This is a genomic window from Nocardia sp. NPDC047038 (assembly GCF_040644075.1).
Lineage (GTDB): Bacteria > Actinomycetota > Actinomycetes > Mycobacteriales > Mycobacteriaceae > Nocardia > Nocardia sichangensis.
Genome location: NZ_JBEYVQ010000021.1, coordinates 1 through 57,671, shown reverse-complemented (window position 1 = coordinate 57,671; position 57,671 = coordinate 1). Strand labels below are relative to the sequence as shown.

The window sequence follows — 57,671 nt, the reverse complement described above, 5'->3', positions numbered from 1 at the left end:
CGGTCACGCCGCGACAAGACCGGCCGCCCGGCGCTGACGCATCTGCGGGCAACGGGAGGCCACCCACACCGCGCGGCGAAGTCGACGGCTCGGCGGTCGCGCCACGAGGCCGCCGGGACCAGCCGCCGGCGCTACCACGGAATGCGGATGGTCCGCTCGTCCGGCAGGAGGAACTGACGCCGCGGGTCCCGGTCGACGAGACGTCGGATGGACGGCCGGTCCGGGACGATTCGCGTGTTCCGGACGAGTCGAGGCCGCGTCCTCCGGTCGCTGAGGCAGATCCGGCCGGGCGGCAGTCGGCAGCGGATGAGGCTCCGGCGACACACGAAGAGCCGACGCCCCACACGCGGACCGACGAACCGACGTATGACGGCCCGCCGACACGACCGCAGCCGCGCGTCCAGCCGCATGAGCAATCGGCGAGCCAGGACCGGTACACGCTCGCGGGTGCGCCACCGCCGGCCGGACTCACCGGGCACTACCGCCATCCCGAGGGTGGCTACGTCGACGTGGTGCTGACCGGCCCTGAGGGCGCGCGGATTCCGCTGCGACTGATTCCCGGCCAGGAATACGTTTTCGGACGCGGCCAAGGCGCGCTGCTGGAGCAGGTCGCGAACGATCGGGTGTCACGCCGCCACGCGACGCTCAAGGTGGACGATCAAGGCCACGTCCTGCTCCGCGACGAGAATTCGATGAACGGCACCTTCGTCGACGGCAAGCAATTGGCGGGCGGGCAATGGGTTCGCATCTACGACGGGCAAGAGCTGCTGCTGAGCCGAGACCTCGAACTGGGGGTGACATTCGAGCGGCAGACAGCCGAAGTCCGGTTGTTCGGCGACGACGGGCCCACGTTCACGCTGCATCGTGGCCGAGAAGTGGAGCTCGGTCGCGGCCTCATACACCCTGAGGCGACCGGCCGAATCACTGTGTCGGGCCGCCACGCGACCATGGGCATGGACGAGGACGGCCGCGTGTGGATCCGGGATGCGGGCTCCACCAACGGCACCCGGGTGAACGGCGACCTGCTGGCCGAAGGCGAGAAGCGCACTTTGGCACCGGGCGATGCCGTGCGATTCGGCGGCTACCGCGGGGAGGCGCAGTTCATTCCGCTGGACGCCGCGCTGGACGCCAGCCCGGTGCACGTGCGGTTCGGCGTCGGGACGGACGCGACATCCGTGCGGCTGGAACCCGGTAGGCCGGTCATCATCGGCACCGGCGAGAGTTCGCCCTTCGCATCCCAGTTGCGTGGCGTCCGCGGCATCGGGGAGCAGCACGCGACGCTCGGGCTGGACCACGACGGTCGTCTGTGGATCAGAGACCACCGGGGGTCGGAAGGGGTATGGATCAACGGGGACAGGATCGCTCCGAACCAGAGGGTGACACTGTCCGAAGGCGACAACGTGGGACTCGGCCCGGACTATGTCGGGACCGCTCGTATCGGCAGCGAGGAGCCTCCGCAACTTCCGCCCGCCGAGCTGCGCTTCGAGCAGCGCAGACAGAAGCTCCCCATCCGCCTCGAACCCGGCCAGGAGGTTTCCGTCGATGTCAGTGCGCTGAACGGCCACGCGATGGTGATCGGCAGGCCGGGACGGCAGGTGATCGTCGGACGTGACCTGGATGGCGGCATCTGGGTGCTCGATCGGGTTCACGACAGCTGGAACCCGGTGCGGGTCAACGACGAGATCGTGCCGGAGGGCCAGAAACGCTACCTGAACGCCGAGGACGAGGTGAAGTTCGGGGACGTGTCGACACGGCTGCGATTCGGCGAGGAACCGCCGCTGGAGCTGCGGTTGTCCGACGACGCAAACGTGCCTCCGCTGACATTGCGGCGTGGTGAACAGGTCGTGCTCGGGCGCGGGACCGACTCCCCGCTGGCGGACCAGTTGACCGACACCTCGGTATCCCGCCGCCATGCCGTCATCTACCGCGACGAGTACGGAACTCTGTGGTTGCGCGACGAACACTCCACGCGGGGAACGTGGGTCGACAACATCAAGGTCGATCCCGATCAAGGGCCGGTTCGGCTTCGTTCCGGCGATCAGGTCCGGCTCGGTGACTGGATCGGCGCCGCCCGTTTCGAGGACGGTTATGGTCAGGCCCCTCCGCGCCCGTTGGCGGTGAAGCTCAACAACTCATACGGCGACGTGTCGCTGGATCTGGTGCGCGGTGGCGAACCGGTCCTGCTCGGGCGGGACGGGACGGGGATACCCAGCGGGCTTTCGCGCGCCGACCGGATCTCGCGCAGGCACGCCAGTATCGGCACCTACCCCTCCGGCCGCGTTTGGATCCGCGATGAAGGATCTACACACCACACCTACGTCAACGGCGAAGAGATCGCACCCGGCACGAAGGTCATGCTGCATCCGGGGGATCAGGTTCGCCTGGCCGATGTGTACGAATTCACTGTCGCTTATCCTCCCGCCGACGGTGGCGCATTCGTCAACATCATCGACCAGACACCTGAGACCTGGCAGATGGTGAAAGATCTCGCCCGCGTGCCCAGCCATATCTACGCGAGGGTCAGCGAGCATATGAACGCCGTAGCCGGTGGCGGAATCGTCATAGGTAATCGCCCCCTACTCCAGTTGCCCGGTACCGAGAGCCTGGTAGGCAGTACCCCATACGGACGCAAGGCCGGAACGAGCTGGAACACCGTCCAGGGCGTGTACATGGGTGGACCGCGCCGGCTGGTGATCAACTCCGGCGGGCGCAGCGGCAGCGAGAACGTAGTCTTCCACGAGTTCGGGCATGCGGCCGACGCGGCGTACGGTACCGGTGGAAGATGGCTCAGCGACACCCAGGAGTGGCGCGACCTGCACGCGTCGATGCTTCAATCCATCGGGAAAAACCATAAGTGGAACGATTACTACAACCGTCGCTGCGAGGCTTTCGCCGAAGCATTCACGGCCTGGATGCACGGCGATATCAAGCAGCTTCGCAAGTTCGCCCTCGACAACGACCAGATCGCCCATCAGTTGAAGGATTACTTTGACCGCGTATTCGGATGACACGAGCCCACCCATGCTGGCAGAAGACGGCGTGACCATCCTGCTGCCGCTGCGTGGCCAGACCGAGGACGGCGTCTTCTACAGCGGTTTCGAGGAGTTCCACCCCGGCGACCCTGGCTACGAAGAAATGCTGCCTGTCGCTCGGGAGAACCCGGTCGCGGAGAAGGAAGAGCCGCAGCGGCCGGTCGATACCGATACCTTGAGCCGCATCCTCCGTGAGGCGGGTTTGGACGGCCCGACCGGCGAAGACGACTAGCGAGCGCTGCGGTCCTGCAGGAACCACCCAGAGGTGGCCGACAACTACGTTCAGTGCCGGCCGACGAAGTCACGGATGAGGGCGCCGGTGCCGTCGGGCTCTTCGACCATGGGTGTGTGGCCACAGTCGAGGCTTTCGATCCGGAGGCCCGGTACGCGGCGGTAGTCCTCGTAAGAGCCCGGCTGCCATCGCTTGTCCTGAGAGCCGTAGAGCACCATGGCCGGAATGCCGAGGTCGGTGAGCCGGTCCGGTTCGGACCGTTCCCGCAGGTAGTCGTCCGACGCGGTGGAGGTCGCGGTGAGACTGCGGTAGGTCATGCCCCGCAGGTCGGCGACGAACTGGTCGGGGATCCGCACGTCCCGGGTGAACGCGGAACTCATGGCTTGCCGGAGAACGACATCCGGGAGCAGCGGCCACAGCGGCTGTCCGATCGCAGGAACGAACAGTAGGTTGCCGACCGGACCGCTGCCGGTGACGGCGTCCAGGCGGGGACCGGAGTCGATCAGCATGATCGCCGACACCAGGTCGTGGCGCTGTTCGGCCAGCGAGGTGGCCACGTAGCCGCCGGAAGAATGCCCGACGACGATCGCCTGTCGTACGCCCAGCTGGTCGAGCACGGCCCCCACTCGGCTCGCCTGTTCGGACGTGCTGTAGCCGCTGTCGGGTTTATCGGACTTGCCGTGGCCGAGCAGGTCGATACGCACGACGTACCGGTCCCGCAAGGCGGGCAGCACCGGATCCCAATAGGCGGTCGAGGCGCCCAGTCCGTGCAGCAGCACCACCGCGCGAGCGCCCGGCGTTCCGTCGGCGACGACGTGGATGTCTCCGCCCGGAAGATGAACCATGTGCTCGTGCGAATCGTCGGTCTCGGCGTTCGCCGCGCCGGTCGTATAGCCGGTGGCCACGGCGACCAGGACGGTGGCGATCAGCAGCCCGATATTGCGCCACCGATTCGGTCTCGCGGCGGTAGTGGTTTCGTCCACGGTTGCTCCTTCGATTGGTTGGGACACCACCACGTTCTGGCACGACAGCGGGCCGCGTATTGAAGAAATGTCAGCGTGCGCGGCTGCTCATACAATCGACGTGTGCCTTGGGACATCGCGCGACCGGCGCGGCCACCCGCCCTGCGCGGCGTCGACATGGCCGGATTCCATGTGCACGGGGACGGCCCCGAGCAGGTGCGTGTCATTCCACATCCGGCGGTCACGGTGATCGTCGAGTTCGGCGAGTGCGGCTTCGAGGTCCGCGACTCGACGGGCCGTAGCCATTCGGGCAGTCTGACGCTCGGCCTCGCCGGCACCGCGCTTCCGGTCCGTGTCGACGCCGTCGAATGCGTCCAGATTCGCCTGGAACCGGTTGTCGCCCAAGCGATTCTAGGCCTTCCTCCCACCGAGCTGGGCGGAAGCATCATCGGCCTGGACGACCTCTGGGGCCGTGAGGCGGGGTGGCTGCGCGAGCGCCTGCACGAGACGCCGAGCTGGCCCGACCGGTTCGCCCTGGTCGACACCGCGCTGTCCGCGCGGTCCCGGCACGGCCAGCGCGTCGACCCTGAGGTCGCCTGGGCATGGCGGCAAATCAAACTCAGCCGCGGCCGTTTCCGCGTCGAGCACCTCGCCGCCGAGCTGGGCTGGAGCCGCCAACGACTGTGGTCACGCTTCGGCACGCAAATCGGCCTGACCCCCAAACGCGCCGCCAAACTTGTCCGCTTCGACCACGCCGTCCACCGCCTCGTGCAAGGACATTCCCCGTCCCGAGTAGCAGCCGACACCGGCTACGCCGACCAATCCCACTTCCACCGCGACATCCGCGAATTCACCGGCATATCCCCCACCGCCGCAGCCACCGAACCCTGGCTCACAATCGACGACCGAGCCTGGCCGTCGACGATCGCGACGTAATTCGGCACGATACCGCCCGGATACTCCTGGCCCCGCGAAAACGGATGGGCGGCGAAGGGAATCGCCCTCGCGGCCGATACCGACATAGCTGGTCGCGGGCACAGCGCTGCCGCGCCGATCACGTTGGCGGGGCAGCGCTGTGGAGGTGCCTGACCTCGGTCTCGAAACCGGAGGTTCAGTGGAGAATCGGGAAGTTGGCGCGGAATACACCGTGTGGGTCGCGGGCCTGCTTGAGCTTTCGCAATCGGTCCAAGGTGCCGGTGTCGAAAACCTCCGCGACACTGTCGCCGGCGGACAGGACGGTGTACGGTTTGCGGCCGCTGACTCGCGCGCCCAGATCGGCGATGATGCGCTTCTGAGTGGCGAGTACCGCGGCAACGGTGTCGGGATCCGAGCCGGTGGCCTGCAGAGACAGTGCGTAGGGCTCCGCGAACGGCGGAACCGCGCCCCGGGTGGGCTCGGCGAGCGCACCTCCCAACTGCCGGAGCTGGATGCCCATCAGCGGATCCATCGGTGCGTGCAGCAGAATTTCGGCGGCGGACTCGTCCAGTGCGGTCAGCAGTTCGGTTCGCAGCAGTCCGGGGCCTGGGGCGGTGGGCTCGTTGACGATGGCGCCCAACTCGGCCGGGGACAATTCCCGGCGCGTGTCAGCGAGGATGCCGTCGATCGTGTCCAGCCGTCGCAGCAGGTCCCGTCCGCGCGCCGGTTCGCCCAGGTAGGCGGCGGCGATCGCGATCACCGGCGGAGCCTGCGGCAGTTCCAGCCGATTGAGCCAGACCGTGAGTTCGGCCGGTGCGTGATCGGTGATGTCCTGGAAGGCCGCACGGACCGCCTCGGTCTGCGCGGCCGGCCAGGCGATCAGGCCACCGAACAAGGCCGGAGCCGCGAACAGATCGAACTCCACCGCCGTCACCAGTGCGAAATCCCCGCCGCCGCCGCACAGTGCCCAGAACAGCTCCGGGTCGGATTCCGCGGTGACCCTGGCCTGACGACCGTCGGCATCGACGATGTCGAAGGCCCGGACGCTATCGGCCGCCCAACCGTATTTGCGGCCGAACCACGACAATCCGCCACCGAGGGTATAGCCGACAACGCTGACCACCGGGGAGCTTCCGGCCAGCCCGGTCAAGCCGTGCCGGGCGGCCGCCGCCTGCACGTGCCCCCAATTGGTCCCCGCACCGACGCGGGCACGTCGCCGGGCCGGATCCACCTCGATCCGATCGAGTCGGCGCGTGCGCACCAGGATGGCGCCGGCGGTATCACCGGAAGCGCCGTGGCCGTTGGGCTGCGCGGTCACCGACAGGCCCGCGTCGCGCGCGTAGCCGACCACAGCGGCCATATCCTCCGCGTCTTCGACGTGCACGACGGCCGCTACCGGCTGGTCGATATTGAGGTTCCACGGGGTCCGTGCCGTATCGAACGCTTCGTCACCCGGCAGCAGTACCCGTCCGCGCACGGCGGATCGCAATGTGTTGTGTGACATGTAGATTCCCTTCGCTACAGAAATGTTCACCGCGTCGTGCCCGAGCCGATGGATCGAGCCTGGTTCCGGGTGGCCGGGTCGGTTGCCGGGGAGATGGGTGTGGACATCGGAAAGGCCGCTTCGATATGGGCGGCGGCCGTCAGCGCGCGGCGCTCGGCGAATGGGGCGGTGATCAACTGGACACCGATGGGAAGACCCTCGGCTGAGACGCCCGCTGGGACCGTGACCGCGGGCAGGGCCAGGTAGTTGGCGGCGATCGTGAGGCGATGCGCCGCGTACATGGTCGCGACTTGTGCGGTGCCGCCGAGGTCGTAGCCGACCGGCCAGGGCAGTTCGTCCGAGACCGGGCCGAGCACGATCGGATGCTCCGCGAGGAAGCGGGACCAGGCCGCGCGGCGGGTGAGGCGCTCACCCAGCGCGGTCATGTAGCCCGCCAGATCCAGCGGCGGGAACAGGTCGATCGCCGCGTCCACGAAGGTGTTCAGTCCGGCGCTGCCGACTCGCCGCATGGCTTCGCGGCGCTGGACCACCACCTCGGTGGAAACCAATCGACCGTAGTCCGCCGCCACCTCGCCCAATTGCGGCGGATCCAGTTCGGCTACCGGATACCCCGCGCGTTCGAGGGCGTCGGCGCAGCCGAGCAGCGCTGCCCGCACCTGCGGATCGATATCGTCACCGAGTGCGACGGCGACTGCGGGCAGGGCGGGATCGGTCGCGTCACGCACTGGAATCCATCCGGGATCGCGCAGGTCAGCGCTGTCGCTGAGTACCTCGAAGGCAGTCGTCAGATCGCGCACGGTGCGCGCCAACGGCCCCGGCGCCGCGAACAATTGATTCGTCGGCGCGGGTGCGGCCCCGGACAGGCTCGAGGCCACCGCCACCCGGCCGGGTGTGGTGCGCAGGGAGGCGACTCCGCAGAACGCGGCGGGTACGCGCAGTGAACCGCCGAAGTCGGTGCCCAGGCCTAGGGGGGTCATGCCCGTGGCTACCGCTGCGGCGTCACCGCCGCTGGAACCGCCCGGGCTGCGAGTCGGGTTCCACGGATTCACCGTCGGGCCCGCCTCGTCGTTGTCGGTGTGCCAGCGAGTGGCGAAGTCCGGCATGTTCGTTCGCCCGATGACGATCGCCCCGGCTCGCCGCAGTGCGGACACCGCGGGTGCGTCCGCTGTCGCGACGGCCTGCCCGAAGGCCGCCACGCCCCAGGTGGTCGGGCTGCCCGCGACATCGAGGTTGTTCTTGATGGTGACCGGGACCCCGTGCAGCGGCCCCGTCGGCGCCCTGCGGTCGGCCGCGGCCGCCTCGGCGCGCGCGGATTCGCTGAATACCGTGGTGAGCGCGCCGATCTCGGAGTCGGCCTGCTCGATGCGCTCGAGATGCGACTCGACGACCTGGGCCGCGGTGACCGCGCCCTCGGCGATCAGCGTCGCGAGCGAGACCGCGTCCCGCGTCCACAGTGCGCCGTCCTGGCCGGTGTTCACAATGCCTCCTGTTCGGCGAATACCGCTGCGCTGTGCGGTGTTCGACTGTCGTCGATGGATTTGCCGACGGTGATGAAGAAGAGGATCAGCCCGACGGCCAGCAGGATGTGGCCCACGCCCGCGCCGAGCGCGATCGCCTCACCACTGCTCTTGCCCAGCACGGTGAGGGTGCCGTGCAGCGTCATGGACGCGACGGTGATGGCCAGGCCGATGTTGTACAGCCAGAAGAACCAGCCGTACAGGCTTCCCCGGGCGCTGAGCGTGAACTGCTTCTCCGAGGCCAGCACGATGAGGAAGAACAGCATGCCCAGCGCCAGCACGTGGGTGTGCACGACACCGAGCTGCGACTGCCCGGTGAAGTGTTCGACCTTGGTGATCTCGCGGTAGTAGAACCCGGAGATCAGGCCGATGATCATGTAGATGTGCGCGGTATTGAGCAGTGTCTTCATCGGGCGCTCAGCGATTTTCCCGGCGCAGCAGCAGCGCGCCGGCGGCGGCCACCAGGCCTGCGGTGAGACCGTGCACGCTCAGGGCGGTCGCGGTGGAGCCGCGCCGCACCAGGATGGTGAGCATATCGCCGGTCGGGATGAGGGCGATGGTGAGCAGGGTCGCGCCGAGGGTGCGGCGCTGCCCGGCCGCGAGCAGGACCAGCATGATCAGACCGATGACCACATCGCGGATGCCTTTGACGTTCAGAAAGCCGTTGGCCTCGCCGCGCGGCCAGTCGGTGAAGCCGAACCCCGGGGCCATTCGCTGCGGGGCGAGCAGATAACCGCCGCCGACGGAGATGATGAATCCGGCTCCCAGTACGGCGCCGGCCCTACCGAGACGTTCGCCGAGTCGGCGGGAACCACGCACGGAAACAACTGTTTCCGTATTCGAAGGAACTGACATGAGCACTCCTGGATCGGTGGGATACGTGTCCCGAGCATCCAGTGCCGCCCGTACCGTTCGCTGACAGCCGTTGTCAGCGAACGGTACGCAGCAGTTCGAGCACCGCCTCGTCCGAAAGCCGGGCGCCCGCGAGGAATTCCGCGCCCAGGCGAACGGGCCCGAGCGCCGCTTCCGCTTGGTCGAGCGCCCGCCGCCGGAACGGGCCGATGCGGATCACCCCGGCCCTCCGGTTGATCCGGTCGGTTGCGCCGAGAATGCGGGCCGCCTGGTCCGGGGCGTCCTTCGCCAGAGCAACGAGGGCGTAACCGATACCGACCTCGGCCAGCAGCGCCGCCGAGGTCTGGGCGGCCAGATCGCGGGGCATGGCCAGCTCTCGCAGCGCGTCGTCCGGCCGGCCCGCCGCGACCAGGGCCGCCGCGTGCGCGGTGCTCACGAAGGCCAGGTTCACGAAGCGGACGGTATCGTGGCGTCCTGCTGGTGGCGGGCCGTCGGGGAGCGGATGCTCGGACATCCGCCGGTACAGTTCCATCGCGCGGTCGTTGTCGCCGCGCAGGTGGGCCAGGTGCGCCTGCGTCGCCGCCAAGAAGCGCCCAGGCGCGGGGATGATGTGCGGGGTGATCACGGCCTCGGCCTGGTCGATATAGGTTGCCGCGACCTCGGTATCGCCGCCGACCAGGTGCATCTCCGCCGCGAAGAGCAGCACGCCCATGCGCTCACCGGCGCCCAGGTCGGCGCTGAGCAGTTCCAGCGCGCTCGCGATCAGCGGGCGGGCGCTGTCCAGGCCGAGCATCCGGGTCCGGTAGCTGGCCAGGGAGATCAGGGCGCGGCTGTGTGACCGGGCGTCGCCGTGCGCGCTCAGGCAGGTCAGCGCCGCCTCCAGAGTGGGCAGGGCGCGGGCCGGGTGGTCGCCGCCCAGTTCATCGAAACCTTTTGCTATCAGCGCATTACCGCGTAGCCATGGATCATCGGAGGTGGTGCACGCGGTCAACAGGCTGTCGTCGTCGCCGAGTAGGTCACGCAGCGCCAGTATGAGCACGAACATCGGGTGCGGAGGTCGATCCTCGGTGAGGGCCGCGCGGGTCAGCCGCTCGAATTGTCCCGTGTCATCTCGGATCTGGCCCCACCAGATGTTGGTGAAGTACGCCGGCAGCTCCTCGGCGTACCGGCAGGCCAGATAGGCCCCGGTGCACCCCGGCGGCGGTGTGTCGTCGATCAGGGCGAGGACCTCGCGGCGGCGTTCGGAGATGTCGCCATGCAACCCGCGCAGCAGCCAATACCAGACGAGATTCGAGTACAGGCGAACCGCGCGCTCGCCGTCGCCGACGTCCAACGCCCACCGCAGTGCGGTCTCGCAATTGCCGTGTTCGGCGATCAGCCGCGCGAGCCAATCGGGTTGTGCGGTAGTGCGTAATCCGTGGGCGGCGGCGTCAGCGAATTCCGAGAAGCAGTCGGCATGGATGCGGGCGACTTCGTCCGCATCGCCTGCGGCGGTCAATTCCGCTGTCGCATAGGCGCGGATGGTCTCCGCCATTCGATAGCGCTGTCCATCGAAGTCGACCAACGACTTCGTCACCAGTGAGGTGACCGTGTCGATGGCGTCCGGACCACACACCGAAGTAACGGCGTCCAAGGTCGCTCCGCCGGCGAAGATCGAAAAACGCCGGGCTGCCGCGGCTTCCGCATCGGTGAGCAGTCCCCAGCTCCAGGCGACGGCCGCGTGCAAGGTGCGATGGCGCGGGACCGCGTGGCGAGTGCTGTTGGTGAGCAGCCGGAAGCGATCGGTGAGCCGGGCGCTGAGGTCCGGTAGCGGCAGGCTCCGCAGGCGAGCGGCGGCGAGTTCGATAGCCAGCGGCATGCCGTCCAGGCTGCGCACGATGGCGCGGATATCCGCGGAATTGAGCTCGGACAGCGCGAAATCCGGGAGTGCCGCGGTGGCGCGGTCGATGAACAGCCGGACCGCGGGCGATGCGGTGATCGCCGCGATATCCGAGTCGGCTTCGGGCAGGTCCAAGGTCCGGACCGGATACAGTCGCTCGCCGTCCACGCCGATCGGCTCCCGGCTCGTGGTGAGCACCCGCAGCAGGGGCAGCCGCTGCAACAGATCGTGAATCAGGCGCGCGGTCGCCTCCACGACATGCTCGCAGTTGTCCAGTACCAACAGCATTCGGCGGCCGGACAGCATCCGCTCCAGTACATCGGCCCATTCCGTGGACAGTTCATCGGGTCGCTCGAACTGAGCGAGCGCGTTCGCTATCGCCACTCCGACTGCGTTCATGGCCGGCCGGCCGGGCCGCTCCCGCTCGAGTGCGGCGAGTTCGACGAAAGCGAAACCGTCCGCCCAGTCCTCGGCGTGCGCCCCGACCGTCTCGGCGGCCAGCCGGGTCTTCCCCACGCCCCCGGTACCCGACAGTGTCACCAGTCGGGCCTCGCGCAGCGCCCGTCGCACTCCTTCCACGTCGCGTCCGCGTCCGACGAAGCTGGTGAACCGCCTGGGCAGCAGCGGTGCGGATGCGCCGCTGGTTCGCGATGCTTCCGTAACTCCCGTCGGAGCCGATCCGGACGCCGTCTCGATCGCAGGTTCGTCGACTGCGGGATTACGGGGTGCGTTCGTGTGAATTTCGGCCAGGGCCGAGCGCAGGACTTCGGCGGGTGTCGTGCCGAGTTCGTCCAGTAACAGGGTCTCGGTTCGCTGAAACTGTTGTATCGCCTCGGAGGTTCGTCCCGCTGCCGCGAGCGCCCGCACCAGTCGTGCGGCCAGCGTCTCCCGGAACGGATGTGCCGCTACCTCCGTGCGGAGCTCACCCAATACCTCGCCGCCTCGGCCCAAGGCTCGAAAGGCGTCCGCTCGCAGTTCGACCGCCTCGAGCCGCTGTTCGGTCAAATGCAGTGCAGCGACCCGCAACGCCTCCGATTCTCCCGCATCGATCAGCGGCTCCCCGCGCCACAAGGCGAGCGCGGCATCGAAGCACGCGATGGCTCGTTCGGGCTCACCGGCCGCCAGCAATGCCCGCCCTGCCTCGACCTCACGCCCGAACCGATGCACATCGACGTCCTCGGGCGTGAGCTCGAGCACATACCCGCCCCCGTCATTCCGCACCGTGCCCGGTGCCGCCGCGCGCAACCGACTCGCCAGAGTCTGCAACGCATTCCCGGCCCCCGCCGGCGGGTTCTCCCCCCACACCCCGTCCACCAGCCGCGCCGCCGGCACCACTCGCCCGGCTTCGAGCGCCAGCAACCCCAGCAACGCCCGCACCCGCGGCCCCCCGACCGACGCCTTCCTCCCGTCCGCGGCCACCACCCGCACCGGACCCAATAGCTCTACCAGCATGAATCGTCCATCTCGCGATCGATCCTGCGTGGCGCCCCGACCTCTCGTCAACCCGGGCGAACCTGGGACCTCGCCGCATTGCGGCTATCGAACCGCCTCGGGCGGAAGCGGGCAGATCGGCGCGCGTGACGTGATGCCGCGCCCACGGATTTCGCTACCGCGTACCCGATCGGGTGCTTGCTCGGTGTGTATTCGGCACAGACATCGGGCAGGATATTTCTAACCTGGTGAAGTGCTATCGGTGGTTTCCGCGCGGCACTGTGACGTGAGGCTTGACGGCGAATGAGTGACGAAACGGAACCGATTCCGGTCGTGGTTCCCCGGTCCGGTGGACGTCATGCTCGGCCGGAAACGCCTGTCGAAGGGGTTCGCGAGGTGTCCGCGGAGGCGACCGACCCTGCCGAGGGCCCCACCGACCGGTATGTGCCGGTGCGGCCCACCCGCCGCGATCGGACCGCGCAGTCGTCGTGGCAGGCCAGGGTCGCACGGACCGCCCTTCGCCTGGTCGTTGCCGCTACCTCGGTGGTCGTTGTATCGGGCACCGGATTCGCCTACTACACCGAGCGCGCCGTCGATGACGGGTTCGCCCGGTCCGGGGCTATCAGTTCCGAAGACGCCGCCGCGCTCGACGGCGACATGAACATCCTGCTCATCGGACTGGACACCCGCAAAGACCGCAACGGCAACGACCTACCCAAAGAAATCATGGACCGGTTGCACGCCGGCGACGGCAGCGAGGGCGGCTACAACGCCAATTCCCTCATCCTGGTACACATTCCGAAGGATCTGAAGAAGATCACCGCCTTCTCCATCCCGCGCGACGACTACGTCGCGGTCACCGGGATCCCCGGCTACGACCACGCCAAGATCAAGGAAGCCTACGGGCTGAAGAAGGTGGCGGTCGAGCAGAAGCTCGCCAACCAGGGCGTCAAAGACAAGGTCGAACTGGAACGCCAGGGCCGCGAGGCCGGCCGCGAATCCATCGTGCAGACCGTGAAGGCACTGACGGGAGTACCGATCAACCGGTTCGCCGAGGTCTCCCTCGTCGGCTTCTACGACCTGGCCGCCATTCTCGGCGGCGTCGATGTCTGTCTCAATCACGCCGTCGACGACGAGTACTACTCCGGCGCGGTGTTCCCGGCCGGACCCCAGCACCTCGATGCCGCCAACGCGCTGTCGTTCGTCCGGCAACGTCACGAACTCGACAACGGCGACCTCGACAGGACCCACCGCCAGCAGGCGTTCCTCACCTCGGTCGCCAAACAACTCGCGGAGTCCGGCACACTCACCAACATCGGCAAACTGCAGCAATTGATCAACGCCGCACAGAACGATGTGGTGCTCTCCCAAGGCTGGAACGTGCTCGACTTCGCGCAGACCATGGGAAAGGCGGGTTCGATTCCGATCGAATTCCAGACCTTGCCGGTGCAGGGCTACCAGACCATCGACGGCCAAGACGTCAACGTCATCGATCCGGCCGCCATCAGAAAGACGGTGCGCACGGCGTTCGGCGTGCAGGCAGCCACGCCCACCGCACTCACGACCACACCCACCAGTACCGTCGACGTCGTCAACGCGGGCGGACCGGCAGGTATGGCCGCCAGAGTATCGACAGTGTTGGCCGACAAGGGATTCGGCAAAGGAAACATCGGCAACGCCGCCTCCACCGATGGTTCCGGCTCGGTCGTCTATTACGGCACAGGCGCCGACACCGACGCCACCCAGGCCGCGAACTTGCTCGGCGGGCTACCGACAGCCGCGTCCAAGAATATCGACCCCGGCCACATCGAGATCGTGATCGGCAGCGACTTCACCATGCCCGACGAATTGAGTGCGGGCACACCGACGAGCTCCACCACACCGACCGGCACAGCCTCGTCCACCGGTGCCACCACCTCCACACCCGCCGCCGCGCCACCCGACTCCGGTAAACCCGTCACCACCAGCATCGGATCCAACATCCCTTGCGTCGACTGAGGTTGCCGCCGTGGACGCCTCCGGCCCGGCCTGGTCGGTGCGAATCAAGGAACTGGAGAGTGAGTCCGCGATCGTCCGGCAGGCCGCGAAGTTCCTGAGCGAGGACAAACCGCGCCCAAGGGATCTGCCCGGCGATCGAACGTCTCGTCGATTCCGGGGCGTCGGTGGACAGGTGTTGCCGGGTCCTCGGAGTTTTCCCGGGATCAGCGCGTCTTGCTAGCTCGGCGAGCCGGCCGACTGCGCCCCCATTCCGCGTTCAGGGTGTTCGCAGGAGCGTGGACACGATCTCGGCCGCACCGATGAATTCTGGGTGGATCCGTCGTCGTTACCTCTGGATACACCGACAGCGGTGGGTCAAAGCAGAAGCAAACGATCCGGACAGTGATCCGGCCGGTTGAGCGGGAGGCACAGTGAGCGGTACCAGGGTATTGGTGGCGGGGGCGAGTATCGCGGGGCCCGCGTTGGCCCACTGGCTGCGCCGGCGAGGGGCCGAGGTGACCGTGGTGGAGCGGGTCCCCGAACTGCGTCCCGGTGGACAGGCGGTGGACGCGCGTGGGGTGACCAAGGAGGTCATCCGGCGGATGGGACTGGACGCGGCGGTGCGCGCGGCCTGCACTGAGACCGCAGGCGCGCACACCGTGGACGTGGACGGGAACGTGCTGGAGACCTACCGCGCGGACGACGATGGCGGCGACGGGTACATCTCGGAGATCGAGATCCTGCGCGGGGACCTGTCCCAGGTGCTCTACGACGACACCCGCGACGGTGTCGAGTACGTCTTCGGTGATCGGATCGCCGAGCTCACCCAGGACGCGGACGGGGTCGACGTGGCCTTCGCGGGTGGCGACCGGCGGCGCTTCGAGCTGGTGGTCGGCGCGGACGGGCTGCACTCGGCGCTGCGAGCGATGGTCTTCGGGCCGCGCGAGCGGTTCGTTCGCCACCTCGGGCACGTGCTGGCTTTCTACAGCGTGCCCAACGAGTTCGGACTGGACCGCTGGCTGATCGACTACCAGGAGTCCGGCCGCTCCGCCGGGCTGCGGCCGATCCAGGACGCCACCCGGGCGATGGCCATGTTTTCCTTCCCCTTGAGGGACTTCGATGTCGACTACCGCGACGTCGCGGCCCAGAAGCGCCTGCTGCGTGAGCGGATGGCCGGCATGGGCTGGTTGACCCCGCGCATCCTCGCGCACCTGGACGACACCCCCGACTTCTACCTCGACCAGGTCGCCCAGGTGGTGATGGACCGCTGGTCGAGCGGACGGGTGGCTCTGCTCGGGGACGCCGCGTTCAGCTCGTCACCGATGTCCGGTCAGGGCACCGGGCTGGCCCTGGTCGGCGCCTACCTGCTGGCCGGAGAGCTGGCCGCCGCCGGGTGGGACCCGGAGGCCGGGTTCGCCCGCTACGAGGCGCGGATGCGCTCGTTTGTCGAGGCCAACCAAGAGATCGCCCAGTTGAACGCCCGCAGCCGCGACGTTCCCGGGCCGGACGCCGAGCCGAGCCCCGATTTCACCGGGGAGTGGTTCTCCGAGTTGGTCGAGCGCGCGATCAACGGCGTCGAGCTGCCCGACTACACCGGGGTGCCGGACTCCGGGGCCACAGCCGGACCCATCACTTTGTCGGCAAAGCCGTAGGTGTCACATAACGTGTCGAGAGGGACGACGCTTCGGTAGGCCACCCGACTACGTCCGCTCATGCCGCATACCGCGCGGATCTGCACTGGTCAGCGTAGCCATCGGAAGACCAACGGGCTTTGGGACTTTCGTCGGATGGTGGTGTGAAGCATCTACCGGGTGCTTCCGGGCCGGCGTGACGCCCAGTCGGTGTTCAACGATTCCGTTGTGACACTTCGGTACCCGGGTGTCGATCGGGGGTGCGCAGAGGAGCGCCGACATGGTGCAAGTGTCTCAGCGCCTCGCGGTAAGAGGAGATCAGCCCGGTTTCGTGGTAGGGCACGCCGATCTCGGTGCAGTAGTCGCGGACGATCACCTGGGCATGACGCAGGTTCGGCGTCGGCATGCTCGGAAACAAATGATGCTCGATCTGATAGTTGAGCCCGCCGAGGGCGAGGTCGGTCAACGCGCCACCTCGTACGTTGCGGGAGGTCAGCACCTGTCGACGGAGGTAGTCGGGGCGGTCGTCGCCGGTCAAGGTTGGCATGCCCTTGTGGTTCGGGGCGAAGATGCAGCCCATGTACAGGCCGAATAAGCCCTGATGGACAGCGAGGAACGCGAAGGCTTTGTCGGCGGGGAGAACTGCGAACAGTGCGGCCAGGTAGGCGGCGAAGTGGACGAACAGCAACGCGCCCTCCAATCCCCGGTGTTTGACCGATCGATTTCTCAGCGCACGAACGCCCGCCACATGGAGGTTCAGGCCCTCCAACAAAAGGAGGGGGAAGAACAGGAACGCCTGCGCCCTCCCGATGAGACGAGGCAGACCGCGGCTGGACCGTGCTTGCCGCTGTGACCAGACCAGAATGTCGGGCGCGACATCGGGGTCGAGTTCCTCGTGGTTCGGATTGGCGTGATGCCGAGTGTGCTTGTCCTGCCACCAGCCGTAGCCCAAGCCGATACCGGCGTTGCCGACGAGCCGTCCCACGAGCTCCGTCGGCTGCCGTAGCCGGAAGACTTGCCGGTGTGCGACATCATGCATAACGAGTGCGATTTGAGCGAACGTCACGGCCATGAACCCCGCGACCAGCAGCGTCCACCACGAATCGCCGATGAGGACGAACGCTGCCCAGCAGGCTGCGAACGCGACCCCGACGAGGCTTAGCCGGACGGCGTAGTAGACGGGACGCCGGTTCATCAGCCCCGCGTCGGAGATCCGGCGCATCAGACGGGCGTAGTCACCGTCGGCGCCGCGCCGCGGTGACCGTGGAGATGACTCGGGGACCAAGGCAGGTGTCGTCATAGATCTTCCTGAGTGCTGAGCCGGAGACGCCACCTCCATCCGTCGACGATGTCGGCCGGTCGATGTCGGAGCGGGGCGCGGATTTCGATACCCCGAAGCTATCGGCCGGATTCTCGTTACTCGTAACCCTCTGGTATGAGATGGAATCGGACTGCGGTGTGATATTCGATGTCCACAGCTGGCAGAGGCGGCCGGCCGGTTGTCGGCCGATACATCCGGGTCGCCGGACCGGACATCGGCTCACGCCGCTGATCGAGCGATGTGGACAGAACCGTTTCGTCGAATCTGTGGCGCTTGCGCCGGGCAAAGCGACCGCCGCCCTTCGTCGCCAGCACATATGTTGCAGTAGGGTTCCTGGGAGGTGCCGTCACTCGCTGTGCTGCGGCCGGAGGCGCTTCTTTGCCGAGGATCCGATTCGAATTCAAACCTGCACTGACGCAATGGTTCTGTGAAATACTCGTGCTGTTCTCCACTGTCCGAGGAGGGCTTGATGCGATCGGTATCGCAGCTTTTTGCGGTCTGTTCCTGCTTGTTGATCGGTGGGCTGGCCGCGTGCGGGTCGCCCGATGCACCGACCACGGTTTCTCCGACCACAACCGCCCCGAAATCGGAGACGTCCAGCGCAGTGACCACCTCTCCCGACTCGGCGACTGCCAGCTCGGTCCTTTCAACTACTCCGTCCGTATCCTCCGAGACCGGGCGGGTGATCCCCTCAACCGTGTCAGTCTCCGTGGCGAGTAGCACGACCGGAGTCATCATCCCGACAACACCGCCCGCAAACGTGCCACCGACGGTTCCGATTCTTCCGGGCAGGCCGGGCACTGGAGTCGATATCACGACGACCGCGGCGCCTCACTCAGCGACGACCAGTGAGCCCCCTCGATGAGTGGGGACGACGCCGATTCGACTGGCCGGCACAGTCTTCGTCGAGCTCTGACCGCTGCGGGAGCCATCGCCTCGCAGGGCGCGGTTATCGCCGCAGTGCTCTACTACTTCGGCTTGGTGTACACCCGCGCCTGGTACGGCTATTTCGGCGTGGATGTCGGGATGCTCGGTTTGTCCACCCCCGACTACGTCATCGGCAGCCTCACCAGTAGCTACTGGCCCGTGACCATCGTCTTGCTGGTCGTGCTCGCCTGCTACGCACTTCGGTCGGTTCCGCTTGCCGTTGCCGTACGCAGCCGACGACCCGTCGCCACGCTCCGGCGCTGGACGATGGCCATCTTGATCAGCGGCGCCATCCTGGCCACAGTCTTCGCGCTTCTGGTCATCGTCCGCGACGGGCTACCGCCGTGGCTCGGTTCATACATGCCGATCATGCTCATCGCGGCGGTCTCACTCCTCGGGTACGCCATCGCGCTGCGGGAAACCTATCCCCGCATTTTCAGCCGCCCCGGCGCCGGTCGCAGACGCACACAATCCACCCCATGGCTACCGATCCTGGCCCTGCTGGGCTTAGGTTTCCTCGGCTTCTCGTGGGCGGTGGGCTCCTACGCCCATCAGCGCGCCATTCGCGACGCCCGCCTCACCGTCGAGACCGGCTTCGGCGCACGTCCGGTCGTCCTGCTGCTCAGCGTCGATCGGCTCGCGATCGAAGGCGGCGGCTCCCAAGTTCTCCCGATCACCACACCCGGGGAGAAATACCGCTACGCCTACAGCGGGCTCCTACTACTGGCGCGCACTACTGACCGCTTCTTCCTGATCCCGCACCAGTGGACGAAGGCCAACCACGACCGAGTATTCGTCATCAGCAACAACGACAACGTCCGCATCGACCTCGCACCCCACCCATAACAAAGGCCCTCCACGATTCGGGCACAGCACGCCGGTCCCTGATGCAGGCACACTCTCGATCCGTCGCCCACGCTGCATGCTCGCCCCGATATCTGACCGGTCCAACCTGCCCGTCAGTCGCCGACGAACAGGAGATATCCGTCGGCGCGAAGCGCGATCCCTGCATGACGTTGCGTGGCGTCCAAGCCTCGGGCACCACCACGGTCACCTCCACGCTGCTCGGCAGCCTGCGCGAAGATGCCCGCTCCCGCCAGGAATTCTTCTCCCTCACGGGATAGCGGGGTGACCTGGCCGCCGCGCCGAGCACGAAGGTGTTCTCGGGTCGGGTCTAGACCGGCGGGGATTCACTGCTGGTGGTAGTGGATTCGCTTGTCGGTATCGGGGCGGCAGGCACGGTCGAGTCCTGAGGCGTCGGTTCTGTCGGTGTGGTCGCCGACGGCGGAGCACTATGGACCGGCGCGGAGGACTCGGGGTCGGCCGGTGAGGTAGGCGGCCCAGCTGTTGCGGGCGGCGAGCCCGCTGCGCCTGTCGCCGGAGGAGGAGTGTTGCTGTGGTGCGGTCGGTCGGACTCGTCGGCCGACGGCGTGTACAGCACGGTCGTGTCCGGAAACTCGGTCGTGGCGGCCAGGGTTACCGGTGCCGAATCGTCCTCACTCGGTGGTGTCGGCGGACCGGATGGTTCATCGGTCACCGCGTCCGGCATCGGCTCGGGTGTCCACGTCATGGCGGCGACCACGGTGGGCGATGACGGCGATGTCGGCCCGTTCACCCCGGCGGGGGCGAACAACACGTGACGGTCCTGCGATGTCACCGGAAGCGATTCCGATGAGACGACGCCCGGGCTGTCGATGGACCCGGTCGCGAATCGGCGATCGGGCAGGGCGGCAGTGTATTCGGTCCTGCCGAGGTCCGGGCTGGTCAACTGGGCAGCTCCGACGAACAGGACCGGCGCGGCGATTGCCGCCAAGGCCGCGGCAGTTCGGATCGCCGGTCGGCGCAGTGGCACCATCACGGTGTCGAGCGCCGGGCGTTCGGCACCGAGCAAGGCCGCACCGAACGCCACCGATTGCGCTGGTGCCTGTCCGCGAACAACTGGGATTTGCAGCAGGTCGGCAAGGGAATGCGCAACCTCCGGCGGTGTGGCAGCGCCCCCGACGAGCATCACCGCACCGAGCTGTCGCGGTGGAAGCCCCGCGCTGCGCACACATTCATCCACCAGTGCCAGCGACTCACGCACGAGCGCCGCGCAGACCTCGCTGATCAGGCCGGAATCGGGCGTCCGCTCGTCGTCCCGGGCGCGATCGTGCCTGGCCGCAGCGATCGCGGCGGCCGTGCATCGGCCACCGAATCGGTACGACCGTGCAGGCGCCCCCGCGATTCGGTGACCCGAACCTTGGCGAACCACAACAGCGATGTCGAGTGACCTCGCCCCCAGGTCGTAGACGAGTGTCGCGGCGGAATCCACCGCGGCGCGCTGGTCGTCACCAGTGGTCGAGTGGCGCAGGAATGCTGCCGCCGCCAATGGCTCGGCGACGAGTTCGACCGCGCCGAGTCCGCACCGATCCAGCGCTTCTCGCAGGGACCGGAGGTGACGGCGTCGATAGATGGCCGGATGAGCGAGCACGGTGTGTTCGGCAACCGCGCCTGCGGCCGCCATCACATTCTCCAGCGAGCGTGAGATCAGATCGGGGGAAACCAGCCCCGGCTCGCTGGTCGCCAGATCGCCCGTCCCGGAAGCCTGCCCTGGCCTTTCGGAACCGGCCGCGGTGCGGGTGCGGACGTCGTGGACCACCGGGTCCCCGCCGGAGCTGATCGACACGCAGACCGTGTTCTGCGAGCCGACGGACACGCCCCATCCCATACGCATTCTCACCGATCTCCTGTGGTCGCTGTGCGTTCGACAAGCATCTTTACCCGGCCGAATTCGTAGTTTAGCCTTCCCTAACAAATGTTGGGTTGTTACCTGGAGGCGTCCTTGTCCGAAGATTTTCTGGTCATCCGACCAAATGGTGCGATGTCTTCCACGGTCTGGGGTCCTTCTCATGCGCCGGCGCCGATAGTGCGCACCGGAGGTCGGTGGCCCGCACCTGAGCCCGCCCGCCCGATCGGTCTGCTCGACTCCTGGTGGCTCATCGGTGGTGCCGCGGTCGCCTCGACAGGGGTACTCGCGGGTGCCCTGTGGGTCGCTACTCACGTTCATCCCGACCCCGCACTCCACACCGCGGGACTTTTCGTGCATTTGGCAGGGCTGGTTCTCGGGTTCGGCGGCGTCCTGATCGCCGACTATCTGACGTTGCTGTGGCTGCTGGGTCGCACCACCCTGGCCGAGGCGATGGGCGGAGTCTCTCGGATGCATGTGCCGATCTGGGTTGGGTTGGCTGCTCTTGTGGCCAGTGGCTGCGTTTTGGAACCGAACCTGAGTTCGCCTCTGACGCAGGCGAAGATGGTGTTCACCGCGTTGCTCACCATCAATGGGCTGCAGGCGACCGTGCTGAGTAGGCGCCTGGGGGACGCCACGTCCGCGCCGTTGCCCACCCGCCTGTTGCTGTGGGGCGCGGCCTCGGGAGCGATTTCCCAACTCTGCTGGTGGGGCGCGATCGCGATCGGCTTCTGGAACGCGCAGCAGTAGTTCGCGTGGCTCGGCCGCGTCGCTCGAGATGCGGCGGAGTCGAAGGACTCCTGGTAGTCGGTAGGTCGGACCCGACGTGCGGTCAGGCGCTGCTCACCCTCTTCGGGCGTGTTCTGGTCCGGCACCACGGCTGCCGCAATGAAGTAGTGGGCCAAGTGTTGGCCGGTTCAGGTTCGATGTCGGCAGACCCGGTAACGCCGGTAAGTCTTGGGGCCGAGGTGTAATCGCGGTTACTGGTCTCGCGCTGACGCCGGAGCGTCGAACGGAACTCAGCGAGACCCACAAGGGTTTGAGGTGGGCGATGGGTGATCGAAGCTGATTACCCGGTGTCCACCAGAAGGGCGTCCCCGACGCATTGCAGCGTACGTGTAGTGGGCTCCGCTGCGCCTTCGGCGGGAAAAGACATCGAGTAACGGCCGTCCCCGAGGTCACGCCAGGAGCCGGTCGTCGCCCGGGCCCGGTCATCGGCGCCGGGACGGTATTCGACGACGGTGCCGTCTTCTCCGAACTCGAGGCCGGACCGGCCACGTGACCGGGGAAACGGGAAGTCACGTGGCCGATAAATGGACACCGTGTCGGTGTCCTCCTCGTGGGAGTGCACCCATATTCCGAGGATGGGGATCGGTCCGGTCACCGGCAATCCTCACCGGGTCCCCGGCGCCGACCAGTGTGGCGCTCGGGCGAGGACGCCGTTGATCTCGTCGAGTAATGAACGCAACAACGCTACCTCGCCTTCGAGGTCGGCGACCGCACCCGCGCCGCCGGAGGAACTCGAATTCGTCGATGGCACGGAACGGGGTGCGGCCGCCTCGCCGCGTCCGGGCGTCGCCTCCGCGGCCATGGAGGACACCGCCGGTCGCAGATCCCCGGCCGGAGCGCGAGCGGCGACCAGGAACGAGGCCCTCGGCCCATCCAGGCACGCGTTCATCCGCAAGGATTGGCCGGTGGTGAACATGAACATCGCCGCGTCGTCGGTGTAGTCCATGTAGTTCATGAACATGTCGCCATTGGGGCCGTTGTTGCAGGAAAGGTGCGGGAACTGGGGTTTGCCGAAGTTCTGGGTGGCCTGGTTGGGCGTGTCGTCGACCAGATCGCCCCCGGAGCAGCCGCTTCCGTCATCGCCCCAGATATGGCGCAGACTCAGCCAGTGCCCGACTTCGTGCGTCGTGGTGCGCCCCAGGTGGAACGGCGCGGTGGCGGTTCCGATTGTGCCGAAGCAGGTTGTCGCGATGACGACGCCATCGGTGTCGACGGGACCGCCAGGGAATTGCGCGTAACCGAGAATCGAGTTTCCGGGCGCGGTCTGCGGATCGGCGCACACCCAGAGGTTGAGGTATTCGTCGCTCGGCCAGGGATCGGCGCCGCCGGTCGCGGTGGCTTTCACATCGTCGGCTTCGGCGCTGAAGAATGTCTTCGCGGTGGCGGTCCGGGTGATGCCGTCGGTCGCATTGCCATCAGGATCGGTTGTCGCCAAGGCGAATTGAATTCGACAGTCGGCGATACGGTCGGTCCAGACGGTCGGCACGCCGACGCGGTCGAGATTGGTCGCCCGGAAGTCCTGGTTGAGCACCGTGATCTGGCTCTCGACCTGGGCCGCGCTGATGTTCTCGGCCGGGAACGCGGGATTGTGGACGATGTGGACGACCACGGGGATCGTGATCGGACCGGTGCGCATCGGTGCGCGCATACGGCCTTCGTAGGCGAGCGCGCGGTTCTCGAACATCGCCGAACGCTGTCGGTAGCTTTCGCTCTGTTGGAGCAGTTTGTGGTGAACTGCCATGGTGCCGCACAATTCGCGGCTTCGTGCACCAGGTGTAGGAAGATCGGCCATCACATATCCTTTCGCGAAACAGTCGAGATGAAAAATCGCTCGGTATGGATGCTTCGCCGATTCTGCGGCTGTGACACGAGTAGCGACTACCTGCATCCGACCTCGCGCGGCTAAAATCCGTACAACTTTAAAATATGTGGAAGATCGGTGACGACCCGCCGTACAGCGGTGGAGTAACAGCTCACGCCGGTCGGCACCGGACCGCACATGACGAGGTTCGCGAACGGATCCAGCGATCACCCCGCCCCGCGTCCCGATGAGTATCGCCGTGTAGGAACCCGTAGTCGACTACTCGTGAGACGACGACATCCGAGGCGAAGACTCGGGGAATCGGATCGTCCGTTGCGGGGCGATTCCGCAGGCAAAGAACGTTTACGCGAAATGGAGGAAATCATGACCGCAGGCATGGATTCGGCAGTTGTTCACACGGCGAACGAGGCAGCCGATATCAAGAAACAGGATCTGCTCGACCAGACTTCGTGGGTAGCGCATTTGTGGGCCGACGTCCCCGCGGCCATCAGCTACGCGAACTCGCCGCCGCTCTCGCAGGCGGGCACCATCGTCTTCAATATCCGGGACAACGGCCAGGTGTGGACGTACGACCTGCACTGACTCGCGTCACCGGTGAATCGTGGATCCGGTTCCACACTTGCGGGCTGTGTGTGACTGGCATGAGTCGCCCGGCTTGGTATGCGAAGGGGCGTGGAATCGTCCGCGGGGTCGTCGCCGGTGGTGATGATCCCGAAATAGCCATGGCGCAGTGCGGAAAAATGATAGCGCCCTCGGTGGGGCACATCGAAGATGGGAACGCGGGTGACCAGGTAATACGCTCCGGTCAATTGGTAGCTCGAAGCCTATTTTGCTCTCGGGTGAGGCAAATTCGGTTCGGTCGCTGAGTGGCTAGGGGAGGACCCAGCGGCGGCACTGTATCGCAGTTCGGGCGCGGAGGAAGCGCGCGCCGCCGGGTGGCTGCTACTTTTCGCCTTCGTTCTGGCACAACTGAAATGCACCCGGGGGCCGCCGCAGGCCACCGCGCTCGCAGTAGCGCAAAGTCGCTCAGGGCGGCACCAAAGCCGCCCTCGACGGCATCGCGGCAATGACTGTCAAGCTGACCGATGGCGGTAGTAGCGGGAACCGGTGGGACAAGGTGGAGGGGGCGAAGCCCGACCCGGCGAAGATTACTATTTCTCAGAAACGGCGGATCCATATCCTCGACGGCGACGGGAGTGACGACATCAACGGTGGTGGGCACGCGCCCGGGACTGGAATGCCCAACAAGACCGAGCTCCCCGACACCGATGACCGGGAAGACGACAAAATCATCGACCGAATAGTCGACGTCGCGAAGAAGCTGGACCAGCCGCCAGTCCTCCAGGACAACGGCAACTGGAAAGTAAACGGCACCCGCAACGGCGTCCAAATCGAAGTCATTGTCGCTCCCGACGGCTCAGTCGTGACCGGATACCCCATCGGCGGCGAGGGTGTAGTCAGGAACGACGCGAATGGTGACCCGATCAAATAGGCTAGGAGAGCTATGAATCCGGACAGGGCGGCACGAGAAGCGCGAAAGCGTCAGCGAGACCCACAAGCCATCGAAGCCCGTAGCCGTCGGCTGAACAAGATGAGCAAGGACTCGCGAGACCTTCTCCAGAGCGTCGCCGACCGTCTGCCTCCTGAACTGGTCGAAAGCTACCGGACCTATAGCAATGTGGGTGAGTGGGCGATGCTGGTCGACGTGCTGTGCGCTAGTCTGATCACGCCGGATCCCGGTCACTGAAGCGGAACGTGATGCCGTGGCGAACGTGCTCGGCCAGTTCAGTCCCCCAGTGGAGGGATATCGCTACCTCAACGACCCCCAAGGCGTGCTGTCTGAGCTCAACGTGGTCACCGCGTAGGTCCTCGTGATTCGATCGGGGGCGGACGGCGGAGTCATGCACGGCGGCGGTGCGGTTCCGACTTCCACCTCCGGTAGCGGTTTGTTGGTCGGGGTAGCTGCCGGTACCGCGCCACAGCAAAGCCGGGAGTTCGACTCCCAAAAGGCTCCAGGGTCAAGGGTGGGTGGGGTAGTACATCAGCCCCGGCTGGATGCTGCTGTCGTGTGCCTATGGATTTCGCTGCCGCTTACCGATCGGGTGCCGCGGTAAGCGATGCGGACAGGAAGACTGGCCTGCCCCTTGTAGTTCGGCCCCGGGCCAATCAATGGGTTCCGCCAGGGGCGCTCGGCAGAGGTGCCCGCCGTTGGCCACGCCGATGATTGCCTGGTTCTCCGTTCGGAAGTCGAGACGGGTCACAGTGTAGTGGTCTTGTCGATGAATCCGATCGTCGCGGTGTCAGGTCCAGTGGAAGTCGCAGGTACCGGTACTCGGCGGGGCGCACAACATGGGCAACTGGGAAACGCCTGGTCATGGTGGGTGCTTACCTGGTCTAAGGGCCGTCGCGTTCCGGCACTGGCCGCTGGCCATTTCATGTCGACGCGTCGTGGGCAGGGCTCCGAACGTGGAACCGGGGATGATGGCCTGTGGCTGCTTCAGGTGGGTCGGCATCTCTCCGCGCGCCTGCCGGAACTTGGGTGTGTTCCAGTCGAGAATCTCTCGCGTGGCCGATGACGAGGGGATCAATGCTGCCGACTCGGTGTTGTTGGAGTCGGGTGATGTGCCGGTTAGTCGGGACGCGGTGGGCGTCGAGGGTGGCGACGAAGGTTGTGCGGTCGCCGGGTCGAGCGATGGGCGGATCGGATCGGTCGGCGGGCGGGTTGTGGACGCGGTGTGTTCAGGGGTGGCGGCGTCTTTCGAGGTTCGATATGTCGGTGGTGCGGAAGAGGAACGGCTCGCCGTTGTTCAGGCGAAGGCGATAGCGGTGCTGCTGAGGTGGCAGGCAGATCATTGCGACGTCGATCGGTGCTGATTCCACCGTGCGGGCGATGGGACCGAGTTCCTACCGGATCCAGGGCGGTGCATGCTAATCGTTCGGTTCCCGGTCGGTCTGCGTCATCGCCCTGCCTCTTGTCACAAATGGGTGTCTGGCAACGGTCCGCTGTAGCTTTTCGCGCCATGCTCCGTCGAGACTGCCGATCTGTAGTGCGATCTTCCCCACCGCGTGACAGAAATCCTCCTCCTCTGTTCGTACCTGCGGACCGTGGGCAATGAACTTTTCCAACGCGTGGTCGGCGGCAGTCACTAGGTCGAGTATTAGGTCGAGGTTGCATGCGCGACGGTGCGCCTTCGCGTGGTCGATATCGTTCTCGGCGTGGACAACCTGAAAGCCGATTGCGGTGAACCCGGCTGCTTGTAGAGCGCTGAAAAGCGCAGCCCATGCCGCCGGGTCGCGGTTCGCGTACGACAGGACGAGGTGGCCATTGGGTTTCAAAGCCCGTCGCATTTCGCGGAAGGCTCGCGTGAGGGTTGCTTCATAGGCGTCAGTGTCGACGAGGGTGGCGTGGGATACGACTGCTTCGCCATCGACGCGAGCGGTGTCCAATCCGGCCCAAGCGCGGAAGATTTCGGAGAGCTCTCCGTACTTCACGTCATCGTGATATGGCGGATCCGTACATACCAGGTCGATCGAGTTGTCCGTGGCAAGAAGCCTTGTGCTCGACCCTATGACGACTCGGACATCAACGGTCCGGGATCCGTTGGAACGACGCTGTTCGGCGGGTAGTGGCCCGACGACATGGGGAGCACGTCCGAGGCGTTCGGCGTACCAGTTTCCTGCCTTTGCGAGATGGGCCAATCGGCGACCGACAGTACCCCGCCCCGACTGTGGAGCACCCCACACATTCGGTTCGGCGGACAAGGTGGCGACGTTGTAGCGATGATTGGCTATCGCCTCGTATGCCTTGAGGTAGCGGGCGTCCCATCGGGACAGATAGCCAGCCATTTCGACGGAACCTAGCACGGCGGCATACAGCGTGGAAGCGACGGCTGTATCCCCCGTGACGACGGAATCGATCTTGTCGACCAGTGCGTCGATCACCGCATGCTGGCGGCGTGGCATCACCTGGTCCCAACGTGTCATGCCGTAGCGGTGGAGAACGGCGGTCTCCGTGCCGGGCGCGATCATCGGCAGGCGGCGCTGCCTCGGCCACGTGGTGTCCGCGGCGATAGTGAGTTCGTGTTCGGTTGGGGGTCCGATCTCTCGACGGCCCGGTACGGTGCGCTCGACGAGAATCGGTTCCCAGCGCATCCCTCCGGCCTTCCAGATGCGGCCGGAGTAGCCGCATCGGCAATGAAATCGACGTCCCGTGGTGTATCGCGCGCCCGGGTCGATCATTCGCTTGCAGTCTCGGCATCGGGTGCACCGATCTGTGGGTCCGAACTGGAGGTGACCGGATGGGCAAGCGAGCCAGCCGGCATTGCCCCCCTGATCGACGCGTTCAGTGAGACTGACTATTCCTGACGGAAAGAGCCGGACCGCGTCGCGGCATGTCGGGCAGGTGACCACTGCGACCCTGAGAGTGTGCGCTACTGTCGCAGGCGTCCCGTCCTCGAACGATGTGGAGTAGGCGGTATCCAAGAGCTGTGACACCGCTGCCCTGAGTCGGTCAGCTGCAGGTTCCAGGCGATCGGCCGGAGGGAGCGAGAGCATCGTGGTGAGGTTTCGGGCTGCCCACAGGTTGATGTCTTGGGCGTAGACCCGGTGGCCGCGCATCAGAGCGGCCAGCGCGATGACACCGCCACCGGTGAATGGATCAGCGACGACGAGTCGACCTGGTTGGTCGATATTGGCTGCGTCGATAAGGGCTCCGGTCACTGCCTCGGTACGCCGTGCCCACCACCTATAGGTAGTGATCGGTGGCAGCACGGTTTGTCGGGAGCGGGCTTCTGCGCGGGCGCTGGCGTTTATCCCGGCTACATCGAGGTGGCGAAGCACGCTGCGCCAAGGGTCAGTTGGAGCCATCATCGGCTCTACTATGCCGGATGTCGGTTGTCCGAAACGGCGGGGCGGGCGGGTTATCTGTGAACAAGCCAGCCATTTCGAGTTCTCCGAGGAACCTGACGAACCGTTCTGCTTGACCTGCGGTCAACTCGACGCCCGCCTCGATATGGCCACGGAATCCCCATGACGTCAGGTTCGCGGTGCCGAGGTAACCGATCCGGCTGTCGGCGATCACGAACTTGGCATGCAGCATGGTGGGTCTGGGACCGCTGAACCACCGCAGAGCGACTTGGCCGTTTTCCGTGAGTCGACCGAGGTGGCGATGCAGCGACGCCCTATGATGCTCCTCGACCGGGCTGTTCGCGTACACCACGGCAGTGATGGCGCGGACCTCGAGCGCCGGTATCAGCACCTCATCGAGACGGTCGAAACCTGCGGGGTTCCAAAACGCCCCTCCCAGGTGCAACGTGCGCGTTGCGTTGCGAATCACGTCGAGTACCAGGCCATCGAGGCGTTCCGCATCGCTTATGGTTGCGGTTTCGGCTGGCGCGGAAAGTACGAGCCGCTGCTCATTCGGCGATTGGGAGTCGGGCAGTGTGCTGGTCGCCAACACCTCGCACACGATGACCAGTTCGGCTGCCCGGTGCGCCACCGGGACACCGTTCTCGGTTACCACCCCGGTGTCGACCAGTTCCCGGCGCGCGGCGTACACGATGTCTCCGGTACTTCGCGGGAGTGCCTGTGCTCCCTCGTCCAAGATCCGGGCGGCGAGACGAACGGCACCCTTTCGGCTGCCGACCGTTTCGGCGAGCAGTTCAGCAAGCGGAACGAGGCCGACAATGCCAGTCGTCACACGAGGGTCCGTCGCCGTGTCCACAACCAAAAGCGGCGCAGTAGCTTTCGGTCGAGGTCAGCATTCCAGACCCTGCATCCGAAGGAAATGTACAGGCAACGATCGCAGGCGGCGTAGGGTCGAAATGTCGAAGTCTGCGAGCACAACGGGTCGTTGTCACAGTGGTCCATAGCATCTGCGGCACGCTCGAGCCATGGCCCGATTCGGCGACGTTGCACAGTATCGAAGGCTCCGAGGGTGAAATCGGCATATGACACCACATAGATGGCCGAGGTCAACGCGTCGGGGACGATCCACTCGGCAAGGCTGGATTCGCCGAAACCACTTCGGCCGTCGTCCAGAGCGCGCAGCAGAGCGTGCGAGGCGGAGTGCACAAGACGCCGGATGACTCCAGCGCTGTCGTCTCCGCTGCCAGGGCCTCCTGCCAGAATTTCGGCGACGGCCAGTTTCGCCTCACGCGGCGTGGCGGGCAGCGTGCCTGCCCACAATCCATGGTGCCGTAGAAATCCGAGTATCATCTGCGCGTCGAAAGTGATCAGCAATGCCTCCGTGTCTGCGGGCACGGCGAAGATCGGAGTCTTGTTACTGTATTGACGAGGTGCTGCGTACGTGCGTAGATGCGCCTGGCCGGGCTCGCGGACTGCTCGGGTATAGCCGTAGCTGGCAGTCACGATCGGAAAGCTCTGTGTGACGGATATGTCTTCGATACCCAGAGCCGCTATTGCGTCAGCGACAGCAGACGTGCTGGTGATCGCCGCGGTTCCGGAGGAACTCGCCGCGACATCGGCGAAGCTGCGACGATCTGTGATGATGTTGCGGTCGAACAAACCCGCGCGTTCAACCATTGTCCGGGCGCTGGCCATTCTCATGGCTGCACTGCTCACGCCCGCCATTATCGCGGCCGGTCCGACCGTGGCCGGTGCCTGCAATGCCCGAATAGCGTCAATGGTTTTCTCGTCGACGTAACTCGCCCGAAGCTTGGCTTCGGTCTCGGCCCACTCTTTCGGGGATTGGCGGGGGCCGGTGGCAGGCTGGTCGAGCTCGGTGAGCGATGCGGCTAGATTCTGCTCATCCCCGAGCCAGGAGGCCAGCGCGGCGACACCGCGGTTGCTACTGCGTTGGAGGTTGTCGTAGGTCTGGTTCGAAGAGATGTTGAGGATCGTGAGGCCATGGGGACTTGTCTCCTCGTCGAGCGACGCAGCCGCGGCCCCGGCCGAAAACTGTTGCGCGGGTCGCATAGCGGCAGTCATTGTTGGCGAACCCGAGTTGACGGGTCAGCAGCTTAGGCGTGTGGACGGTGACCGAGAGTGTGGTGTCGTACAGGGCCGGGTCCTGCAGGCCGCGTGCCTCGATCACCAACGAGTTGGTGATCGACACCGAGACAGCGGTGTCCCCATCGACTGTCGGCAGTGTGGAGACGGTCAAACGGGGGATCGGAGCGATCGGCGTCCATTGCGGATCGCGGCGCGAGTCGATCGCCTGACGAAATGCAGCCTCCGTGCTGGAGACCGCGGCCAGCGGCAGTGTCTGGTTGTTTGTCAACTTCCAAAGCGCGGCAGCCTTGGTGTAATGGTCGTTTACCGCGGCCTGCGCGTCGGCTGCCAACGGACATCCACCAGCCAGCTCATCGCTGATGCGCGTGTACTCGTCCCCGGTGACCGGGATGGACATGGATACGCTGACGCGTCGTTGGTCGCGGTACCAGGTCGGGTTGAGCGCGACCGTCGGACGGCGACGGGACGTACTCGCGGTGGAAGTCGTCCGCCGTGCGGCCTCTTCCGACACCTCGATGAAGGCAGGCAAGAGTTGCTGATAGATGGCATAGCCGACGTCGACGGTGAGATCGACGGTGGCCGGAGCGCCTTTCACCACGAAATCCAGACCGATCACACCGCGATTCTCGACCGAAGGTGCGGTGGCAGCAGATGCGGCGCCATCGACCCCGCCGGGGTTGGGCGCCGTCGGTGGCGCGATCGTGGCGCCGAGTACGCCGATGCGGACTTTGCGCTCAGGAGACCAGGGGAAGGGGTGCTCGCCACCGGACCGGTCGGTCAGCGCATCCACCAGTTCCGCAAGGATGTGATGGACGAGGATTTCCTCAGCCCGATTCTCCCGGCTTTGCTCGATACCGACGGGCGGGATCAGGCTACTGGCGTCATGCGAAGTGACTACAGTCATGTCGTCCTCGAATAGTCGTGGAGTGAGCTGGAGCCGATGTCTCTGGCAGGCGAATTCACACCAAGGATTCTGGGAAGTGATGTCTTCGGTTGCGCGACAGCATGTTCGGTACAGAGCCTACGCTCTACCGCTGACATCGAGTGCTGGTTCAAACGATCCGACCCGCGAGGTCGACGGGAACATCGGTGGGCTGACCCACACTGGTCACCGTTGCTGCGAGGAATTCGTCCAGGAGTTCGTCTGCGCTCTCGCCGACGAGGCGGCGAAGCTGTCCGACAGCGTCGTCGGCGCGTTCGGAGACAAGTGCTTTCACGAAGTGACCGAGCGAGCGATGCAAGGTGCGGAGCCGCTCAGCGACAGTGCGCAGCAGCCGCAGGTCGGGTGCCGTCTGATGTGCGGCTCTGAAGACTGCGGCGATGTCCTCGGGTACCCGAGGGGCGATGGTTCGGCCACTGGCCCACATGCTCAGCTCACCCGGAGCCCGCGCGCCTGCGCGACGAACCGCCGCTATCGCCACCTGCTTCGTGTCATACGCCTCGAGCACCGAGCGGGCGGCCCGACGGAACTGCCCGAGTATCGCGTCGAGCGAAGCGACATCATCGTTGTCATGGCTGAGGGCTACGAGGCGGGCATGCACGGAATCCGTGCCGTCACCGGCCGGAACGATGATCGCGTCACCGGGGTGGACATGACGCAGGGGCCGATAGCGCTCGTCGTCGGCCACCACGAGTACAGGTGTGGCGAGGTCGCCGTCCTGGTCTATCTCATTCGGCGCCCACCAAATTCGTCCGTCTTCGAGGTGAATCGGTACGCAGCTTTCGGTTTCGTCGGAGCTACGCAAGTCGCCGAGTGTCGCGCTGGGCATTGATGATTCCATGGCATCGCCTGCGCGATTGAGCACATCGAGGAGCGAAAGCTCAGGTATACGCAGTTCGGATGGTACTGGCGGCGTGCTGTGGATCTCATCGGCGGATAGTGGGCCGGCGACAGCAGTCGGCTCGGATGCACCGAACGCCTGAAATGTAGTGCGCCGCCACGCATCGGTCGTGGCGTGCCAACCATGCAGCCTGCGCCGCAGAGCAGCGTCTTCGGCTTCGTAAGCGAGCAGCCAGGTCGCGCGCGCTTCACCACTGAACAGCAGAGCGAAATGCCGCGGTGGGGGATTGCCGGTAAGGATCTGGATGTCGGCGTGCCCCGGCGGGTAGCGCCTGGCAAAGGTGTCGACCTCGACCCTTGTACCGATACGTGTCCACAGTGCGATCTGCACGTCGGTCCGATTCGTTCCGTTGAGCGATTGTCTCGTAGCGACGGCTGCTGCCTTGCTGTGGCAGCGGATCACGATCCGCCCGCAGCTGCCGCGCTCCGCGCGTGCCAGCAGCTCCCAGAGTAGGCTGAGCTTCGGATTGGTTTCATCGAGATGCCGCCACAGCGTTTCCACGGCGATCTTGAGTTCACCCCATCGAGCGACGCTCCAGGCATACCATGGGCCGGTGCCCGTGAAGGTCATGCTTCTGAGAGCACGACGGAGGGCGTCGGGGCCTTCGCCAGGCCGGTCCGCGAAAGCGCACGCTCTGCGATAGTCGTTCACCGCCGCAGCCAGGCGGGTTCCTGAATTGAGCAGCTTGGTCGAGTAGTCGAGCGCTCGTGGCATGAGCCCGTCGGGCCGCGTCGCCAGACAGACGAACGCGCGAGCAATCGCAGCATTGATCTCGGTGCCGCCGGCACGGTATATCGTGAGTGGGGGCTGCTTCTCATGCCACAGCATCCACATGCTTGAGAGTGAACTCGGCGACGGCTCCTGCCGGTTGAGTTCGTAGACGAGTGCACTCACCTCCGCATCGGTCACGGCGAGGACAAGAGGCGTGGAATCGGTTGCGGTCACGGTTTTTATGAGGGATTCGTCGCCGATGTCGCCGACGACAACCGTCGAAACAGCCGAATGCTTCGACGCCCAAGCGAGCACTCGCGCACGGCTGTCCGGGTTGGTGATCGAGGTTGCGTCCAGGACGACAAGTGGCGGGTTGCATTGCGGCAGAGTGGGGTCGCCGACTCGAGTGTTGAAGTAGACGAGAGAACTATCGCCGGAACGGGGCGCGGCGCCAACCGCCGGAACGAGCTCTCCTCCGCGGGAAAGTCGTTGTGCCGATAGCGGGTTGCCTCGGTCGAGGGCCATACTGCGATAGTTGCGCATACGGAGCTGCCGGAGCTGCTCGGTCAAGTCCACGTCGAGTGCGGCAAGCACGACGGGTCCGGCGACCAACGGTACTTGCAGTCGCAGCAGGTGCATACAGATCGCGAGCGTGAGCGCGATCCTATGGTTGGCACGCGGCAGCTGAACGACTGCCGCACTTCGGGGCATCCGGTCGATAACGTGGTGGCTGAACGCGACCAGCAGTTGGTCGACCGCGGACACAGGTACGGAAATCTCGCCATCGACAAACGTGCTGAAAGCAAGGCCATCCAATCCCGTATCCGCGGTTCCCGGGAGCAACACGCTGATGAGGGATACCTCCTCGGTCACTTGAGTGCCTTCCGATTGCGAGAGAAGCTGTCGAGCTCCCAGTGCCGGGTGGGGGCGACGCGGAACCTGCGCCGGGTCAGATTGTCCGCGAAATCCCTTTGTGCGGAGGCAAGCCCGTGCACCAACATCACTTCGTGCGCGCCGACCTCGGCGATGATGGAGGACAGGCCCTTTCGGTCGGCGTGCGCCGACAGACCGAACTTCGCGACTCGAGCGTTGACCGTGAGCTCCTCACGGTCGAGTACGAACGTCGCCTTCCTGGTGGTTTTCGCCAGCTCGAGCAGCTCGAACCCCGGTGAGTCCTCGTCCTGATAGCCGGCGAGCAGCAGCGCGGCGTTCGGGTCCGGCAGGATCGAGCGTGCCCAGGTCACCGCCGGACCGGCTGTCAACATCCCTGACGTGGTGACTACAACTCCGCGGTGGAACGTGCGCATCAGCTGATTCCGTTGCCCTGGCTGCACCGCCGACACCTGCTCGCCATAAATCTTCAGCGGCCGAGGGGTTCCGGCGGTCTGCTCCTCGTAGATCTTCGCGATATCCTTGGCCATCCCATCGATGAGAACCGGCACATTCGGCAATCGATCGCGTAGCGTCAACGCGACTTCCTGCGCCCTCCCGAGGGCGAAAGCCGGCACGAGCACCCGCCCGCCGTTCGCCGGATCACCGACGGTCTCGGCCACCATCCGGACGAACTTCTCGACTTCGGCTTCGCGGTTTGAAATGCGAGGCCAACAATACGTCGATTCGATGACCAGTAGATCCGACCCGCGCGCCACATCCGGCACCACCAGACCGGGAACACTCAACTGGGCCAGGTCGGACACATCTCCGGTAACAGTGACCCGGTTCGGGCCTGCCGATACCACCACACCGGCCGCGCCGAGGATGTGACCAGCCGGAAACAGAGTGACCGTGACACCGGCGGCGATCTCGACGGTCCGGCCACACCGCACCTCCTTGATGCGGCGCTGCGCAGCATGGACCTGCACGGTTCCGTACGGCGGCTCCGCCAGCGGTTCATCATCCCGGACATGTTGCCCACGCGCTCGGTCGAACACCCGCACCGAATCGTTCCACATCGTCGGCAGGATCGCCGCGGTCTCGGGTGTACATATCACCGGCACAGTGGGGTATTTCGCGGTCAGCGCGGGAACATACCCGGCGTGGTCGTTGTGCGCGTGCGTGATCACGATCGCGGCGATCGGCCCGGCCAACGCCACATCGATATCTTCTGGTCCAGCTTGGTCGATCCGCTTGTTGGCACGCATTCCGGCGTCGATGAGAATCCGGATGCCGCCGACGCTCACCAGCATGCAGGAGCCGCCGATATCGGTGCCGCCGCCCAATGGGGTCAGGGCGATTTCACGCGGCTCGCCAACCCACACCGATTCCACTGGTGCGGGTGGCTCGAGCAGGGCGTTGAGTATCGACAACAGTACGTCCGGCGCCACATCGGCCCGGGCTAGCGCCGCCGCGAGCTTCGGGTCGGCCACCGACACCGGCGCCGATGGCCGGGCAGCGAGGGCAGTCGCGACAGCTTCACGCTCGCGCGGGTCCATATCGATGTCCTCGATTATCGGGTGATCGACCGATTCGGGGAGAATCGCAGTCTTCAACACCGCAGCCGCAGCTGACACATCCGTGACCCATTCCGCCGCCCGTGCACGCTCGGCGGCCAGCTCGGCTCGCAGTGCCTCGATGACGGCCAACGAGTCGTCCCGGTCCTCCTCGGCGGTTGTGAGGTCACGACGCAACCGGTCGGCCTCCGCATTGGCATAGTCGCGTTGTACCCTCGCCCGGTCGCGGGCTGCACGCGTCTCGGTGAGGCGTCGTTCGAGCCGTTCCAGCCGACGCATCGCGGCCGGGGGGACCGTGCCGCGAGCATCCGTGACCTCCGACTGTGCCTCGCCGTCGCCCCCGGTCTTTGCGGAAGACTTGGCCCGTCCACGGGCCGCCCGGATCGTGCGCGGGTCACACAGCTTCTTCGCCGCGGCGGCACTGACCGCGGCATCGTCAGCCAACAGCGCCACCACCAGTGAATGCGTCTCGGTCAACTCGTCTCGGTAGTTCTGCCCGAGTTCGGCTCGTAAGGCGCGTACCCGCGCCACGAGTTGGAGCAGTCCGGCCTTATTCGCCCGCGCGAATGCGTGCGGGTCGATCGTCTGTTCCGCGTATGCCTGTGACTTCAGGGCAGCTCGGGCAGCGTCGAGGAGTATCGCATCGAGCAGTTGCGGCGCGGTCCGGCTCATCCGTGCACACGCCGGGTCGCGGCTACCATGACAGGTTCGAGTGCGAACCGCCCATCCTCACGTGAACCGATGAGCACCCCGAGCATATGCAGCACTTCGACTACGTCTGCCGTGTCTTTGTACCCGGCGGGGGCCAGCTTGTTCGGGGTGAGTGCCTCGGATTCATCGCTGCTGCCCTCGCTATGCATGGTGAGGTATTCCGCGAATGTCTCAAGATCGGCGCGATCGTCGGCGCATTCACGCACGAGCAGATCCCATGCTTGACTCAGCGCCTCATCGCTGCGAACTCCTGACGCCTCGACCAACTTACGGCAGTGCTCGCGGTCGGTCAGCCGATCGCGGATCTCACGCAGTGGGTCCGAGCGCAGTCCAGAACCGTGCTTGGTCCAATTATCGGCGACGATGTTCAGCAACATCGGCCAGCCACCCGTTACCGCGAGCAATTCGTCACGAGCCGCGTTGTCTTGGAAGGGCAAGGTCGTCTCGGTCAGCCACAGCCGCAGGTCGGTCCGATCGTAGCGGCGCAACTCGGTAAGTCCGGAGGATATGCTGGCCTCCCGCCCCGCGGCCGGCCATGCCGGCGCTTGTGCGGGCCCGGACACGAGCACGATCCCCAAGGTGCCGCCGGAGTGGACGGCGATCAGCTCCCGTGCCTGTTTCCATGTCGCCGCAGCGACCTCCCAGGTGACGTTCCTCAGCAGGTCCACCAGCACGATCACGTGACCATCGGGGGCTTTGTATGCCCCTTGGTGACAAACTTTGGCAAGCGTTGTCGGACTCGCTCGCACAATGTATTTGCGATGTCCCGACACCGCACGTTCGTTCTCGTCCTGTAGTGCTTTCAGACACCGTTCGATAGTCAGCGCGGGCGAGCCTATGACGTGGCGGACTTGACTGCGCGCAGCCAGCAGATCCGCGATCTGCTGCGACGTCAACGGCCCGCGGGTCGGACCTCCGCTGAACTCCGGCCGCATCATGCTACCGTCGAAACTTTCCGGCAGCTCGATGGACTCGGCTTGATCGAGAACCGCCTCCACCTCCTCTTTGGCACCGAGCAGGTCGAGCACGTTTGGTGTGCGCAGCCGGTATCCCTTGGCCGTGTAGGACAGCACACCGAGATCGACGCATTCATCAAGCAGCGCCCGGAACTCTCCGGCGCGAACGTCCTCGGGGGAGAATCCGGTGGGCCACCACGTCTCGCACTCGGCGCGCAGCTCGCTCGGCGACATCGTCGCGTCGATGCCGCCGGCGTGCGCATGGAGTGCGACGCTGTAAGCGATGATCTTGTATCGCGGATCGAGGTCGAGAGTCCAATCGAAGCGCTTGCGGAAAGACTTCCGCAGACCCGGGTCCGCCCACACTCTTTCGATATCGTCGGCGATCACGGTCTGCGGCGGAGCGTCTTCGGGCATCGCGTCGGATTGCAGGTTACGCAGCAACTGTGCGGCGAACAGCTGAATGAGTGCGGGCTGGTTGTTCGCGAGTGCGAGAACGCGGGCTGCGTGATCAGGGTCGTCGAAGTGATAACCCAACGCCCGCAACGGACGAGTCAGCAGGTCATAAGCGGCCTGAGGTGCCAGCGGGCCGACGCAGACGGGTTCTCCAAAGTGCGCGAGCGGATGGTTCGCGAGGCGATCGAACCTCGCCGTTTGATGCAGCCCGGCGAATACCACCTTCACCGCACGTCTGGTCCGTTCCATCAGCTCCTTGAAGTGGGTCACGTGCGTGAACATCCCATTGACAGCTTCGGCATCGCCGTCTAGGAATTTGTCGGATTCGTCCAGGAGAAGTAGCAGTTGCCGCTTCGGTCTGGCCGAGACCCACTCCGTGACGTGTTGGGTGAGCGCACCGGCGACATCACCCGCGGGCATATCCGGTGGCACGATGTCCCGCTCGGCCAGCAGCGGCCACAGCGTCGTCCACACCGCATCGACCGGCACCGCTCTCCCGATCTTGAAGATCGACTCGTAGATCGCATGCCGGTCTTGCTTGTCATCGAACTCGCGAGCCGCTTCCAACAGCAGCGCCGACTTGCCGAGCTGACGTCCGCCGTACACGATGCAGGGACCCATCATGTCGATGATCTTGCCGCGTTCGTCGTTGCGGCCGTAGAACATCTCTTGGCGGATACTCGCCCCCGGAACGTCCGGTGCGAACGGTGCGGACGCTGTGAACGGCAGCAGCGTCGACATCGTGATTTCCCGATTCGGTTCCGGCTGGCACGACAGATACGCGAACGCGGCGTCATCGATCACGATCGTCGCGGGCAGCCGCCGGTCGCGACGGAACAACGCCGCCAGTTCGCGGCGCGCGTCGGAGGCGAGCACACCGAAGTAGAGCACCACGATGGAATGATCGTTCGGCTCGTCGCGCAGCATCTCCACGAGTTCGCCCGGTGTCGGGGCGCGCCAGATGCCCAGCAGACGCAACGAGTCGCCGGACGGACTCATCGCCGACCCGAATGCGGGCAGTAGAGCTTTGCCGAAGCTGGCCCGCACTTCGTGCAAGTCCAGCCACGTACCGCGGCCGCCGGAGTGCCCGCGCCGTGCGGGCGGATTGGTTGCCTTGTCGAAGGTGAATCCGACCTGTCCGAGAATCGACCTCACGTTACCGATCCCAGCTTGGAAGGACCTGTTTTTCGCAAGCAGAGTCCATTGCTCGATCCGGGACGATGCGGTCGTTCCGCGACCGACCCGTCGAAGCTCGATCTCGGCGTGGCGCAGCGTATCGCGGAGCGCACCAGCCGGGAGATCGTCGGTCGACATGCCCGCTTCCAGAGCATCGTGCAGTTGGACGAGGATCGGGCGTCGGTCAGCACCGTGCCCGGGGCGATCGGCGGCGAACGCGTCCGGAAAACCACCCATAAAATGGCACAGGTGGTCGGAGGCGGCGTGCTTGGCGGGCAGTTGGCGACCGGCTCGGACCGTCTCCACGTATTCCGCCGCGGTGGTCAGGTCACCTTTGTCGATACACTGCTGAATCCGCTCCACTGCGTCGGCGGAGATCTCCAGGGTGTCGAGCGCGCTTCTGACGGTGCTGATTTCCAACTTCACAGCCTCGGCTCGTTCGAGCTCGAGCTCGCTGAGCCTGTCGAGCACGATGTCGAAGTCGCTGCGAGCGCCGCGATGCGGAGTTTGACAGGCTCGCACGCGGGTAGTCAGATCGGTCCATTTATCCACGGTCAACCGCCCGGACAACCGGTCGGAGTCGATACGAGCCGCGAGTGCGGCGGCGTTTTGATCCACTTGGTCGACGGAAGCGTCGATGGCCTTCTCTCGCTCCGCCGACAACTGCTGTGCGAGCCGCGAGTTGCGTGGTCGCAGCGTTTCGATGAGCAGCTGGGTCCCCACCTGATCATGTCGCGCGGCGCGCTTGTCGAATGCCTTGATCCAGCCGTTGTCACCGGCGCGTAGAGCGTCGAATGCGGTTTGTATGTCGGCCAACTCGACCGAACCGCGTGGCTTGATCGACGGGTAGAGTTCCACGGCAGGCGCCAAAGTCAGGAGCCCGTTGAGCGTGCGCGCGGACGAGGTCTCAGGCCCGTCGACAACCTCGGTGCCCATGAGCAGGTCCAGTGCGTTGTTCAACAGTTTCAGCCCGGCATCGGTCGCGGCATCGCGGGCCACGTCCCCGCTGTCACCCAGCACTGCCAATTCAGCCAGTGCTGGTTCCCGGACCGCGGCCACCTTCGCCCGCAACTCCGCGATTGGATCGGTCATCCACGTACCACCGTCGGACGGCAGCACGTTCTCCGTCGTATCGACCCATCGTGCCAACAGTTCGGTAACCTCACCCGCCCAGTCGAGCAACTTGATCCGCGCTCCGGCCTCGATCCGCTTCGCGCTCCGCTTTCGGCTGCGGGCTTGCGCGGCTGCCCGATCAAGGGCTTGCTCGAGACTGCGCGGCGTGCGCAGATCGGCGACACGGGTTCGGACGAACTGCAGGTCTTCCAGCGACGGTGTCCCAGATGCGACGATATTGAGAGGTACACCGAGATAACCATCTTCCGGCGCCATCCAAACCTGCCACAGTTCGGTTGCCGGGCCGTATTTGATGGTGCGATTCGGGGCGTTCCTGAGCTTGGCGGCTGCCTCCCGGGCGAATGCGTCGTGTTGCGATGCAGCCTCCGACGCCTCGATCACCGCATTGACATTACGAGGAGTCAAGTACACCCCGGCGTAGATCGCGGCCTGCAGCACTTCCGTCAGCGCGGCGACCGCGTCTCCGGAGCGCACGACGCTCGCGGACGCACGCAGTGGATCGGATGCCCCCGTGATCGGAGACAGCAAGCCTGCGCGCACCGATGCTCCGTACACGAGCATTTGCAGACCGGGATGGTCTCTGAGATCGCGTGGTTCGAGATCCGCGATAGTCGAGGCGAATTCGGCGGCATTGGATCCGGCGGAGGTCTTCATCGCGGCGGCGAGCGCCGCGAGCCGGTGCGCAGCTTGAATCGAGGTGTCGGCGTTTTCCGCGACCTTGGCCCAGTAGGCCAGTGACAGTTCGCCTGATCGGAGCAGTTCGCTGTACAACGAGTCCGAGCCTGCTGCCTTCGGTGCGACCGAGGCGGGGGCCGGGGGCGGGACAGCTGGGGCCTGCGGTGAACGCGGCATCGGGACGATGAGGTCCAATTGGGCGAGAACATCTTCGAGCCCCGGTTCGGTCTGCTGTCCAGCAGATCGAACCTCGTTCGTCGTATCCGTGCGCGAATCGGCGACAGTTGCGTCGGCGCCACCGTCCGCTGCGTCACCGTGGCTCGTTGCGGCACTGTCGTCACCAGTGGCATCGCCGCTGAACCTGGCTGTGTCGTCGTCCGCCGGGCGGTCGTCGGGCAGGGCCGCATCGGCGTAGGTGACGGGCGGTGGGGTGAGCGTATCGCTGAGGGCGAAGGCGCCGGGGGTGTTCACGAAGGAGAGCAACGAATTCGCGGCGGGTAGTGCGGCTGCCTTGACCATCTGCTCGAGTTCGTGGGCACGCTGAAGGTCTCGGCCTGCGAGGGTGATGAGTTCCAGCAGGGCCAGGAGAGCGCCGACCGTCTCCGCATCGCTGTCGACTGTCACGTCGCAGGCCAGAGCCTGAATCAGCGTGATTTGCTCGGCGAGGAAGTCCGGCCCGGTCAACGCCGCAAGACGTCGAACTTGCTCGACCCGCTCATCGGCGGCATCCGCCTCAGCTACAGCGTCGTGGGCTCGCTGTAAGGCCGCTCGCGCCGTGTCCAGGTCAGCGACCGACTCATCGGCGGTAGCAGCTGCGGCGGCCAGCAGCACGCGCAGATGCACGGAGAATTCCACGATCCCGGCAATGTCGGTAGTCTCGACTGGCAAGCCCGCAGCGATCGTGCGAGTGAGAGTCGGTAGGACTTCTGCGGTAATCGACTGCCGCTCCTGCTCCAGTCGCTCACCTGCGGCAATGAACTCTGCCAATAGGGTCGGGTTGTTCCCGGTACGAAGTTCTCGGACCGCTTCGGCCGAGAGGTTCTCGGTCAGGCCGGTCATTCTGGACTTGATGACATCCGCCGCAGTCACGCTGAACAATCCGACCGCCTCCGGCATGCTCGCTTCCTCGTCACTGGCATCGACAGTCTCCGAATCGTCTACATAGTCGATATCGCTCAGTTCGGAAAGGATCTCGACAAGCTTCTCCAGGGAAGCGGGCACTTCCGGCAGAAGCGGATATCGCTCCCGAACCGACCCCCACACGTGCTGGATGGCATCGATTTGCGCTGTGCTCCAGAATGCAGGCGGGTCCGCGTGCAGCCAGGCGAGGGCGGCCACATCCCCCGCGTGCCTGCCGACAACCATTGACGACCAGGCCGCCGCCCGCACTACCGATGTAGAACCAAAGTCTTCGATATCGATCGTATCGGCGTCGTTCCAGTTATTCATCAGCGATTCAACTGTCTGCGGCAACTCGTCAGGACGGGCGCGCAGGATCGCGGCGAGTTGGCGTTCGGTCAGCGCGACAGTTGCGGCGGTCACCGCGATCGCTCCGTGGAAGCAGTCGTGGAGGATCCGCGCCGCATGCTCATCGTCGGCGCGAGCAAGGCTGGACTGGACCGCCGTGGCCATCGCGGACAACGATGCGCCGCTGCGATGCTTGAGATGTCGGTACAGGGAACTGGTTTCGACACGAGTCAGCTTTGGGACCTCCGCGATGAGGTTGCCCCGGCTGATGGCGCTTGCCGCCGATTTCGAGAGCCTGGCTCGCCGTAGGATCTGGGACTCGTCCTCAGTAAGCCGTACGTCCGTTGAATGGTGCCTGTCATCATGGGACTCGCTCAAAATGGCTACCCTTCACTCGCATTAAGGCCGATATCCCTGCAACTCGGGCGTGTCGCGGTCGGCCCGATAGAGCCGTACGACCTGATTCCGATGGCCCATCCATACCACAAGCTGATCCCCTGACGTGTTGAGTCGCAGTAGATCTGAAGGCAACTGCCGGTTGCGCCGTGCCATGCGCAGCAGTGCCGCGGGCCCCGGTTGCGGCGCAGGTTCTCCAAGAGGTCGGCGTACGACTGCGACGCCCGATCAGTATCGGGCGGCGGCTCCATCGCGGAGGGCGGATCTAAATAGTGCCGGGCGACCCAGACAAGATCGGCCTCGGCATGCAATGTCGCGATATCAGCACCGCAGAAGACATCGAGGGATCGAACCACCACCCGGCTCCGATCTTCTGCGTAGAGTAGGGGATCTCATCGTGTTCGGGCACGGTTAATCACGCTGTCTTGCAGTGTATTTCATAATTGAAGCATCGCGGGCGCGGATTGTGAGTTGTAGGAGTGATCAAACCGCTGATCCCGGTCGCGGGTGGTGGAACGTCCGAACTCGGCAAACACCGACGAATCGCCACGTTGACTGCGAACAAGGGCAAGGACAACACCTCCGAGTGACACCCGCGGGGCCTCATCGCATCGAAGTCGGCTGATCTTGAAGTCCGCCGATTTTGCCGGTCCAGTTGCCCTTGTTTCTTGATTCCTACAGGACTCGAACCGGGGCAACCGTTTGACCTGCATTTATACGGTCCTGTTGACGATCCGCAAACCGTGCGTGGATCGCGAAACCGAATTGACCTGCGGAAACGCTGTCGTGTATGTGCCCTCGGCAGGATTCGAACCTGCGACACCCGCTTTAGGAGAGCGGTGCTCTATCCCCTGAGCTACGAAGGCTGGGTGGGCTCGAGGCCCGCCCGGGACGTTCGCAGTCTACCGGGTAACGGGCTTGGAGGCCGCATCGCTGTCGTATGGGCGTTGGTGGACGGGATCAGAAGCCCCCGTCGAATCCTCCGCCGTCGAACCCTCCGCCGTCGTAGCCGCCTCCGTCGAACCCGCCGTTGTCATAGCCGCCGGAGTAGTCCCCGCCCTGGTCGTAACCGCCGGGGTAGTCGCCGCCCTGGTCGTAACCGCCGGGGTAGTCGCCGCCTTGGTCGTAGCCCCCGGAGTAGTCCCCGCCCTGGCCGCCGTCCCCGCCGTCCCCGCCCTGGCCGTCGTCCGCGGCCAGTCCGTCTTGGAACCCTTCGCCGTAGCCGCTCTCGAAGCCGTGCGCGTCGTAGCCCACTCCGGACATCCCGGAGAACAGGGAGGTGAACAGCAGGGCCGAGCCGAGGCCCCAGGCGCCTGCGACCATGGCGGGTTTCCACCAAGGTTCGGAGTACCACCCAGCCGGTACCGGTCGTCCGGCCACTCGGCCGCCGGGGTAGTAATTCGGTGTCGATGACGAGGGTTCGGGGGCGGCCTTGATCTGCCTGCCCTCGTACTCGACGACGCGCTTCTCGGTCACCTGCCCCGCGGCGTCCTGGCCGTCGAGTCCGGGGATCGCGGGGCCCGGGTCCATGTTCATCGCGGTCCGTGCGGCCCTGATGTAGTAGAGCCCTTCCAGCGCGGTCTGCTTCGCCAGCCGTGCCTGCGTGGGCGTGCGCGCCTGGTCGAGTTGCGCGCCGGCCGCGAGATGCCGCTCGGAGGCGTCGGCGAGTGCCTGGACGGCGGCGTCGTTGCTGCCGGAGAGGCTGTAGACCTGGCCGCCGAGCCGTTCGTTCACTTGCCTGGCGTCGGCGAGAGCGTCGGCCAACTCGGTAGCTTTACGCTGTTCGCTCTGTTGTGACTGCCATATCAGCAAGACGATCAGCGCGCCGAGTATCAAGGCGATAAGCAGCCAAAACATGGGCACCTCTTCCGCGGGATCTCGGACAAGGCCAGTTTACTGTCGGCTTGCTGAGGTCTCACTGAGTGTGCGGGTCACGGCGTCGCGGCGGGTGCTTGCGCCTCGTCGTAGTCGGCGGGGTCGAAAGTCTTGGTCTTCCAGCGGTACAGCAGGGTCGCGCCGGGCCAGTTGTTGGTGATCCGGCCGGAGGCGTTGCGGTACCAGCTGGAGCAGAAGTTCCAGGGGGTGTCTTTCAAGCGCTTCTGCAACCAGTCGTCCCAGCGCTGCTCGGCGGCGGGGCGGGCGGCGAGGTAGCGGCCGGGACGATCGGTCAGGTACCGCACGACCTGGCGGATGTAGCGGGCCTGGGATTCGAGCATGTAGATGATGGAGCCGGAGCCGACGTTGGTGTTCGGGCCGTACATCATGAACAGGTTGGGGAACTGGGGCACCGAGAGTCCGAGGTAGGCGCGGGCGCCTTCGTCGCCCCAGACGTCGGCCAGTTTGCGTCCGCCGAGGCCGTAGATGTTCATCGGGGCAAGGAACTCGGTGCCCTTGAAGCCGGTACCGAAGATGATGACGTCCACGTCGTGCTCGACGCCGTCGGCGGTGCGGATTCCGGTCGGCGTGATCGACTCGATGGCAGTGGTCTCCACGGTGACGTTCGGCTGCGCCAGCGCGGGGAAGTACTCGTTGGAAAACAGTCCGCGCTTGCACCCCGCCGCGTAATCGGGAGTCAGTTTCGCGCGCAGTTCGGCGTCGGGCACCTGCTTTTCCCGGTGCCGGTCGGCCAATGCGATCACGGGGGTCTTGATCGCCGGGATGTCGGTCAGGCCGAGGGCGAGCGCCTCGAAGAAGGACCAGATGGCGAAGCGCTCGGCGAGGCGGCTGGGCGGAAAGTATTTGAACAGTGCGTGATGCAGAGCGCTGTACTCGACGTCGGCCTTCGGCAGCACCCAGGCGGCGGAGCGCTGGAACAGCGTGAGGTGACCCGCGGTCGGCTGAATGCGCGGGATGTATTGGATCGCGCTGGCCCCGGTGCCGATGCAGGCGATGCGCTTGCCGGTCAGGTCGACGTCGTGATCCCACTCGGCGGAGTGGAACGCCGGACCGGTGAAGGTTTCGATGCCAGGGATGTTCGGCAGGGCCGGGCGCGAAAGCTGGCCGACCGCCGGGACGAGGATGTCGGCGGTCAGTTGCGCTCCGTCGGCCGTGCGGACGGTCCACTGGCCGGTGCGCTCGTCGAACTCCGCGTCGGTGACCTCGGTGCCGAAACGGATGAAGCGTCGCAGGCCGTGCCGGTCGGCGACGCCCTGCATGTACTCGTGGATGTCGCGCTGTTCGGAGAAACGCCGTGGCCAGTCGGACTTCGGCTCGTAGGACCACGAGTACAGCGGGGAAGGCACGTCGCAGGCCGCGCCGGGATAGGTGTTCTCCCGCCAGACGCCGCCGAGATCGGTGGCGCGCTCCAGAATCGTGAAGTTGTCCAGCCCGGCCCGCCGCAGCTCCAGCGCGATGCCGAGCCCACCGAATCCGGCGCCGATGATGATGATGGACGGCGTCGTCATCCATATAGAGTACGAGCCGGTATCCGCAGGTCCGAAGACATCCGCGGTCATTCAATCGGCATTTCCGGCCAGCGATAGCGTCAGTTCCCGGCGAGTTGGCGTGCGATGACCAGACGCTGAATCTGGTTGGTGCCCTCGAAGATCTGCATCACCTTGGCCTCGCGCATGTAGCGCTCGACCGGGAAATCCTGGGTGTAGCCGTAGCCGCCGAACACCTGGACCGCGTCGGTGGTGACCTTCATGGCGGCGTCGGTGGCGACGAGCTTGGCCACGCTGGCCTGGCGCGAGTACGGCAGGCCCGCGTCGCGGCGGCGGGCGGCGTCGAGGTAGGTGGCGCGGGCGGAGTCCACGGCGGCGGCCATGTCGGCGAGCACGAAGCCGAGCCCCTGGTGGTCGATGATGTGGCGGCCGAACGCCTCGCGTTCCTTGGCGTACGCGACGGCCTCGTCGAGGGCGCGCTGCGCCAGGCCGGTGGCGACCGCGGCGATGCCGAGACGGCCGGAATCCAAGGCGCTGAAGGCGATCGAGAGTCCCTGTCCCTCGGCGCCGACGCGACGTTCGGCGGGCAGGAACGCGTCGTCATAGGCGGCGGTGGTGGTCGGCACGGCGCGCAAGCCCATCTTCTCCTCGGGCTTGCCGAAGCTGAGCCCCTCGGTATCACCGGGGACCAGGAAGCAGGAGATGCCGCGGGAACCTTCGCCGGTGCGGGCGAACAGGGTGTAGAAGTCGGCGCGTCCACCGTTGGTGATCCAGGCTTTGGCGCCGGTGATCCGGTAGCCGCCCGCCACGGGGGTCGCGCGACAGCGCAGCGCGGCCGCGTCGGAACCGGCGTGCGGTTCGGACAGGCTGTAGGCGCCGATGGTCTCGCCGGAGAGCATGTCGGCCAGCCAGCGTTCCTTCTGTTCCTCGGTGCCGAAGGCGAACAACGGATGGCAGGACAGGCTGTGCACGCTGACGGCCACGGCGACGGCGGCCCACCGGGCGGCGAGTTCCTCGAGCACCTGGAGGTACACCTCGTAGGGCTGCGCGCCGCCGCCGTATTCCTCCGGATACGGCAGGCTGAGCAGCCCTGCGGCGCCCAGCGCGGGGAAGACGCCATCGGGGAAGATCCCGGTCTTCTCGCACTCGGCCACGCGCGGTTCGAGCACCTTGTCGGCGATGTCGCGGGTCAGCTCCAGCAGGTCCCTGGCCTCGGAGGTGGGCAGCATTCGGTCCACTGGCATGTCGTCTACTCCACGGTCGCTCGGTGCGTCTCTCGTGATTCACAGTAACCGGGCGTGTCCGGCGGCTCCTTCACGTCGGAAGGCGGTCGCGGCGAATCCAGGGTGCGGCACGGCGGGACATTCCGGTCCGGACACGATTTGCGGCGGATACGACGAGTTCGGTGCAGAATATTCCGACCGGAGCGGCACCTGGTGGCCGAGTGTGAACTGTTGCAGGACGCTCCTTCTGCACGTGCAGTTGTGTGTACAGGTGCGCGTGAACGTCGCTGCGACGCCGGGGTATTCGTGCTGGTAACCGTCGTTGTGCGCGAGGCATGTCCACATCGCGGGAAGGGCGTGCCGATCGGTTTGTCTCAGTCGGGTGATATCGCTGCGCTCGCCTGGCGCACTGACGCCACACTCGACTAAGACAGAAGACTGTCGGGATCCGGGGTCGACCGGTGTGTCGGCGGCAACGCAGGGGGTGCCGCCGCCACACCGGCCCGGAGCGCTGGTGTCGGCGGTTTTGTCTGTTCTAATATCTGCGTATGAATGCAGATAACCAGGAATGGCGGCCGCGTCTCGCGGAGGATCAGGTCGGACTGGTTGTCGAGGTGTTCCGCATGCTCGCCGACCCCACCCGCGTGCAAGTGCTCTGGGCGCTGGTCGACCGAGAACTATCGGTGAACGACCTGGCCGGACAGGTCGGCAAGCCGGCGCCTTCGGTGTCCCAGCATCTGGCCAAATTGCGCATGGCGCGGTTGGTGAACACCCGCCGATCGGGGACGACGATCTTCTATCGCCTGGAGAACGAGCACGTCCGGCAACTGGTGGTGGACGCGGTGTACAACGCCGAGCACGCGGGCCCAGGCGTTCCCGCGCATCATCGTGGCGCGAGCGCGCTGCGTGAACTCCCCGGCCGAGACGAGGCGAGCGCATGACCCATCGGCACCATCACCACCACGGCGACGGACATCATCATCACCGGCATCCTTCGGGACCGTTCGCGGTGCTGCGGGAGATCTTCGTCCCGCACAGCCACGACGCCGCCGACAGCATGGATGACGCGCTGGAGGCCAGCGCGATCGGCATCCGGGCGGTCAAGATCAGCCTGGTCGTGCTCGGATGCACCGCGGTGCTGCAACTGGGCATCGTCGCCGTGTCCGGCTCGGTGGCGCTGGCCGCGGATACCGTGCACAACTTCTCCGACGCGCTGACCGCGGTTCCGCTGTGGATCGCGTTCGCCCTCGGCCGCAAGGCCGCGACCCGGCGCTACACCTACGGCTTCGGCCGGGCGGAGGATCTGGCCGGGTTGTTCGTCGTCGCGATGATCGCCTTGTCGGCGCTGATCGCCGGATATGAGGCGGTGCGCAGGTTGCTCCATCCGGTGCCGATCGAGCATCTGGGCTGGGTCGCCGCGGCCGGGTTGGTCGGGTTCCTCGGCAACGAGACGGTCGCGCTGTACCGGATCCGCGTCGGCCGGCGGATCGGCTCGGCGGCGCTGGTCGCCGACGGCTTGCACGCGCGCACCGACGGTTTCACCTCGCTGGCCGTGCTGCTCGGCGCGGGCGGAGTGGCACTCGGCTTCCCCCTCGCGGATCCGATCGTCGGGTTGCTCATCACCGCGGCGATCCTCGCGGTGCTGCGAACCGCGGCACGCGACGTGTTGCGCCGCTTGATGGACGCCGTCGAGCCCGGGATGGTCACCGCGGCCGAGCGAGCGCTGGCCGCCGAGCCCGGCGTGCAGGGCGTGCGCAGCCTGCGCATGCGGTGGATCGGTCACCGGCTGCACGCCGACGTCGAGTTGGACGTCGCCCCGACGATCACGCTCGCGGACGCGCACCGCGTCGCGCACGAGGCTCAGCACGCCCTGACCCATGTGGTGCCCAAGCTGGACACCGCTGTGGTGCATGCCTATCCGGCGCATACCGAAGTCGCGGTCTCCGGGCCGGGTCGCGCACCGAGCTGACCAGCGCAAACTGATGGCGTATGCCGTCGGATGGGTGGTCGCGGTTCTTGCTCCGCGGCCCCTGCCCACAGCGGCCTACCGTTGGGTAGCATCCCCGGTGTGATGTGGCTCATGGTCGATGCGTGCTGAACCATGACGCCGCGTGTACCGACTCTCCCTGAACTGCCCGACCTGGGTCTACGCAGTCGCAAGCCGGAATATTTCGACATCGTCGCGTCGATTGGCGCGGAAGTGGATCCGCCCGAAGCCGGTCTTGCCCGCGACTACGCGGAGTATCCATGGCAGCGCGTGCGACCGGTTTATCGCAGCGGTGCGCACCCGGCCATCGAGTTGTGCGTGCGACGGTCCGAGCAAGTCGTTGTCGACCAGGCGCTGGGCCACGCGGACGGCGACGGCACCGACGCGCCGAATGTGCCGGTCGACATGACCACGCCGTTCGTCACCTACTCCGCGTCCGACTGCGTCACGGCATTCGCCGAGCGCCTGCGCACCGAGCGCGAACTGCTGGAACCGCACGCGCCGATCGGCCGCCGCATTCCCGAATACGTCCGCCACGGCAAGGAATCCAGCACGATTGGGCAGGTGCTCGCGCATCGGTCCGGCGTGGCGAACCCGCCGGGGGAGACGCTCACCGTCGCGGACCCGGGAACTGCTGGTACGGAACCCGATGGTGGCCGAGACCGATGTGGCTTTCTGTGGGGAAGTCATCGATGGAAGAAGGAGTTCCGATGTTGAGCACTATGCAGGACGAGCCGTTGTCGTTGGCGACGTTGCTGCGCTACGCATCGACGTTCGCTGGGGATTCGACCGTGTCCACATGGACCGGTACCGGCGTGCGCACCATGACCTATCGTGAGGTCGGCGCGGAGTCGGCGCGGTTGGCGAACGCGTTGCGCGGGCTGGGCATCGGGGTCGGTGACCGGGTGGGCACGTTCATGTGGAACAACAACGAGCATCTGGTCGCCTATATCGCGGTGCCCGCGATGGGCGCGGTGCTGCACGCGTTGAACATCCGGTTGTTCCCCGAGCAGGTGGTGTATGTGGCCAACCACGCCGAGGATCAGGTGGTGTTGGTGGACGGCACGCTGGTGCCGTTGTTCGGGCAGATCCTGCCGCACCTGACCACGGTGCGCCACGTGATCGTGGTCAACGGCGACGCGGCCACGCTCACCGCGCCCGAGGGGGTGCAGGTGCACTCCTACACCGAACTGCTCGGCGCGCAGCCGGACACCTACGACTTCCCGGTGATCGACGAGCGCGCCGCCGCGGCGATGTGCTACACCTCCGGCACCACGGGGGATCCGAAGGGTGTGGTGTATTCGCATCGGTCGAACTGGCTGCACGCGATGCAGGTGGCAGCGAACAACGGGATGGGCTTGCACGGCACCGACTCGATTCTGGCGATCGTGCCGTTGTTCCACGCGAACGCGTGGGGTCTGCCGTATGCGGCGTTGATGGCGGGGGCGAATCTGCTGATGCCCGACCGGTTCCTGCAGCCGGGTCCGCTGCTGGAGGTGATGGCCGCGCAGAAGCCGACCTTCGCCGCGGCGGTGCCCACGATCTGGGGTGGGGTGCTGGCCGGGTTGGCGGCCAACCCGCAGGACATCACGCATCTGCGTGCGGTGGTGGTGGGTGGTTCGGCGGTGCCGCCGTCGATGATGCGCACCTTCGAGGACAAGCACGGGGTGCGGGTGCTGCACGCGTGGGGGATGACCGAGACCTCGCCGCTGGGTAGTGTGGCGCATCCGCCGGCGACCGCGGTCACCGAGGAGCAGAAGTGGGCGTATCGGGTGACTCAGGGTCGTTTCCCGGCCGGGGTGCGGGCGCGTCTGGTCGGTGACGAGGGTGTGGTCCCCAACGACGGGGTGGCGTTGGGGGAGTTGCAGGTGCGTGGTCCGTGGATCACCGGGTCGTACTATTCGCCCGACGGCACGGTGATCGATCCGGAGAAGTTCGACGACGGGTGGTTGCGGACCGGGGATGTCGGCAAGATCAGTCCCGACGGTTATCTCACGCTGGTGGACCGCTCCAAGGACGTGATCAAGTCCGGTGGTGAGTGGATCTCCTCGGTGGATCTGGAGAACGCGGTGATCGCCCACCCGGCGGTCGCCGAGGCCGCCGTGATCGGTGTACCGGATGAGAAATGGGACGAGCGTCCGTTGGTGGCGATCGTGCTGGCCGAGGGTGCGGAGGCGAAGCCGGAGGAGTTGCGCGAGTTCCTCGCCGACAAGTTCGCCAAATGGCAGCTGCCCGAACGGTGGACGTTCATCGCCGAGGTCCCCAAGACCAGCGTGGGCAAGTTCGACAAGAAGCGGCTGCGCGCCCAGTACGCCGACGGCGACCTGGACGTCACCACCCTGTCCTGACGCCGCTGCCCCGCGTCACCACTTCAGCATCGGCAGTGGTGACGCGGGGTGACTGCGCAACCGCCGCGCGACCAGGGAGACGAGCTTGCGGTGGAAGCCGTGGTTCGGATAGCGCTTCGCCAGCTCACGGTAGGTTCCGCGCGAGATGCCGAACCGGCCGAGCAAGCCGAGTTCGACGTCGATCGCGTCGGCGCGCCGGAAGATCTCGACCGGGTCGTGCGGTGGGCCCGCCGGGCGGATCTTGTGATGCTGGTCGATCATCGCCACCACCAGTTCGGTCAGGTCGTCGCGGTCGATGCTCGCCAGCCAGGCGCGCGCCTGGTCGCACGAGGGCGCGAGGTAGTCGAAGCTGCCCGCCGACCAGATGCCGATGTCGTGCAGCACGGCCGCGCTCAGGAACTCCTCACGGGCGCTCGGCGGGGTTTGCCGGTCGTCGGCCAGCAGATCGCACAACGTGAGCACCCGCAGCACATGATTGGTGTAGGCGGCGCGGTCCGCCCCGAGCTGTTGGCGCCACGGCGCGAGCCGGGCCTCGACCTCATCGCGAAGATCGTTGCTGCTCATGGCGGTTCACCCTACGCGCAGCCGTCCGTGACGGGCGGCGGCGACGCGCGGGCACGGCGCCGCATACGCGAGAACACCCGGCGCGGGCGAAACGGTTTGCCGCGCCGGGTGTTCGATTCGGTGGATCAGCAGTTGCGCAGTTCCGGGCTCTGGTTGAGCAGCTGGGCCCGGGTGCCGATGAACGTGGTGTAGGTCTCGCCGCCGACCGAGGAGAGCGGGAACGCCGCGACCCGGTGGCAGTTCTGGAAGGCGAGCTTCACGCCGAAGTGCCGCTCCAGCCCACCGCGAATCGCGTCGGAAGCCATGGCGCGCAGCAGTTGCCCGCGCGCCACCTCGTCGGGCGGCGCGATCGTGTTGTCGGCGAATTCGGCCGTCCCGGAACGCAGCTCACCGGCTACGCGGCTGACCACTTCCCAGGCGTAGGGCAGCGAATTGCGTACGACCTCGACGAAGTCGGCGTCGTCGACCTCGCCGCGTTCGGCGCGTTCGAGTACTGCGGTGGGGACATCAAGGGACATGGCGCTCTCCTCCAGTGCTGAACGTCGATGCGATGCCACTGAAGTCTAAACGAAAGTCGTTGTCAATAATGCTGGATTCGGCGCGAAAGTGCCTTTTCCAGTGCGGCTTTCGTGTCGGCGGCCAGGGTCGAGACCAGTTCGCCCGCGGGTAGCTCCGGTGTCAGCTCATGGGTTTGGCCCGCCCAGAGGTTGACCTCCTCGGGGTTGCCCGCCGCCCGCGCCTCGGCTCGCAGCGGGGCGGTGGCGTAGTGGATCTCCGGGTATCCGGTCGGCGCGGTAGCGGTGTGCCGCACCAGGAAGCGGTTGCGCAAGCCGCGTGCCCTGCGTCCGGTGAAGGCGCGGGTGAGCATCGTCGGGGTGTCGGCGGTCAGCGCGGCGCGGTGCACCTGACTGGTGCCCGCCTCGGGGCAGCGCAGGAACACCGTGCCCAGTTGCGCGGCCGCGGCGCCCGCCGCGAGCGCGGCGGCGATGCCCGCGCCGGTCGTGAGGCCGCCGGTGGCCACCAGCGGCAGGTCGGTGGCGGCGGAGAGCAATTGCAGCAGCGCCAGCAGCCCGAGTGGGTCGGTGGCGTCGTCGGCGGGCCGATCGGTGAACGTCGCGCGGTGCCCGCCCGCCTCCGCGCCTTGGGCGATGAGCACGTCGGCGCCCGCCTCGACGGCGACGCGCGCCTCGGCCACCGAGGTGACGGTGACCCAGGCTTCGGAACCGGCGGCATGCAGCCGCTCGATGTCCGCGGCACTCGGGCAGCCGAAGGTGAACGACACGGCCGCGACCGGGTCGGCGACGAGCAGGTCCAGTTTGGCGTCCCAGTCGTCGGTGTCGAAGCGCGGATCTCCCAGCTGGTGTTCGGCGCCGAGTTCGGCCAGATAGTCCGCCAGATCGGCGGGAGGAGTCGGCGGGCCCGGCGCGAAGAGGTTCACGCCGAACGGCTTGCCGGTGGCCGCGCGAGTCGCCGCGATCCGCGCCGCGGTGTCGGCGGCGCTCAGATAACCGGCGGCCAGCTGGCCGAAACCGCCCGCTTCGGCCACTGCGGCGGTCAGCTCGGGGGTGGAGGGGCCGCCCGCCATGGGGGCGAGCGCGATCGGAACGTCCAAGTGGTCGAGGATCACGGTTCGATTGTCGCGTATCTGGACATGTGACCCGGGCCTCACCAGCGTTTTTCCGCTGGAAGGTTGCGGAATGGTCACGACGCGGTAGAGTTCCCGTCACGACGGATGCCAAACCGTTATCCGCCCGGCTTCACCGGATCGTTATCGAACCGGTTCCGCTAGGGCTCCGGCATCCCGGACCCTGTTGTACGACCGAGGATTCAGCTTTGTCGCAGCACCGTGTAGGCCCAAGTTCCATAACCGTCCAGAGCCTCCTCGGCGACGGCGGCGAATCGGGCCGTCCGACGCGGCACCGCGCCGAGCCGTCCGCCACCGAACGAGTCAAGGCCGCCGCCACCGCGGCGGTTGCCGCGGGTGCCTTGATCGGCGCTGCCAGCCAGGTCGCTCCCGCGCTCGCTTACGCGTCGCCGCTGCTGCCCGGTTCGCACGATGCCGACGAGGAGACGCAGGCCGCGCCCTCCACCGTGAAGGGTACGAGCATCCTTCCGATCGTCGAGGCCAAGGCCGCCGCCGAGCCGGTCGCGCAGGCCGCGCCGGAGCCCGCCGCGGTCGCGGGCCAGATCGCCGCACCGGTCGCGGCGCCGTTCGGCATTCCCAACCTTCCCCCGGAGGTCATCGGTCCCTTGGCGCAGGCCGAGGAGGCCCTCAAGGGCGTGCAGCAGCAGGTCGCTCCGGCGTCCGCGGTGCGCCCGGTGGCCGGTGAGATCAGCTCCGGCTTCGGCAGCCGCTGGGGCGCCATGCATTACGGTCTCGACTTCGCCGACTCGCTGGGCGCGCCGATCCACTCGGTCAGCAACGGCACCGTCATTGAGGCGGGGCCCGCCTCCGGTTTCGGTCTGTGGGTGCGAATCCTGCAGGACGACGGCACCACCGCCGTCTACGGCCACGTGAACGAGATGTTCGTGCACGCGGGCCAGCGGGTGAACGCGGGCGACGTGATCGCCACCGTCGGCAACCGGGGCCAGTCCACCGGTCCGCATCTGCACCTGGAGATCTGGGACCAGTCGGGCGCCAAGATCGACCCGATGCCCTACTTGGCCGCCAAGGGAGTGCCCCTGGAGTGGGGCCCGTCGGCGCACTGACATTCCCTGTCCGGCTTGATATTCCGATCAGCGCACGGTTGCGCGCAGCGAAGCCTCCCGCGTCCCGGTGACGTGGGAGGCGGTTCGCGTCCTGGTCTCGTAGAGCTGCCCCACGGACACCGGTCGGTCGCTAGGCTCGGGCCGTGATCGAGCTGGGCGACATCTTCGAGCCTGGGTCACCGCACGGCCGCGCGTACGCCGTGCTGGTGCACCATCCGCGGTCGAGTCTCGCCGATATCGCGCAGTACCTGGGCGTTTCGGAAGACCTCGCCGCGGACTCGCTGGATGTGTTGTGTGAATTGCACGCCGCGGTCCGCGTCGAGTCGCCCGACGGCGAACCGCTGTGGGACGCGCACGCGCCGGAATCGTTGTCCGAAGCCGAGGCTCGGCGCAGGCAGCAGGAGATCAACCAGATGCACGCCGCCGCAGCACGCTTGAGCGAGACGTTCCGCTCGGTGCGCCGCTCGCCCCGCGGCAACGGCGCGGTGGTGCCGGTGTACGAGCGGCTGGAGATGCTGGCGGATTTCGAGGAGATGCAGACCGGCGCGCGCAGCTGCGTCAAGCTGGTCGAGCGCGGGCCCTATCTGAGCGATCCCGAGCGCGAGCGCCAACTGTTCGAACTCAAACGCGCCAGGCTCGCCGACGGCATCCGCTACCAGACCTTGTATCAGGACACCGTCTATCAGGACCCCGAGCGCCTGCGGCACGCGCTGTCCACCAACGCGGGCGGTGCGCAGGCCAGAACCCTGCCCGAGCCGCCGCTCAAATTGATCATCAGCGACGACGAGCGGGCCAGCCTGGTGCTGCACGCCGACGAACGAAGGCCCGACCCGATGGGTCTGCGCATCACCGGTTCCCCCACGCTCGAGTTGTTGATCAAGACCTTCGACGTGCTGTGGACGATGGCGGCGCCGATCTCGGTGAACCCGGCCGCGGAGGCGCTGGACGAACGCGACCGCGCGATCCTGACCCTGATGGGGCTCGGCGCGACCGATGACACCATCGCGCGGCGACTCGGGATGTCCCGGCGCACGGTGGTCCGCCGGACCGCACGGCTGCTGGAGCGCCTCGGGGCGAGCACCAGATTCCAGGCGGGGGTGCAGGCCACGCGGCGCGGATGGCTGTGACCAAGCTCACCGATTCGGGCACTAGTGCAACACGATGGCGTAAGTACCGATATAACGGCAGGGATCAGGCAAGACACCGATTCCAGGGGGGCGGATGGTGTCCTACGAGAGGACAGCATTCGACAAGGGGGATGCGGACCGTACCGACGGCATCCGCGGCAATCCAATACAGCGCGCGGGTTCAGTGGTCAGCCCCTTATATGATTGCTCGGTCCGCGCTGGCCCCGGATAACAAGCCCTGAGCAGGGTAGAGCCCGGGTCCTGGCTCGATCCGAGAGGTGAATGCACTCGAATGGAAACCGCCCGTCGCTCTGCTCGCGGTAGCCGTCGCCGCAGGTCGGGCAGTCCGCTTTTCGCGCAGCTGCTCACCGCCGCGGTCGAGTCCGCCGCCACCGAGGTCGCGATCCGGTTCAACCCCACGGGGGACCCGGCCGACGATCGGGAGCTCACCTACGCCGAGCTGGACGCGGCGTCCTCGCGGCTGGCCAGGGAGCTGATCGAGCGCGGTGTCGGGCCCGGCGACGTGGTCGCCATCGGAATCTCGCGCAGCGTGGAGTCGGTGCTCGCCGTCTGGGCCATCGCCAAGACCGGCGCGGCCTACGTGCCGGTGGATCCGACCTATCCCACCGACCGGATCAATCACATCGTCGCCGACTCCGGCGCCACGGTGGGTCTGACCACTTCGGCGCACCGCCCGGTGCTCGGCACCGGTGTGTACTGGATCGAACTGGACGACCCGGTGCAGGCCGCTCGCATCGCCGCGCGCCCGGAGCACCCCATCTCCTACACCGACCGGGTCCGTCCGCTCGACGAGCGGCACCCGGCCTATGTCATCTACACCTCCGGCTCCACCGGCAAGCCCAAGGGCGTCGTGGTCACGCACAGCGGTCTGGCCGGGCTGGTCGCCGCGGAGCGCGAGCACTACGGCGTGACGGAGGACTCGCGCGTTCTGCACGTCTGCTCGCCGAACTTCGACGTCTCGGTGCTGGAACTGCTGCTGGCCTTCTCCTCCGGCGCGACGCTGGTGATCGCGCCGCCGACGGTGTTCGGCGGTTTCGAGCTGGCGGATCTGCTGAGGCGCGAGCACGTCACGCACATGCTCATCACGCCGGGCGCCCTGGAATCGGTGGATCCGGCCGGACTGGACGACCTGCAGGCCGTGGTGGTGGCAGGTGACAAGTTCGGCCCGGAACTGGTCGGACGCTGGGCGGCCGAGCGCGAGTTCTACAACGGCTACGGGCCCACCGAGGCCACGATCCTGGCCACCAGCACGCCGCCGATGACGCCGGGCGAGCCCATCACGATCGGCACGGCCATCCCGGGCGTCGGCGCGTTCGTGCTGGACTCGCGGCTGCGGCCGGTTCCTGCCGGGGTGGTCGGCGAGCTGTATCTGTCCGGTCCCGCGCTGGCGCAGGGCTACCTCAACCGGCCGGGCCTGACCGCGGAGCGATTCGTCGCCAGCCCGTTCGGCGCCGACAGCGGCAACCCGGCGGCGCGGCTGTACCGCACCGGTGATCTGGTGCGACGCACCGAATCGGCCGGCCAGGACGGCGGCGTCATCGAATACCTGGGCCGCTCGGACTTCCAGGTGAAGATCCGCGGTTTCCGCATCGAACTGGGCGAGATCGACAACGCTCTCACCAGCCATCCGGATATCGACTTCGCGGCCACCCTGGGCAAGGCGCTGCCATCGGGTGCGACCGCACTGGTGTCGTACGTGCTGCCGCGCCCCGGCGCCGACGTGGACACCGACGCGCTCGCCGAGTACATCGGTGAGTCGTTGCCGGGGTACATGATTCCGGCGTCGATTGTGGTGTTGGACGAGATTCCGTTGACGCCGGTGGGGAAGTTGGATCGGGCGGCGTTGCC

The 57,671-nt window shown here is 66.3% G+C and carries 41 protein-coding genes, 1 tRNA gene and 1 pseudogene (1 of these 43 running past the window's edge); 19 read left to right on the top strand and 24 right to left on the bottom strand.

The genetic code is table 11. The annotated features are described in order from the left end of the window. Both ABZ824_RS35400 and ABZ824_RS35395 read left to right on the top strand, forming a co-directional pair. Window positions 1-3,008 carry the 3' portion of an FHA domain-containing protein gene (locus ABZ824_RS35400; RefSeq protein ID WP_356968720.1) on the top strand. 1,786 nt of this gene lie to the left of the window's left edge, so only the last 3,008 of its 4,794 coding nucleotides appear in the window; its start codon lies beyond the left edge, outside the window; it ends in the stop codon at window positions 3,006-3,008. Between the two features lie 13 nt (window positions 3,009-3,021). Beyond that, entirely contained in the window at window positions 3,022-3,264 is a 243-nt protein-coding gene (locus tag ABZ824_RS35395) for a hypothetical protein (protein ID WP_356968718.1), read from the top strand. Between the two features lie 50 nt (window positions 3,265-3,314). On the opposite strand, the gene ABZ824_RS35390 is transcribed toward ABZ824_RS35395, so the two are convergent. Beyond that, window positions 3,315-4,247: an alpha/beta hydrolase gene (locus ABZ824_RS35390; RefSeq protein ID WP_356968717.1), complete on the bottom strand. Its 933-nt coding sequence runs from the start codon at window positions 4,245-4,247 to the stop codon at window positions 3,315-3,317. A 102-nt stretch (window positions 4,248-4,349) separates the two neighbouring features. Here ABZ824_RS35390 and ABZ824_RS35385 point away from each other — a divergent pair, with 102 nt between their 5' ends. Next, window positions 4,350-5,162 (top strand): helix-turn-helix domain-containing protein, encoded by an 813-nt coding sequence (locus ABZ824_RS35385; RefSeq protein WP_356968715.1) that lies wholly within the window; start codon window positions 4,350-4,352, stop codon window positions 5,160-5,162. A 175-nt stretch (window positions 5,163-5,337) separates the two neighbouring features. On the opposite strand, the gene ABZ824_RS35380 is transcribed toward ABZ824_RS35385, so the two are convergent. From ABZ824_RS35380 to ABZ824_RS35360, 5 genes are all read right to left on the bottom strand, one after another. Further along, window positions 5,338-6,645 (bottom strand): FAD-binding oxidoreductase, encoded by a 1,308-nt coding sequence (locus ABZ824_RS35380; protein ID WP_356968713.1) that lies wholly within the window; start codon window positions 6,643-6,645, stop codon window positions 5,338-5,340. Window positions 6,646-6,671: 26 nt separating this feature from the next. Next, window positions 6,672-8,123, bottom strand: coding sequence for an amidase family protein (locus ABZ824_RS35375; protein ID WP_356968711.1), 1,452 nt, complete (start codon window positions 8,121-8,123; stop codon window positions 6,672-6,674). Continuing rightward, window positions 8,120-8,572, bottom strand: coding sequence for a DUF2871 domain-containing protein (locus ABZ824_RS35370; protein WP_356968709.1), 453 nt, complete (start codon window positions 8,570-8,572; stop codon window positions 8,120-8,122). The genes ABZ824_RS35375 and ABZ824_RS35370 overlap by 4 nt, the downstream gene beginning before the upstream one ends. 7 nt (window positions 8,573-8,579) lie before the next feature. Then, the gene (locus ABZ824_RS35365; RefSeq protein WP_356968707.1) at window positions 8,580-9,017 is read right to left on the bottom strand and encodes a DUF4267 domain-containing protein; all 438 of its coding nucleotides are present in this window, start codon (window positions 9,015-9,017) and stop codon (window positions 8,580-8,582) included. Window positions 9,018-9,090: 73 nt separating this feature from the next. Continuing rightward, on the bottom strand, window positions 9,091-12,345 hold the full coding sequence (locus ABZ824_RS35360) for a BTAD domain-containing putative transcriptional regulator (protein WP_356968705.1): 3,255 nt from the start codon (window positions 12,343-12,345) through the stop codon (window positions 9,091-9,093). A gap of 375 nt (window positions 12,346-12,720) precedes the next feature. Between ABZ824_RS35360 and ABZ824_RS35355 the strand changes: the two genes are divergently transcribed. After that, a complete protein-coding gene (locus ABZ824_RS35355; RefSeq protein WP_356968703.1) occupies window positions 12,721-14,322 on the top strand; it encodes an LCP family protein in 1,602 nt (533 codons plus the stop codon). 410 nt (window positions 14,323-14,732) lie between these two features. Beyond that, complete coding sequence (locus ABZ824_RS35350) at window positions 14,733-15,953, top strand: FAD-dependent monooxygenase (RefSeq protein WP_356968701.1); 1,221 nt, start codon at window positions 14,733-14,735, stop codon at window positions 15,951-15,953. 193 nt (window positions 15,954-16,146) lie between these two features. On the opposite strand, the gene ABZ824_RS35345 is transcribed toward ABZ824_RS35350, so the two are convergent. After that, on the bottom strand, window positions 16,147-17,232 hold the full coding sequence (locus ABZ824_RS35345; protein ID WP_356968699.1) for an acyl-CoA desaturase: 1,086 nt from the start codon (window positions 17,230-17,232) through the stop codon (window positions 16,147-16,149). 240 nt (window positions 17,233-17,472) lie between these two features. Next, the gene (locus ABZ824_RS35340; RefSeq protein ID WP_356968697.1) at window positions 17,473-17,991 is read right to left on the bottom strand and encodes a hypothetical protein; all 519 of its coding nucleotides are present in this window, start codon (window positions 17,989-17,991) and stop codon (window positions 17,473-17,475) included. A 123-nt stretch (window positions 17,992-18,114) separates the two neighbouring features. On the opposite strand from ABZ824_RS35340, the gene ABZ824_RS35335 reads away from it, so the two are divergent. Together ABZ824_RS35335 and ABZ824_RS35330 are read left to right on the top strand one after the other, a co-directional pair. Then, window positions 18,115-19,026 carry a hypothetical protein gene (locus ABZ824_RS35335; protein WP_356968695.1) on the top strand — a complete coding sequence of 304 codons (912 nt, stop codon included), beginning with the start codon at window positions 18,115-18,117 and terminating at the stop codon, window positions 19,024-19,026. Window positions 19,027-19,187: 161 nt separating this feature from the next. Then, window positions 19,188-19,304: pseudogene (locus ABZ824_RS35330) on the top strand (GTP cyclohydrolase I); the annotation flags it as partial. Window positions 19,305-19,354: 50 nt separating this feature from the next. Here ABZ824_RS35330 and ABZ824_RS35325 read toward each other — a convergent pair. Further along, window positions 19,355-20,893, bottom strand: coding sequence for an Hsp70 family protein (locus ABZ824_RS35325; protein WP_356968769.1), 1,539 nt, complete (start codon window positions 20,891-20,893; stop codon window positions 19,355-19,357). Between the two features lie 366 nt (window positions 20,894-21,259). Here ABZ824_RS35325 and ABZ824_RS35320 point away from each other — a divergent pair, with 366 nt between their 5' ends. Continuing rightward, complete coding sequence (locus tag ABZ824_RS35320) at window positions 21,260-21,655, top strand: hypothetical protein (RefSeq protein WP_356968693.1); 396 nt, start codon at window positions 21,260-21,262, stop codon at window positions 21,653-21,655. 319 nt (window positions 21,656-21,974) lie between these two features. Here the strand turns inward: ABZ824_RS35320 and ABZ824_RS35315 are convergent, their stop codons facing one another. Both ABZ824_RS35315 and ABZ824_RS35310 read right to left on the bottom strand, forming a co-directional pair. Beyond that, window positions 21,975-22,289 (bottom strand): hypothetical protein, encoded by a 315-nt coding sequence (locus ABZ824_RS35315; protein ID WP_355079989.1) that lies wholly within the window; start codon window positions 22,287-22,289, stop codon window positions 21,975-21,977. A 9-nt stretch (window positions 22,290-22,298) separates the two neighbouring features. Further along, the gene (locus ABZ824_RS35310; protein WP_356968691.1) at window positions 22,299-23,693 is read right to left on the bottom strand and encodes a zinc metalloprotease; all 1,395 of its coding nucleotides are present in this window, start codon (window positions 23,691-23,693) and stop codon (window positions 22,299-22,301) included. 186 nt (window positions 23,694-23,879) lie between these two features. Between ABZ824_RS35310 and ABZ824_RS35305 the strand changes: the two genes are divergently transcribed. The 4 genes from ABZ824_RS35305 (at window position 23,880) to ABZ824_RS35290 (ending at window position 26,390) form a co-directional block, all read left to right on the top strand. Next, a complete protein-coding gene (locus ABZ824_RS35305) occupies window positions 23,880-24,098 on the top strand; it encodes a hypothetical protein (RefSeq protein WP_355079985.1) in 219 nt (72 codons plus the stop codon). 484 nt (window positions 24,099-24,582) lie between these two features. Then, window positions 24,583-25,008 (top strand): EndoU domain-containing protein, encoded by a 426-nt coding sequence (locus ABZ824_RS35300; RefSeq protein ID WP_356968689.1) that lies wholly within the window; start codon window positions 24,583-24,585, stop codon window positions 25,006-25,008. A 99-nt stretch (window positions 25,009-25,107) separates the two neighbouring features. Beyond that, complete coding sequence (locus tag ABZ824_RS35295) at window positions 25,108-25,263, top strand: hypothetical protein (protein ID WP_356968687.1); 156 nt, start codon at window positions 25,108-25,110, stop codon at window positions 25,261-25,263. 818 nt (window positions 25,264-26,081) lie between these two features. Then, a complete protein-coding gene (locus ABZ824_RS35290; protein WP_356968685.1) occupies window positions 26,082-26,390 on the top strand; it encodes a hypothetical protein in 309 nt (102 codons plus the stop codon). 54 nt (window positions 26,391-26,444) lie between these two features. Here the strand turns inward: ABZ824_RS35290 and ABZ824_RS35285 are convergent, their stop codons facing one another. From ABZ824_RS35285 to ABZ824_RS35240, 10 genes are all read right to left on the bottom strand, one after another. After that, window positions 26,445-27,755, bottom strand: a complete 1,311-nt coding sequence (locus ABZ824_RS35285) for a hypothetical protein (RefSeq protein WP_356968683.1) — start codon at window positions 27,753-27,755, stop codon at window positions 26,445-26,447. A gap of 613 nt (window positions 27,756-28,368) precedes the next feature. Then, the gene (locus ABZ824_RS35280) at window positions 28,369-29,214 is read right to left on the bottom strand and encodes a phospholipase D-like domain-containing protein (RefSeq protein WP_356968681.1); all 846 of its coding nucleotides are present in this window, start codon (window positions 29,212-29,214) and stop codon (window positions 28,369-28,371) included. Next, window positions 29,211-30,452: a hypothetical protein gene (locus ABZ824_RS35275; RefSeq protein ID WP_356968679.1), complete on the bottom strand. Its 1,242-nt coding sequence runs from the start codon at window positions 30,450-30,452 to the stop codon at window positions 29,211-29,213. Before ABZ824_RS35275 ends, ABZ824_RS35280 begins: the two co-directional genes overlap by 4 nt. A 1,088-nt stretch (window positions 30,453-31,540) precedes the next feature. Continuing rightward, window positions 31,541-33,913: a hypothetical protein gene (locus ABZ824_RS35270; RefSeq protein ID WP_356968677.1), complete on the bottom strand. Its 2,373-nt coding sequence runs from the start codon at window positions 33,911-33,913 to the stop codon at window positions 31,541-31,543. Beyond that, window positions 33,910-36,162, bottom strand: a complete 2,253-nt coding sequence (locus ABZ824_RS35265; RefSeq protein ID WP_356968675.1) for an MBL fold metallo-hydrolase — start codon at window positions 36,160-36,162, stop codon at window positions 33,910-33,912. The genes ABZ824_RS35270 and ABZ824_RS35265 overlap by 4 nt, the downstream gene beginning before the upstream one ends. Then, window positions 36,159-42,230 (bottom strand): hypothetical protein, encoded by a 6,072-nt coding sequence (locus ABZ824_RS35260; RefSeq protein WP_356968673.1) that lies wholly within the window; start codon window positions 42,228-42,230, stop codon window positions 36,159-36,161. Before ABZ824_RS35260 ends, ABZ824_RS35265 begins: the two co-directional genes overlap by 4 nt. Before the next feature lie 1,024 nt (window positions 42,231-43,254). After that, window positions 43,255-43,327: transfer RNA gene (locus tag ABZ824_RS35255), tRNA-Arg, on the bottom strand. A 94-nt stretch (window positions 43,328-43,421) separates the two neighbouring features. Beyond that, entirely contained in the window at window positions 43,422-44,318 is an 897-nt protein-coding gene (locus tag ABZ824_RS35250; protein WP_356968671.1) for a DUF1542 domain-containing protein, read from the bottom strand. A gap of 74 nt (window positions 44,319-44,392) precedes the next feature. Next, window positions 44,393-45,865, bottom strand: coding sequence for an NAD(P)/FAD-dependent oxidoreductase (locus ABZ824_RS35245; RefSeq protein WP_356968767.1), 1,473 nt, complete (start codon window positions 45,863-45,865; stop codon window positions 44,393-44,395). An 80-nt stretch (window positions 45,866-45,945) separates the two neighbouring features. Continuing rightward, the gene (locus tag ABZ824_RS35240; protein WP_355079979.1) at window positions 45,946-47,088 is read right to left on the bottom strand and encodes an acyl-CoA dehydrogenase family protein; all 1,143 of its coding nucleotides are present in this window, start codon (window positions 47,086-47,088) and stop codon (window positions 45,946-45,948) included. A 527-nt stretch (window positions 47,089-47,615) separates the two neighbouring features. Here ABZ824_RS35240 and ABZ824_RS35235 point away from each other — a divergent pair. The 4 genes from ABZ824_RS35235 to ABZ824_RS35220 all read left to right on the top strand — a co-directional run bounded on the left by ABZ824_RS35235 (window position 47,616) and on the right by ABZ824_RS35220 (window position 51,402). Beyond that, complete coding sequence (locus ABZ824_RS35235) at window positions 47,616-48,008, top strand: metalloregulator ArsR/SmtB family transcription factor (protein WP_355079977.1); 393 nt, start codon at window positions 47,616-47,618, stop codon at window positions 48,006-48,008. Further along, window positions 48,005-49,036 carry a cation diffusion facilitator family transporter gene (locus tag ABZ824_RS35230; RefSeq protein ID WP_356968668.1) on the top strand — a complete coding sequence of 344 codons (1,032 nt, stop codon included), beginning with the start codon at window positions 48,005-48,007 and terminating at the stop codon, window positions 49,034-49,036. Before ABZ824_RS35235 ends, ABZ824_RS35230 begins: the two co-directional genes overlap by 4 nt. A gap of 132 nt (window positions 49,037-49,168) precedes the next feature. Continuing rightward, window positions 49,169-49,771 carry a serine hydrolase domain-containing protein gene (locus tag ABZ824_RS35225; protein WP_356968666.1) on the top strand — a complete coding sequence of 201 codons (603 nt, stop codon included), beginning with the start codon at window positions 49,169-49,171 and terminating at the stop codon, window positions 49,769-49,771. Next, window positions 49,765-51,402 (top strand): long-chain fatty acid--CoA ligase, encoded by a 1,638-nt coding sequence (locus tag ABZ824_RS35220; protein ID WP_356968664.1) that lies wholly within the window; start codon window positions 49,765-49,767, stop codon window positions 51,400-51,402. Before ABZ824_RS35225 ends, ABZ824_RS35220 begins: the two co-directional genes overlap by 7 nt. Before the next feature lie 15 nt (window positions 51,403-51,417). On the opposite strand, the gene ABZ824_RS35215 is transcribed toward ABZ824_RS35220, so the two are convergent. The 3 genes from ABZ824_RS35215 to ABZ824_RS35205 form a co-directional block, all read right to left on the bottom strand. Beyond that, window positions 51,418-51,966 carry an HD domain-containing protein gene (locus ABZ824_RS35215; RefSeq protein WP_356968662.1) on the bottom strand — a complete coding sequence of 183 codons (549 nt, stop codon included), beginning with the start codon at window positions 51,964-51,966 and terminating at the stop codon, window positions 51,418-51,420. Window positions 51,967-52,091: 125 nt separating this feature from the next. Beyond that, window positions 52,092-52,484 carry an SCO5389 family protein gene (locus ABZ824_RS35210; protein WP_355081478.1) on the bottom strand — a complete coding sequence of 131 codons (393 nt, stop codon included), beginning with the start codon at window positions 52,482-52,484 and terminating at the stop codon, window positions 52,092-52,094. A gap of 62 nt (window positions 52,485-52,546) precedes the next feature. Next, a complete protein-coding gene (locus tag ABZ824_RS35205; RefSeq protein WP_356968661.1) occupies window positions 52,547-53,593 on the bottom strand; it encodes a nitronate monooxygenase in 1,047 nt (348 codons plus the stop codon). Window positions 53,594-53,799: 206 nt separating this feature from the next. Between ABZ824_RS35205 and ABZ824_RS35200 the strand changes: the two genes are divergently transcribed. From ABZ824_RS35200 to ABZ824_RS35190, 3 genes are all read left to right on the top strand, one after another. Beyond that, window positions 53,800-54,675, top strand: a complete 876-nt coding sequence (locus ABZ824_RS35200) for a M23 family metallopeptidase (RefSeq protein WP_355081482.1) — start codon at window positions 53,800-53,802, stop codon at window positions 54,673-54,675. A gap of 143 nt (window positions 54,676-54,818) precedes the next feature. Next, the gene (locus ABZ824_RS35195) at window positions 54,819-55,802 is read left to right on the top strand and encodes a LuxR C-terminal-related transcriptional regulator (protein WP_355081484.1); all 984 of its coding nucleotides are present in this window, start codon (window positions 54,819-54,821) and stop codon (window positions 55,800-55,802) included. A gap of 292 nt (window positions 55,803-56,094) precedes the next feature. Then, window positions 56,095-57,671 (top strand): amino acid adenylation domain-containing protein (locus tag ABZ824_RS35190; protein ID WP_356968658.1); only part of this gene is annotated, 1,577 nt, incomplete at its 3' end.

Bases quoted from the DNA above. Each gene is read 5' to 3' on its own strand.
- ABZ824_RS35225 (WP_356968666.1), top strand. From the start codon at position 49,169: ATGACGCCGCGTGTACCGACTCTCCCTGAACTGCCCGACCTGGGTCTA.
- ABZ824_RS35210 (WP_355081478.1), bottom strand. From the start codon at position 52,484: ATGTCCCTTGATGTCCCCACCGCAGTACTCGAACGCGCCGAACGCGGC.
- ABZ824_RS35300 (WP_356968689.1), top strand. From the start codon at position 24,583: ATGACTGTCAAGCTGACCGATGGCGGTAGTAGCGGGAACCGGTGGGAC.
- ABZ824_RS35220 (WP_356968664.1), top strand. From the start codon at position 49,765: ATGTTGAGCACTATGCAGGACGAGCCGTTGTCGTTGGCGACGTTGCTG.
- ABZ824_RS35365 (WP_356968707.1), bottom strand. From the start codon at position 9,017: ATGTCAGTTCCTTCGAATACGGAAACAGTTGTTTCCGTGCGTGGTTCC.
- ABZ824_RS35215 (WP_356968662.1), bottom strand. From the start codon at position 51,966: ATGAGCAGCAACGATCTTCGCGATGAGGTCGAGGCCCGGCTCGCGCCG.
- ABZ824_RS35245 (WP_356968767.1), bottom strand. From the start codon at position 45,865: ATGACGACGCCGTCCATCATCATCATCGGCGCCGGATTCGGTGGGCTC.
- ABZ824_RS35325 (WP_356968769.1), bottom strand. From the start codon at position 20,893: ATGCGTATGGGATGGGGCGTGTCCGTCGGCTCGCAGAACACGGTCTGC.
- ABZ824_RS35275 (WP_356968679.1), bottom strand. From the start codon at position 30,452: ATGCGACCCGCGCAACAGTTTTCGGCCGGGGCCGCGGCTGCGTCGCTC.
- ABZ824_RS35380 (WP_356968713.1), bottom strand. From the start codon at position 6,645: ATGTCACACAACACATTGCGATCCGCCGTGCGCGGACGGGTACTGCTG.
- ABZ824_RS35250 (WP_356968671.1), bottom strand. From the start codon at position 44,318: ATGTTTTGGCTGCTTATCGCCTTGATACTCGGCGCGCTGATCGTCTTG.
- ABZ824_RS35335 (WP_356968695.1), top strand. From the start codon at position 18,115: ATGAGTGGGGACGACGCCGATTCGACTGGCCGGCACAGTCTTCGTCGA.
- ABZ824_RS35265 (WP_356968675.1), bottom strand. From the start codon at position 36,162: ATGAGCCGGACCGCGCCGCAACTGCTCGATGCGATACTCCTCGACGCT.
- ABZ824_RS35360 (WP_356968705.1), bottom strand. From the start codon at position 12,345: ATGCTGGTAGAGCTATTGGGTCCGGTGCGGGTGGTGGCCGCGGACGGG.
- ABZ824_RS35395 (WP_356968718.1), top strand. From the start codon at position 3,022: ATGCTGGCAGAAGACGGCGTGACCATCCTGCTGCCGCTGCGTGGCCAG.
- ABZ824_RS35340 (WP_356968697.1), bottom strand. From the start codon at position 17,991: ATGATGACTCCGGTCGTGCTACTCGCCACGGAGACTGACACGGTTGAG.
- ABZ824_RS35235 (WP_355079977.1), top strand. From the start codon at position 47,616: ATGAATGCAGATAACCAGGAATGGCGGCCGCGTCTCGCGGAGGATCAG.
- ABZ824_RS35370 (WP_356968709.1), bottom strand. From the start codon at position 8,572: ATGAAGACACTGCTCAATACCGCGCACATCTACATGATCATCGGCCTG.
- ABZ824_RS35295 (WP_356968687.1), top strand. From the start codon at position 25,108: ATGAGCAAGGACTCGCGAGACCTTCTCCAGAGCGTCGCCGACCGTCTG.
- ABZ824_RS35305 (WP_355079985.1), top strand. From the start codon at position 23,880: ATGACCGCAGGCATGGATTCGGCAGTTGTTCACACGGCGAACGAGGCA.
- ABZ824_RS35345 (WP_356968699.1), bottom strand. From the start codon at position 17,232: ATGACGACACCTGCCTTGGTCCCCGAGTCATCTCCACGGTCACCGCGG.
- ABZ824_RS35230 (WP_356968668.1), top strand. From the start codon at position 48,005: ATGACCCATCGGCACCATCACCACCACGGCGACGGACATCATCATCAC.
- ABZ824_RS35240 (WP_355079979.1), bottom strand. From the start codon at position 47,088: ATGCCAGTGGACCGAATGCTGCCCACCTCCGAGGCCAGGGACCTGCTG.
- ABZ824_RS35285 (WP_356968683.1), bottom strand. From the start codon at position 27,755: ATGATCGACCCGGGCGCGCGATACACCACGGGACGTCGATTTCATTGC.
- ABZ824_RS35260 (WP_356968673.1), bottom strand. From the start codon at position 42,230: ATGGCCACGGCGGTCCAGTCCAGCCTTGCTCGCGCCGACGATGAGCAT.